Source organism: Paenibacillus sp. MMO-177, assembly GCF_037147795.1.
Taxonomy (GTDB): Bacteria; Bacillota; Bacilli; order Paenibacillales; family Paenibacillaceae; genus Pristimantibacillus.
On sequence record NZ_JBBCUR010000006.1, the window covers coordinates 57,672 to 115,342 of the forward strand.

At 39.8% G+C, this 57,671-nt stretch carries 57 protein-coding genes and 1 riboswitch (1 of these 58 only partly in view); of the genes, 31 read left to right on the forward strand and 26 right to left on the reverse strand.

Annotated elements, in window-relative coordinates:
- Both WFK81_RS20980 and WFK81_RS20985 read left to right on the forward strand, forming a co-directional pair.
- A protein-coding gene (locus tag WFK81_RS20980) for a prepilin peptidase (RefSeq protein WP_336788333.1) crosses the window boundary here: on the forward strand, positions 1-432 show its 3' portion. The gene continues 213 nt to the left of window position 1, outside the view; only the last 432 of its 645 coding nucleotides appear in the window; its start codon lies beyond the left edge, outside the window; the stop codon is at positions 430-432.
- A 173-nt stretch (positions 433-605) separates the two neighbouring features.
- Entirely contained in the window at positions 606-1,301 is a 696-nt protein-coding gene (locus WFK81_RS20985; RefSeq protein ID WP_336788334.1) for a hypothetical protein, read from the forward strand.
- 124 nt (positions 1,302-1,425) lie between these two features.
- Here the strand turns inward: WFK81_RS20985 and WFK81_RS20990 are convergent, their stop codons facing one another.
- From WFK81_RS20990 to WFK81_RS21085, 20 genes are all read right to left on the reverse strand, one after another.
- A complete protein-coding gene (locus WFK81_RS20990) occupies positions 1,426-7,938 on the reverse strand; it encodes a hypothetical protein (protein ID WP_336788335.1) in 6,513 nt (2,170 codons plus the stop codon).
- Between the two features lie 54 nt (positions 7,939-7,992).
- Positions 7,993-9,201: an S-layer homology domain-containing protein gene (locus WFK81_RS20995; protein WP_336788336.1), complete on the reverse strand. Its 1,209-nt coding sequence runs from the start codon at positions 9,199-9,201 to the stop codon at positions 7,993-7,995.
- Positions 9,202-9,230: 29 nt separating this feature from the next.
- On the reverse strand, positions 9,231-9,992 hold the full coding sequence (locus tag WFK81_RS21000; RefSeq protein ID WP_336788337.1) for an HD-GYP domain-containing protein: 762 nt from the start codon (positions 9,990-9,992) through the stop codon (positions 9,231-9,233).
- A 40-nt stretch (positions 9,993-10,032) separates the two neighbouring features.
- Complete coding sequence (locus WFK81_RS21005) at positions 10,033-10,674, reverse strand: hypothetical protein (protein ID WP_336788338.1); 642 nt, start codon at positions 10,672-10,674, stop codon at positions 10,033-10,035.
- A complete protein-coding gene (locus WFK81_RS21010; protein WP_336788339.1) occupies positions 10,658-11,128 on the reverse strand; it encodes a hypothetical protein in 471 nt (156 codons plus the stop codon). Before WFK81_RS21010 ends, WFK81_RS21005 begins: the two co-directional genes overlap by 17 nt.
- 244 nt (positions 11,129-11,372) lie before the next feature.
- Positions 11,373-11,558, reverse strand: coding sequence for a hypothetical protein (locus WFK81_RS21015; RefSeq protein WP_336775174.1), 186 nt, complete (start codon positions 11,556-11,558; stop codon positions 11,373-11,375).
- Positions 11,559-11,599: 41 nt separating this feature from the next.
- Positions 11,600-11,788 (reverse strand): hypothetical protein, encoded by a 189-nt coding sequence (locus WFK81_RS21020; protein WP_336775173.1) that lies wholly within the window; start codon positions 11,786-11,788, stop codon positions 11,600-11,602.
- A gap of 12 nt (positions 11,789-11,800) precedes the next feature.
- Positions 11,801-11,956, reverse strand: a complete 156-nt coding sequence (locus WFK81_RS21025; protein ID WP_336788340.1) for a hypothetical protein — start codon at positions 11,954-11,956, stop codon at positions 11,801-11,803.
- Positions 11,957-12,100: 144 nt separating this feature from the next.
- A complete protein-coding gene (locus tag WFK81_RS21030) occupies positions 12,101-12,985 on the reverse strand; it encodes a hypothetical protein (RefSeq protein ID WP_336788341.1) in 885 nt (294 codons plus the stop codon).
- Positions 12,986-13,001: 16 nt separating this feature from the next.
- On the reverse strand, positions 13,002-13,928 hold the full coding sequence (locus tag WFK81_RS21035; RefSeq protein WP_336775170.1) for a type II secretion system F family protein: 927 nt from the start codon (positions 13,926-13,928) through the stop codon (positions 13,002-13,004).
- Positions 13,929-15,320 (reverse strand): ATPase, T2SS/T4P/T4SS family, encoded by a 1,392-nt coding sequence (locus WFK81_RS21040; RefSeq protein WP_336788342.1) that lies wholly within the window; start codon positions 15,318-15,320, stop codon positions 13,929-13,931.
- Between the two features lie 14 nt (positions 15,321-15,334).
- Complete coding sequence (locus tag WFK81_RS21045; RefSeq protein ID WP_336788343.1) at positions 15,335-16,585, reverse strand: AAA family ATPase; 1,251 nt, start codon at positions 16,583-16,585, stop codon at positions 15,335-15,337.
- Positions 16,582-17,445, reverse strand: coding sequence for an SAF domain-containing protein (locus WFK81_RS21050; RefSeq protein WP_336788344.1), 864 nt, complete (start codon positions 17,443-17,445; stop codon positions 16,582-16,584). Before WFK81_RS21050 ends, WFK81_RS21045 begins: the two co-directional genes overlap by 4 nt.
- A gap of 7 nt (positions 17,446-17,452) precedes the next feature.
- Complete coding sequence (locus WFK81_RS21055) at positions 17,453-19,126, reverse strand: hypothetical protein (protein WP_336788345.1); 1,674 nt, start codon at positions 19,124-19,126, stop codon at positions 17,453-17,455.
- 61 nt (positions 19,127-19,187) lie between these two features.
- Positions 19,188-19,544 carry a hypothetical protein gene (locus WFK81_RS21060; RefSeq protein ID WP_336788346.1) on the reverse strand — a complete coding sequence of 119 codons (357 nt, stop codon included), beginning with the start codon at positions 19,542-19,544 and terminating at the stop codon, positions 19,188-19,190.
- A 208-nt stretch (positions 19,545-19,752) separates the two neighbouring features.
- Complete coding sequence (locus WFK81_RS21065) at positions 19,753-20,664, reverse strand: replication-relaxation family protein (RefSeq protein ID WP_336788347.1); 912 nt, start codon at positions 20,662-20,664, stop codon at positions 19,753-19,755.
- 21 nt (positions 20,665-20,685) lie between these two features.
- Positions 20,686-21,534, reverse strand: coding sequence for a S1 RNA-binding domain-containing protein (locus tag WFK81_RS21070; protein WP_336788348.1), 849 nt, complete (start codon positions 21,532-21,534; stop codon positions 20,686-20,688).
- The gene (locus WFK81_RS21075; RefSeq protein WP_336788349.1) at positions 21,531-22,013 is read right to left on the reverse strand and encodes a hypothetical protein; all 483 of its coding nucleotides are present in this window, start codon (positions 22,011-22,013) and stop codon (positions 21,531-21,533) included. Before WFK81_RS21075 ends, WFK81_RS21070 begins: the two co-directional genes overlap by 4 nt.
- Positions 22,014-22,098: 85 nt before the next feature.
- A complete protein-coding gene (locus tag WFK81_RS21080; protein ID WP_336788350.1) occupies positions 22,099-22,725 on the reverse strand; it encodes a hypothetical protein in 627 nt (208 codons plus the stop codon).
- A gap of 152 nt (positions 22,726-22,877) precedes the next feature.
- On the reverse strand, positions 22,878-23,111 hold the full coding sequence (locus WFK81_RS21085; RefSeq protein WP_336788351.1) for a hypothetical protein: 234 nt from the start codon (positions 23,109-23,111) through the stop codon (positions 22,878-22,880).
- Between the two features lie 304 nt (positions 23,112-23,415).
- Positions 23,416-23,505: riboswitch (cyclic di-GMP riboswitch) on the forward strand.
- Positions 23,506-23,537: 32 nt separating this feature from the next.
- Between WFK81_RS21085 and WFK81_RS21090 the strand changes: the two genes are divergently transcribed.
- Complete coding sequence (locus WFK81_RS21090) at positions 23,538-24,152, forward strand: helix-turn-helix domain-containing protein (protein WP_336788352.1); 615 nt, start codon at positions 23,538-23,540, stop codon at positions 24,150-24,152.
- 117 nt (positions 24,153-24,269) lie between these two features.
- Positions 24,270-24,587 carry a hypothetical protein gene (locus tag WFK81_RS21095; protein WP_336775159.1) on the forward strand — a complete coding sequence of 106 codons (318 nt, stop codon included), beginning with the start codon at positions 24,270-24,272 and terminating at the stop codon, positions 24,585-24,587.
- A 16-nt stretch (positions 24,588-24,603) separates the two neighbouring features.
- On the opposite strand, the gene WFK81_RS21100 is transcribed toward WFK81_RS21095, so the two are convergent.
- The 4 genes from WFK81_RS21100 to WFK81_RS21115 form a co-directional block, all read right to left on the reverse strand.
- Positions 24,604-27,000 carry a type IV secretory system conjugative DNA transfer family protein gene (locus WFK81_RS21100; protein ID WP_336788353.1) on the reverse strand — a complete coding sequence of 799 codons (2,397 nt, stop codon included), beginning with the start codon at positions 26,998-27,000 and terminating at the stop codon, positions 24,604-24,606.
- A gap of 152 nt (positions 27,001-27,152) precedes the next feature.
- The gene (locus tag WFK81_RS21105) at positions 27,153-27,887 is read right to left on the reverse strand and encodes a hypothetical protein (protein WP_336788354.1); all 735 of its coding nucleotides are present in this window, start codon (positions 27,885-27,887) and stop codon (positions 27,153-27,155) included.
- A gap of 1,556 nt (positions 27,888-29,443) precedes the next feature.
- Complete coding sequence (locus WFK81_RS21110) at positions 29,444-30,775, reverse strand: hypothetical protein (protein ID WP_336775156.1); 1,332 nt, start codon at positions 30,773-30,775, stop codon at positions 29,444-29,446.
- Positions 30,776-30,779: 4 nt separating this feature from the next.
- On the reverse strand, positions 30,780-31,097 hold the full coding sequence (locus tag WFK81_RS21115; protein ID WP_336788355.1) for a hypothetical protein: 318 nt from the start codon (positions 31,095-31,097) through the stop codon (positions 30,780-30,782).
- A gap of 978 nt (positions 31,098-32,075) precedes the next feature.
- On the opposite strand from WFK81_RS21115, the gene WFK81_RS21120 reads away from it, so the two are divergent.
- The 9 genes from WFK81_RS21120 to WFK81_RS21160 all read left to right on the forward strand — a co-directional run bounded on the left by WFK81_RS21120 (position 32,076) and on the right by WFK81_RS21160 (position 42,977).
- Positions 32,076-33,080: a replication-relaxation family protein gene (locus WFK81_RS21120; RefSeq protein WP_336788356.1), complete on the forward strand. Its 1,005-nt coding sequence runs from the start codon at positions 32,076-32,078 to the stop codon at positions 33,078-33,080.
- A 111-nt stretch (positions 33,081-33,191) separates the two neighbouring features.
- Positions 33,192-33,575, forward strand: a complete 384-nt coding sequence (locus tag WFK81_RS21125; RefSeq protein ID WP_336788357.1) for a hypothetical protein — start codon at positions 33,192-33,194, stop codon at positions 33,573-33,575.
- Positions 33,576-33,583: 8 nt separating this feature from the next.
- The gene (locus WFK81_RS21130; RefSeq protein WP_336788358.1) at positions 33,584-34,708 is read left to right on the forward strand and encodes a conjugal transfer protein; all 1,125 of its coding nucleotides are present in this window, start codon (positions 33,584-33,586) and stop codon (positions 34,706-34,708) included.
- Between the two features lie 27 nt (positions 34,709-34,735).
- Positions 34,736-35,038 (forward strand): hypothetical protein, encoded by a 303-nt coding sequence (locus tag WFK81_RS21135; protein WP_336788359.1) that lies wholly within the window; start codon positions 34,736-34,738, stop codon positions 35,036-35,038.
- A gap of 2 nt (positions 35,039-35,040) precedes the next feature.
- Positions 35,041-35,445, forward strand: a complete 405-nt coding sequence (locus WFK81_RS21140; protein WP_336775150.1) for a TcpE family conjugal transfer membrane protein — start codon at positions 35,041-35,043, stop codon at positions 35,443-35,445.
- A 33-nt stretch (positions 35,446-35,478) separates the two neighbouring features.
- Positions 35,479-38,118, forward strand: a complete 2,640-nt coding sequence (locus WFK81_RS21145; protein ID WP_336788360.1) for an ATP-binding protein — start codon at positions 35,479-35,481, stop codon at positions 38,116-38,118.
- Complete coding sequence (locus WFK81_RS21150) at positions 38,096-40,777, forward strand: CD3337/EF1877 family mobilome membrane protein (protein WP_336788361.1); 2,682 nt, start codon at positions 38,096-38,098, stop codon at positions 40,775-40,777. Before WFK81_RS21145 ends, WFK81_RS21150 begins: the two co-directional genes overlap by 23 nt.
- Positions 40,778-40,788: 11 nt before the next feature.
- A complete protein-coding gene (locus tag WFK81_RS21155; protein WP_336788362.1) occupies positions 40,789-42,579 on the forward strand; it encodes a glucosaminidase domain-containing protein in 1,791 nt (596 codons plus the stop codon).
- Positions 42,579-42,977, forward strand: coding sequence for a hypothetical protein (locus WFK81_RS21160; RefSeq protein WP_336788363.1), 399 nt, complete (start codon positions 42,579-42,581; stop codon positions 42,975-42,977). The genes WFK81_RS21155 and WFK81_RS21160 overlap by 1 nt, the downstream gene beginning before the upstream one ends.
- Positions 42,978-43,188: 211 nt before the next feature.
- On the opposite strand, the gene WFK81_RS21165 is transcribed toward WFK81_RS21160, so the two are convergent.
- On the reverse strand, positions 43,189-43,926 hold the full coding sequence (locus WFK81_RS21165; RefSeq protein WP_336788364.1) for an SHOCT domain-containing protein: 738 nt from the start codon (positions 43,924-43,926) through the stop codon (positions 43,189-43,191).
- Between the two features lie 527 nt (positions 43,927-44,453).
- Between WFK81_RS21165 and WFK81_RS21170 the strand changes: the two genes are divergently transcribed.
- The 9 genes from WFK81_RS21170 (at position 44,454) to WFK81_RS21210 (ending at position 50,011) form a co-directional block, all read left to right on the forward strand.
- Positions 44,454-44,840: a DUF4258 domain-containing protein gene (locus WFK81_RS21170; RefSeq protein WP_336788365.1), complete on the forward strand. Its 387-nt coding sequence runs from the start codon at positions 44,454-44,456 to the stop codon at positions 44,838-44,840.
- Positions 44,841-45,023: 183 nt separating this feature from the next.
- Positions 45,024-45,254 carry a hypothetical protein gene (locus WFK81_RS21175; protein WP_336775144.1) on the forward strand — a complete coding sequence of 77 codons (231 nt, stop codon included), beginning with the start codon at positions 45,024-45,026 and terminating at the stop codon, positions 45,252-45,254.
- Between the two features lie 87 nt (positions 45,255-45,341).
- The gene (locus WFK81_RS21180; RefSeq protein WP_336788366.1) at positions 45,342-45,680 is read left to right on the forward strand and encodes a hypothetical protein; all 339 of its coding nucleotides are present in this window, start codon (positions 45,342-45,344) and stop codon (positions 45,678-45,680) included.
- Complete coding sequence (locus tag WFK81_RS21185) at positions 45,680-45,955, forward strand: hypothetical protein (RefSeq protein WP_336788367.1); 276 nt, start codon at positions 45,680-45,682, stop codon at positions 45,953-45,955. The genes WFK81_RS21180 and WFK81_RS21185 overlap by 1 nt, the downstream gene beginning before the upstream one ends.
- A gap of 150 nt (positions 45,956-46,105) precedes the next feature.
- A complete protein-coding gene (locus WFK81_RS21190; protein ID WP_336788368.1) occupies positions 46,106-46,450 on the forward strand; it encodes a hypothetical protein in 345 nt (114 codons plus the stop codon).
- Positions 46,451-46,581: 131 nt separating this feature from the next.
- The gene (locus WFK81_RS21195; RefSeq protein ID WP_336788369.1) at positions 46,582-46,854 is read left to right on the forward strand and encodes a hypothetical protein; all 273 of its coding nucleotides are present in this window, start codon (positions 46,582-46,584) and stop codon (positions 46,852-46,854) included.
- Positions 46,855-47,045: 191 nt separating this feature from the next.
- Entirely contained in the window at positions 47,046-47,546 is a 501-nt protein-coding gene (locus WFK81_RS21200) for a hypothetical protein (protein WP_336788370.1), read from the forward strand.
- Between the two features lie 200 nt (positions 47,547-47,746).
- Entirely contained in the window at positions 47,747-48,727 is a 981-nt protein-coding gene (locus WFK81_RS21205; RefSeq protein ID WP_336788371.1) for a DNA cytosine methyltransferase, read from the forward strand.
- A 93-nt stretch (positions 48,728-48,820) separates the two neighbouring features.
- Positions 48,821-50,011 carry a GAF domain-containing protein gene (locus WFK81_RS21210; protein WP_336788372.1) on the forward strand — a complete coding sequence of 397 codons (1,191 nt, stop codon included), beginning with the start codon at positions 48,821-48,823 and terminating at the stop codon, positions 50,009-50,011.
- Between the two features lie 208 nt (positions 50,012-50,219).
- Here WFK81_RS21210 and WFK81_RS21215 read toward each other — a convergent pair whose 3' ends face one another.
- Positions 50,220-50,936: a hypothetical protein gene (locus WFK81_RS21215; RefSeq protein ID WP_336788373.1), complete on the reverse strand. Its 717-nt coding sequence runs from the start codon at positions 50,934-50,936 to the stop codon at positions 50,220-50,222.
- Positions 50,937-51,306: 370 nt separating this feature from the next.
- On the opposite strand from WFK81_RS21215, the gene WFK81_RS21220 reads away from it, so the two are divergent.
- The 9 genes from WFK81_RS21220 to WFK81_RS21260 all read left to right on the forward strand — a co-directional run bounded on the left by WFK81_RS21220 (position 51,307) and on the right by WFK81_RS21260 (position 57,659).
- Positions 51,307-51,528 carry a hypothetical protein gene (locus WFK81_RS21220; protein WP_336788374.1) on the forward strand — a complete coding sequence of 74 codons (222 nt, stop codon included), beginning with the start codon at positions 51,307-51,309 and terminating at the stop codon, positions 51,526-51,528.
- 92 nt (positions 51,529-51,620) lie between these two features.
- Positions 51,621-51,956, forward strand: a complete 336-nt coding sequence (locus WFK81_RS21225) for a hypothetical protein (RefSeq protein WP_336788375.1) — start codon at positions 51,621-51,623, stop codon at positions 51,954-51,956.
- A 4-nt stretch (positions 51,957-51,960) separates the two neighbouring features.
- Entirely contained in the window at positions 51,961-52,536 is a 576-nt protein-coding gene (locus WFK81_RS21230) for a hypothetical protein (protein WP_336788376.1), read from the forward strand.
- A 291-nt stretch (positions 52,537-52,827) separates the two neighbouring features.
- Positions 52,828-53,529 carry a RadC family protein gene (gene radC / locus WFK81_RS21235; protein WP_336788377.1) on the forward strand — a complete coding sequence of 234 codons (702 nt, stop codon included), beginning with the start codon at positions 52,828-52,830 and terminating at the stop codon, positions 53,527-53,529.
- Positions 53,530-53,532: 3 nt separating this feature from the next.
- Positions 53,533-54,456 carry an AAA family ATPase gene (locus tag WFK81_RS21240; RefSeq protein ID WP_336788378.1) on the forward strand — a complete coding sequence of 308 codons (924 nt, stop codon included), beginning with the start codon at positions 53,533-53,535 and terminating at the stop codon, positions 54,454-54,456.
- Positions 54,457-54,459: 3 nt separating this feature from the next.
- On the forward strand, positions 54,460-55,089 hold the full coding sequence (locus tag WFK81_RS21245; protein WP_336788379.1) for a hypothetical protein: 630 nt from the start codon (positions 54,460-54,462) through the stop codon (positions 55,087-55,089).
- Positions 55,090-55,500: 411 nt separating this feature from the next.
- Complete coding sequence (locus WFK81_RS21250; RefSeq protein WP_336788380.1) at positions 55,501-55,689, forward strand: hypothetical protein; 189 nt, start codon at positions 55,501-55,503, stop codon at positions 55,687-55,689.
- A complete protein-coding gene (locus tag WFK81_RS21255) occupies positions 55,670-56,194 on the forward strand; it encodes a hypothetical protein (protein ID WP_336788381.1) in 525 nt (174 codons plus the stop codon). The genes WFK81_RS21250 and WFK81_RS21255 overlap by 20 nt, the downstream gene beginning before the upstream one ends.
- Before the next feature lie 331 nt (positions 56,195-56,525).
- Positions 56,526-57,659: a hypothetical protein gene (locus WFK81_RS21260; protein ID WP_336788382.1), complete on the forward strand. Its 1,134-nt coding sequence runs from the start codon at positions 56,526-56,528 to the stop codon at positions 57,657-57,659.
- Positions 57,660-57,671: the final 12 nt, after the last annotated feature.

Genomic DNA, 57,671 nt, shown 5'->3' on the forward strand with positions numbered 1-57,671 from the left:
ACATTTTGCGATATACGGTTCAAATTAATACCTGATAAAGTCATACTACCCGGTATCGCTGTAGCCATTGTCGTTCAATTATTTATCAATGCTCTACCGGTTTGGAATTATATCCTTGCTGCCCTCTTTTCAGGAGGTATTTTCTACTTCATAGCTCTTATAACGACACGTGAAAACCAGGCACCCTCCGTCGGTGGAGGCGATATTAAATTCCTTTTTCTTATCGGACTTATATTAGGGATTAAACTATCTTTTATTGCTTTTATTCTTTTTAGCCTTTTAGGAACTATATTCGGTCTCTACCTCTTGCTTTTCAGACGTGCTAAATCAATGGTAATTCCTTTTGGACCGTTTATTGCTGCCGGTTCATTAATCAGTTATTTGTGGGGTGAAGATTGGACTAGACTCCTACTTCAGAATCTTTTGTTTTAATATTAGTGTTAAGGAATCTCCACAATAATCTGCTTAGACGCCGTTTACTCGTAATACTTCTACCATGTTTAAAACGATAATAATGATATATGATTCTTAAAGAAATGATGTAATTTGGTAAAGTCTACAGGGTCCTGGATCACGCCTCTATTATTTCTGAAAGGATGATTCACATGCTAACAGAAGCCAAAAAGCTAGAAATTTCGATCGCAGTTTTTCAGCAGTCTTACCCTAGATATCTTTCATTCTTCAGTCCCTTCTTTCCTACAGAAGATTTCGCTATATGGTTCATTCATGCATGCGAGTTTAATCATGATGTCTCGATAAAAAGAGCTATGCATCAATTAGTTCGCACAATTTCTATGGCGGATAATGCTTATAAATTAGACGAAAACACTAAATTAGGTGGCATTCAAGTACAATACTGGATCATGGCCATTGAAGCACTTTATAAAACTGTTAATCAAAAAAAAATTAAAACGAAGTCAGCTATTATTCGGGACTTCTTTACAAACTACATTTCGACTGAGCATCAAGAGAAATTAATACAAGCAATATGGACTTCTGAGGAAAAACCGCTAAGCATACTTGAAATCGCAAATCTCTTTAATGGAATTCGCAATATGGTTGCACATGAGGGTATCTACTGGATGTGCCGCTTTCCGGATGATGAAAACTTGGGTTATATTTTGAACCCAAAACAAGAAGAGGCCTTGAAAAACTCCACCTACCATATTGGAGATAATCCAGGTCTTGATAAAAATATGATGTTTTATGTACTGCAATTAACCGATAAACAGATCAGAGATATCATTGTATCTGGTGGTATTCGTTACATCTTAAGGCTGATCTCTCCTGCACCCAGCTAATTTCCATCCCCTTCCACATAAAAAACAAACCCACAGGATACGTATCCTGTGGGTTTGTTTTTTTAAATTTATCCAACAATATTCTATCTCTTCAGTTTCAAATGGTTCAGATGAGAAGATACTTTTAGTCCACACGATGCGTAACAGTAACATCCCATATACTATCTTTAATCTTCACCACGACATTGTCTTGCTTCGTTGTTCCATTGTTCCAGTATACCGTAAAGAGGAAGTTATACGTTCCGTCAGGCAGTTTATCAAATCCTTTCTGCCACATGGATCCTTTCCAGTCTTCCTCATTGGTAGAGCTCAGGTTAACGGTTATGTTTTTCTCTACCAGTTTCACCGACACTTTATCCGGCTTGGTTAAGGAGCTTCCCGTATCTGTAACCGTCGAAGAAAGAACGAATTCTTCCCCCGCCCAGAACGTATCAGCTGACCGGGGCTTTGTTGGGTTCTTTGCATTGTAGGCTTGACGGTTTTGCTCCCATATAGCCATATGCTGCACATACCCTTGGATAGACAGTGGTAATACAATAATTTTCTTCGTTACAACCACTGGATCAGCAATCTTATCCGTAACAGTCATCTTTACACTCCATGCCCCAGTATCAACCATTCGGTATGTCGGACCAATACTAGAATAAGGATAACTTGAGTTCGATGTGACGGTTTTGACTACAATACCACTTGGGTTTGTAATTTCGTAGGTAACCGTTAGATCGTTGTGATCCGGATCATCAACTGCCGTAATAAAGGATACCGTGTCTCCCTCGTACACCGGCTTCGGCGACCAGTTAAAATCGCCTGTTGGAGGCTGGTTTGTACTGAAGTAAATATATTGATATTGCCCCATGTTGCCGGCTATGTCCCAATCCACCACCATTAAGCGATATCTTTGACCGGTTAGCAATCCGCCTACTGTATACTTTGTTGTCGAGTTTGCAAGCGGGATGCTGTATTCTGCTGTACCATTTCCATTCAGATCGATATTGGTTGTCGTCCCATCATCGTTGACCTTTTGCATATAGAACGCTCGAGAGGCATGTCCGGATGATGGTGGCGAATCGCTAAATGGATTAAATGTCACGGTAACGGAAGTCGGTTTAATATCCAGCTGTTCATTTGTGTCATCCGGAGGAACCGTATCTACGAAGAAGTAACCATTTTCCGAATAGCCGCCCCAAGCCATACCATCGTTTGCCCTTGCACGCCAGTTATGAAGCCCTTCCTGCAGCGCAGGCGGCGTGTAGGCTGTTGCACTGATTGCATTATTGGTATCGACTACTTGCTCTCCTGTTTCGTTATAGAAAACTTCATAATCCACTTTCGAGACTGCTTGTCCATCGACATCTGTAACAGATACCTTCAGCTGCGGCCGATTATTATTTGTATAAATCGGCTCTGAAGCTTTAGCTCCATTAAAGGTAAGCAAATGTGTTACAGGCGGCGTATTCAGTATGAAGTAAACAATATTACTATCATCAGACCAATAACCTTTCGAGAATACCCTACCTTGCACTTTAATTTTACGTCCTATCTGAATGCCCTCATCGAGAATGAATGAGGTATCATTGCCCGGATATGTGCCCTCCATAATGGTTTTTCCGTTGTCTACATACGAGACTTTAAGATAGAACTGTTCTTGAGGATCGCTGTCCTCATCACTATAAGTCCATTTTACAGTTGGTTCACTGGAGAGTAAGGTCGGACTTGTTAGTGTTCCATTTGGATAAGTGATGACCATTTTGGGACGGTGCTGATTGGCCGGTGGAAGCGCATCTTTGTAAACTCGGGTCTCTACCCAGAACGACCACACCCCAAAACCATCTTGGACCTGCTCTTGAATAATGAGTTCTACACCCGGACGATCATATAATTCTCTCGTTCCGGTCGTCCAAGCCGTTTCATCCGCCCATCGAGTCCTGAAGCTTCGAGCTGCTAAGTAATCCGGAATATCTGGATCGTATGAGGTATCATACGTTGCATAATCCAATGTCTCCCCTTCCGGATAGACAATACCGGTAAATCTTACATCTGGCTGCGCGATCGGGCGACGGTGAACATAAAGCTTTTTCGTTACCGGTTCGGACCACTGCTCATACTCATCCATACCAGGATTATCTTTCGCTTTAAAAGTGATATTATAGAGCCCCGGTTTATCTAGTACCGGAAGCTTCGTATCAAAAGATTTTCCATCGAATGCACTTAGACCAAGCGAATTTGCAAAGTAGTCCGGATCATGTTGGTAACTCCAGTTTTCTAAAGTCTCCGGATCCTTTTCAATATCGTCAAAGATGGCATCATACTTGATTTCTTCTCCTACAAGTACAGATTCTTTTGTCTCTTCTACGTAATAATCACCGTAGTTTTTGACCTTTACATCACTAAACTTGGCTTGCTGCTGACCAAGTGACATGATACCTACCGAGCCTTTACTATAGGTGCCATCCGTGACCTCGATCACTTTAGCATGGTTAATGTATACGCGCAGCGTTCCGTTGGAAGCTTCAAGATCAAACGGATAGGTTACAAATGGAGATCTTGCGTAATCCACCGTCTGTAGGGCTGTTTTGGAACCAGCTACAATTTTGTACAATGTTAGCTTGTCTTTCGTCCACTCAGCCGCATACATATTCTTTCCATCTTGTACGTGAATGGCAGCTCCTATCGGCTTATCATTAGTGGCATCGTTAACAGCTACATTAAAAGATAATCGATCGTTCTTGAGCTTTGTTGCCGGATCGTACCATAACCCCGCCCAAGAGGAATCGGCAACTTCAACGGTATTATCATCAATTGCCTTTGGATAATCGCCGCTGCCGCTTGCAGGAACAAATGGAAAGACATATTGAACTCCCGAGGCCGAACCTGGCGCTGAGAATCCATAAAAAGATCCATCCGGTAATATGCTCGTATTTAATGTTGGATCTTTTAAGTAAGAACTCGTCCACGTATAGCTCGTATCCGTAACTTCATTGTAATAATTTATGCTGCCTTTGGTGTTATTATAGGGATCAATAGGGCCCCTTCCATTTACAACAATAGAAGCATAAGGCTTGTAGATCGCATTTGTATAATCCGCATAGGCCCCATTCGTCGGATATGCAATATTCCCACTAGGCATTAAAAAGGCCTTTGTATTTGCAATTAGATTGCCACTTGCCTTTGGTTTAATCTGTTGTAAATACTGATCAAAGTAAAATTCAGCCCCTTGGTAACGAGTTGTTGCATATACCGTACCGTCTGGATAAATAATGGGGGTACCAACACCATAAGTATCTTCCCAACTCATTGTGTCACACCACGTTTTACAGGTTTCCCAATATTCGAGGCCATACTGTGTAGGTTCGTTAATGTTGTCATAAAAGATTTTAGAAAGAGCACCAGTTGTTCTATTCCATTGATATCCATACATAGTCGTATTCATATTGCTTCCGCCACTATAGTATTGAATATAGCCCGATACATTGAAATAGAGCGTCTTCCATTTATCCGTACCGCCACGAGTATATTCTGTCGTCGCAGTCATATAGGAGATATCGGAATTACTAGCCCCTCTGGATCCATAACCCATGACTCCTGTATTCCCATTAACCGCCATCGCATAGACCTCATAACCATCATAAGTGGTTTGAGTGGCCCATGTTAAATATAAATCACCGTCAGAGTCGATAACTCCTTTATAATTCTGCAAGAAGGTAGGGCTATACCTTATATCTTGTGTTTTTACATCCCACTTCACAGACTTATCCTGAATGGAATATTTTACTGCATGTACGTTCCAGTATTCTTGAGAAGCCCCCGTCCTCGCTCGGTAGGCCATATAGAGATTTTGTCCGTCGTCCGAAACTTCGAAATACATGATGTAAGACATTTCTCCTGATATCGGTACGGTATAGCTGCCTATGAGCTCTCCATGATTATTAATCTTCTTAACCTCATAGTTTGTTGCCCCATATGATCCAGCCCCATAATAAAAATTCTCGTTTTTATCTGCGCCTAAATAAGTTAAACCACTAACTTCAGATAAAGAGAAGCGGCTAATCTCCGTACCATTCTTTGCACTGCGTTCAACCATTTCCCCGCCTTCGCGTGAATAGAGACGATGACCGGCATAAATGTATGGGACTGCGACCGCATTTTTGGGCAACCCCCACACAGGAAGCTTGGTTAAATCTGCAGCAACTTCGTATTTTGAGCGGCTATTGGCACCTAAACCCATGTTCGGATACTTAATAAAGAAGTCAGCCATCTTTGCATTTTTGGTTTGTAATGCACCGCTATTTGTTTTCCAACCGATCGTTTTGTTGGCGTCTGTTGTGTACGGTTGAATTAACTTCCATGAACGCATAATTGATTCGCCCGTATAGGCCAGGTCTTCAGGTGCGCTGTCTTCTCCCTGATTCGGTTGCTGTGTCAGGCCGTACACATCAAAGTCTACAAACGGGGCATAATTTAGAACATTTGTTGCTGCAATCTCGGATATTGCCGACAATCCGTAATCCTCTGTAACGCTTGCACGGTATTGTCTTTTCCCTACTGCTGTATAAGTGACTGGATAAGTATCCTTAAATGGCCCCGTATAAATGGTTGTCCAAGGCTCTTCTTCGAAATTACCATCATTATCATGATCGTAACGCTCTTCGATTTTCAACGAGTCGAGTTTATCACCATCTACACTCTCAGCATCAATAAAAATCATCGATTCATTGAATCGATAAGTCTGCTCTGGAGTCATGATGCTTACTATTGGCGGTTGGTCGGGTACGACCTCAAATAAGTGTGTCCCCCAATCACTCTCACGCCCTTGAGAATCGAAAACCTTACCTTCTACTGAGTAATCTCCAAGCGTTGTCGGCCCTTTGGTTGGCCAGCCATCGGTATACCCCGAATCACCGATTTTCTTATAACGCGTTTGATTCTTTGTAAAATCAATGGTTACACCACGGTCCGCAAGCGGTGTGTACGAATTATACAGGTGGAAAATGTTCGAAAAGTCTCGTCCCTGAATTACCTTTGTCGGCCCTGTCACCACAGCAACCGGCTTTGGATCCAGAACTTGCAGAGAAGCTGTATCCCATTTCGTTTCTGATCCATTTGTAACCATGATTTTAGCTTGATAAAAGCCTGGTTTATCAAATTTTAAATTGGGATACCGATATTGGCTATCATCGGTTATTACTTCTTGCAAGTTGTTAGAAAATGTCCAACTCATAGATGTATATCCATCGGAATTGTTATCCAGCGTTGATTGATCACCAGTAATAATGGTATTAGGTATAAACTCAATATCTGCCGTGACTGGAGGAGCTGGCGGCGGTGTTGGTGTCCCGCCAGGATCTGGCGTAGCGGCACCAGGCTTAGTCACGGTAGTTGTACACTCTATTGGTTGCTCGGCAGTTGTGCCATCCGTGAAATTCACCCTAGCACGCATGACCCATGTTTCTGTATAACTATCAACACCATCTAGCCTGGCCTTGGATATGGTGAAGCTAAATTCTTGCTCTATCTTATCCAAACCATACCCTACCGTTGAAGTCGTATATTGGCTGCCATCATTGGCTCGGCCATAAACCGTCCAGTTCTTTACTGTCTTCGTTCCTTTTCCTGCAAGAGAAGCCGTCATTGTTGCCGTTACAGATATGTCTTTATCGGCAAATGTGATTGTATCGGGATCGGCCGAACAATCACAAGAAACTGTTGGTGTATTTACTGGCGGGATCGGTTCATAGGTTACACGAACTTCACCTTCATAATAGTAGGTGTTAGCATTCCATGTTAATAACGACTGCATAATGTACTGTCTCGCTATAGCATACCCCGAACAATAACTGCAATCAGCATCAACCAACGTCGAACTGCTATCTGGCATAATTGCAACAGTCAAGCCTTTACCATTTATTGCTCCCGATTCTCCTAATGTCAAAACCCGATGTTCAGAATTTGCTACAGGTTTCGCATCGATTACTTTTACCGTTGATGGTATTACAGCACTTGGCGAAACTGATTCTGTCTTCCCGTTCATCTTAGTTGTAAAGCTTGAAGGGATATCAAAACCATTACTCTTAGCCTTAATAGAACCATCAGAATGTTTTAACTCACTACTTATTTTATTACCGAGATTGTCTCGATCAGGTAACTTACCAGTACATACCGTTAAGTTCCCCTTCCAACAGCCATCACCTGTTTGAGGCGTTACATAATATGGGCCAACTCCATTACCCTCAATAATCCATTCTTTACCGTTTGACCTACGGTTTACAACTGCATACATGTTTGACATTACATTTGGGGCGGAAACCGTTATTTTTGCTCCAGTTACCGTTTCCACAGTTAGTTTAGAATTAGACAAACTAAACTTACTCGATCGTTGCGTTAAACTAAGTGTTCCATCACTATTAACTACCTTCATCCAAAGTTGATATGATTTGGGTCTGTAACCCGATGGTATGTCCAAATTTACTGGTACATTTGACAACGTTCCGTTCTGATTAAATTTCTGGCTAAAACTAATTGATTGCGATTTTGTTATCGTTGTACCTGAATCGGCGGCACTAGCGGAATAAAAAGTGAAGGAATAGACTAACAATAGCAAAATCATTAGTTGAGGAATTATTCTTTTTAATAACCCCATTCGGCATATACACCCTCTTTTAAAGATCAAAATCGAAATTTATATTTAAGGTTTTTATGAACCCCATACATCTTTCACGTTCGTTAAGTAAAACTGGGAATCTTTGCCAAACGAGACGTTAAATCTCTCCAAATGAATAGGAAAACCACCATACTCCTTAATCTGAGCATCTATATATTTTTTGGGAACTAACGCAAAGATATAGTTGTACGCTTTTTCGTTAGGGTTTCTAAATACAAACTCTTTATCATTTACAAATAGCCCGTTACGATCAGAAAGGCTTCCATCTCTATAGAAATACTTCTCTGCTAGTTTAATAGTTGAACCAGTATAATCATCCATATACATATAAAAACTATTAGTTACATATTGTTTAGCACCATCCGTAACCAAGTTTTTTCCGATTACTTTAAAAGCGAAAACATAATTATCTGCAGGTTTAAGCTTTTTATCGGAAGGATAATATGTTGCCCCATCCAAATAATTCATATAGTACCCGTTAGTATCTGCAGGATCTAGAATGATAAGTTTATCAATTGTAACATTATATTTTTTATTAATATCAACCGAAAACGGCAATGTTTTAATATCCTTTTGATTCAACATAGTGATCATATTATTTCCACGCCAAGCGATTTCAGCTGCACTCGATGCCCCTTTGTCTACTGTCAGTGTTCCACCACTAGAAAGCTTTAGTAGGCGTGTAACAAGCACCGCTGCCTCAGCACGTGTTGTAGTCCCTTCCGTATTGATAGACTCAGCCTTTGTTCCAGAACGCGACAGAATGCCTTTATTCACGGCACGGAACATCAGTTCCGCAGCAGTAAGCTTCTTATTCCGATATTCCGCGTACTCTCCCCGCACGGCCAGCTTAGCCATTTCATTACGAGTCGCAGGATTATTCACATTACCTGGATAGTCACCATCCATATATACGCCGGCTTTAGCCAAAGCTGTTTGATATGGCGCATACCAGGTCGATCCGCCCGATCCAATTTCAAGCTTGAAGGTCAGAGCCATCACTTTAAGCAACTCAGCACGGGTTATAGTGTTGTTGGGCTTATATGTACCGTCCGAATACCCATTCAAAATGCCGGCTTGGACAGCTGTTTCAATAGACGATTCCGCCCAGTGACCAGAAATGTCTTTAAAGCTTGGCTTAGTTGTTGCAGCCTCAACTTTATGAGTAGATACCGCTGAAGTTGGTACCAGCAGTGAACAAGCCAGACCTACGCTTACTAATGTTAATAACATCTTTTTCATTTTGAATTACCTCTTTTCTTCATATCTTTTTATTTTTTCTTTTTCATTGCGAAAAAGTAAGAAAGGATTTTGGGATCATAAAGTTTCTTATCTCTTGCCATAATCTCAATTGCTTTGTCCCTGCTTAACGCTGGTGCATACGGCCTGGTTGATGTTAACGCGGAAAACGTATCTGCTATGGCTGCAATTCTACCAGCTAACGGAATCTCATTACCGACTAGCCCCTTTGAATATCCCGATCCGTCGTAACGTTCGTGATGATACTCGGCTATATCAACTATCAGTTGTGGTAATCCCATTGCTTGTAGAATATAAACACCTGCCGTTACGTGAACACTTATGGATTTTCGTTCATCATTGCTAAGCTTAGAATCGCCCTTAAGAATGCGATCAGATATACCTAATTTCCCGATATCATGAGTCAAAGATCCAGCAAAATACAGAAGTACATTTTCTCGATCGAAGTGGCTTGCTAGTTGAGTGGCATAACGAGCCATATTAGCCGAGTGCTCCGCGGTCAAGGGATCTCTCACCTGCAAACAATAAAACAATGCTTGAATAACCTTTAACGTCTCAGAGCTCTTTTCTGCTTGTCTCCATAATGACAAAAATTCATCGATATCTTGGCTGCTTTCCATCTGCTTCTGAATCAGTATCTTCCCCTTCCTTTCTGTTAGAATGTTTGTTCTTAGGTATCTAAATCCCCCTACTTTCACTACATCTAGCATTTCGAATTCCTGTTCTTCGCTGCATTCAGCATGAAGAATACTTGTATATATATTAATATACATATATTATAAATGATCTGGATAATTTCTCCTAGCATTTGAATTATCTTTTTAAAAAATACACTTCTTGAACAGCCGGAATTAGTAGTGGTTCGTCGTCTATTAGGCGTCCGATTCCTTTATGGCTTGTGCTAATAATTGCTACCACAGAAGGACCGACAATTGTCTGGTCAATGGTTCGCTGAATTTCTTTGTCTGTTCCAGCGTTTAATGTTACGGAGCAAGATACATGGTATGTCGTACTTATAGTGCAAGAGGTTGGATTAACGTTCAAATTTACAATCGTATTTGATTCCCAGTCAGCATAAACTAACTCATTTATGACTACAGCAGAGCCTTCCTGTAGTATACTTCCTTCTATTGCTTTATTTGTAGCATTTAGCCCCATATTGGCTTGTAGATAGTGATAAAACATATCTTGAGCGCTCAATCCGGGCGTAGAGGTGTCTAATTTAAAATAACCTTTGGATAATTGTATTTCATCTATTGAGAGTGATGCAGCATGGACGGCTCGATTCAAATCATTCTTTAACTTATTTTGAGTCTTTGAAAGATTAAGATAGTCCAACACGATGACTAAGAATAAAATGCAGCATATTAAGAGAATCAAACTCATCAACATAATAGCAATTCCGCCACGTTCATTTCCTAAAAATTTAATGAGTCTTTTATTCATACTTTTCACTTCTTCCTTCTCCTTCTAGGTAGAAGTATCCTTTCTCTTCTTCTGGAGCCACATGAAAAAAAGCCATAACTCTATTAAGGTCAGTTGCTGGATACTGAATCACAAGTTTTACGGTCGGATCAGCATCATCTTTAAGAACTTTAGTCATTGTGCTGCCTTCAAATGAAGGATACGTCTTTCCGTTCTTGGTCACAATAGGATATCCTAATTGATTAAGTTTTGTCTCGGTATCTGTAATGATTGCTTGTGAGAGGTAACCTTCTGTTTGCATCATTTGAAGTGCTCGATCTTTAATGTCATCAATCTTGCTTTGTCGGTTCAAATAAGAAGCGTAGAGGATTACCATAAAAGTACATGCTAAAAAAGTCGGTAATACGATTAAGAGAATGATTAAATCGGTAATCCCTTTTTCATTGTTAAGCGGTTGCTTAAAATCTCTCAACCTTTTCCACATCTTTTTCACTCCTTTCAGACAACATACAAAAGGGGGCCATGCCCCCCTTTAATCATAATCACGGTCCTGGTTTGTACCCATACGATCGCACATCCGATTTTAAGTTATCGTATCCTTCGATTATTGTGTTGTTTACACCGTCATCCGATAGAAAGACCCATGAAAAAATGCCAATGCAAATGATAGAAACTATAATTATTAGTGGTAACTTTTCCATTGATGACCTCTTAACGGAATGATGTTATTACGGCATTGTTTGCCCTGTTCCTGGCGCAGTACTTCCAGAATAATTGAAAGTACCTGCTTTTGTATTGATTTTTGTTGCTCCCGAATTTAGACCATTATTTATTCCACTCGGATTATTAAAAATCCAAAAACCAATGCCTGCGCCAATAATACAGATAATAATGATTAACGGTAACTTCTCCATTTCATAACTCCTTTAAATGTTTTTATTATTTTTCCGGATGGTTATGGCATTACTTGTGTTGCTGATCCTGGTGCTACGCTGCCGGAATAATCAAATGTACCCGCTTTAGCATTGATCTTTGTTGCCCCAGAGTTAAGACCTGCGTTGACTCCACTCGGATTATTAAAAATCCAGAACCCAATGCCTGCGCCGATAATGCAGATGATAATAATTAACGGTAACTTTTCCATTGTTTTCTCCTCTCAATCGTTACGTGATGTTGCATCTTCAATTGTGTGCTTAAGGTTAATTCCACCATTATCTATGCCTTTACCTATCCCATTAGGATTATTAAACACCCAAAATGCGATACCCGCCACGATGATGCAGACGATAATGATTAACGGTAGTTTCTCCATGGTACGCGTTCTACTCCTCTCAATAAAAACGAGAACAAATCAATCCCATTGGATTTTTATGTGAAGCTAAGCCTAATCCAAACAGGATTATATTATCACCACCTCCTAAGAATAGTTATACCTCTATCGTAGCCTTCCCCTTTCCTAGAATGAGCCTTTCATCATTTCTATGAAGCTTCTATACCATGGCAGCATAACTAAGACCGCTGATGCTAGAAATGGTATTAATATAATGAAAGTTACACGAAGCGGGCTACCTTCAATTTTCTTTTTTTCTTGAAAATCTCTCATGTTATCGATATTTCGTATTTGTTGATCAAATAGGACAATGATTTTATCATTGGAGGCATTCCAGCTAGCAAGTAATGTATTTGTTAAAGGCAATACCTCTGTAATCCCTATCTGCTCCCCAAAATGAATAATGGCGTTTCTTGGATCATTCATCCAATTAATTAAAAGTTCATCCACAAACGGCTTAATGACCTTAGATGTCCTTCCAGCTCTTCTAATTGCATAATATATTGGAATGCTTTCCGTAATACATACAACTAGTCGATGTGAAAATTTAACAATTTCTGCTGTTAGAATGTCCCTTCGTCTCTTAACGTAATAAATTAGGATGAAGCCAGGAGCTAAGTAAGCTGTAACAACTACTCCTAAAAATTGAAAGATCGGAAATGGTAATGGAAAGCCTGCCAACAGGTTTTTAATGGTATATAGGATGAAAAACAATAGGCCACATGTTAGTGGTGCCGATATCTGAATGAGCCGAAAATGAAAGATTTGGATACCATATGGATTCCCTGCTGCCTTCAATCTACGAATTAACTTATAATTGGCTCTCTTGGTGTTCTCTCTTTTAATTGAAGACTCTATGTAATCTTGCATACTCTGCCGGCGTTTATTACGTCCCGATGGCAATCTAATTCTATTTCGAAATTTGACCAATTTGGTTAAAGGCATGATTGTAGAAATCGCACCAATAGTGAAAACCATCACTATCAACCACATTGTCCAATCCATACTCATGATCGCGAACACCTCCTTACAATTTTTTTCTTCCCATTTGCATAGCGCCAACAAAAGATAGGAATAAAATTAAGACGCATAGTGAAACGATTCTTATGCCAGATGGGTCTATGAAATAGTAATATCGATTATTCGGATCCATTTTGATATTGAAATATACAACGAACACGGATAAACCAACCATGAGTATTGTTCCCCATTTATAAATGTGAAGCAGTTTTATGCGATTTTCCTCGTTATATACAGCATTCTGCATCTCGCTTATCAATTTGAATAAGGAAGAAGTTATATCCACGCCCGTCTCCAAATGAGTTATGAGAATATCTGCGAAATAATGTGCCCAATCGTTACCGACTCGATCAGCGAACTGAATCAGAGACTCATCAGGTGGCTCTCCTGTTTGTAGATCCATAATCAGTTTGTTCCATTCGCTCATAATCTCAAGAGGGACAGTACGAGAAGCTTCGTAGATGGAACTGTGTAAGTTTTCTGACTCTGAAAAATAACCTATGAAATTCTGAATAGTCGGAATCATGACTGATGACATCGCCAAATTTTTTTTTTGATACCTCGACCAAGCCCACAACAAAGGTGTTGTTCCAATAATGGCTCCGACTAGTGCATTGTAAAAAGGAGCCGGCATCACACGATAACACACGAGAAATATGATAACTGCAATCAACCCACAAAACAGAAGCAGCGTGCTAAGGGATATTTTGATTTCTGCAACGCTTAGTTTTTCCTCTATTTTTAAATAAATAGGATGCGACTGTAACCCTATTTTTGATTTAGTATTTACCCTGCCTTTAAGCTTTCTCTTCTCATAGAAACGATTTCTCCGAAATACAGAAACCCAAACAGATAATTTTTCTAAGAAAGGGCCAACTATAAGCAGAACACCTATCGCAAATACAATGAGAAACCCAACCTCTATTATGTTCATTTAATAAACTCCCATTTTCGAGAATTCTGCTGGATCAGCTCCGTGAGACATCAAGTGTTCCATAAACTCTTCACTAAGCTTATTTCCGGTTCTTCTCCACTCATTGCTCTTTGAATCCCATAAGAAAATTGGTCTCATTTCAATATGCCCATTAGGATGTGGTACAACTTCGGTTATTTCAGTCATGACACGCCTATTTTTATATTCATTGACTTTCACAAAACGCTGAAAGATGATGATATTGAATGCACGTCCTATTCGAAGCCGTAGATCATTATCATCGTGATTTCCTCCATCTTGCTTTACCATATCCATAAGATCGGAGATAATCATGCTTCGATATTTGGAATGTATACACATCATGGTATCATGACCACGTAGAGCAGCTTGCACTCCTTGTGCAGCTTCTGCACCACGTGCTTCTCCAATTACTATGCGAGTAGGACTTTCACGTAATAGCGTGATAAAACCCTTCGCCATTGTGATCCCTAATTCTGGTACTGATTGAAAAGGAACTATATTTCCATTTGAAATTCGCTCATCCAAACTCATTTCAAACTCAGTTTCCAGTGTTAGTATACGCTCAGGCTCTGGTATTTCTTTTGTTAAGGCATAGAGTGTTGTAGTTTTCCCCGTAACTGTTCCACCAGCAACAATAATTGAAGCATGATAACGAACTATTAGTTGAAGGAATAGCATCATTTCTTCACTCAATGTTTCTTTTTCCACTAAGGTAGACAAGCTAGGGTCTTTAAGAATAAAGTTCCTAATTACAATAGTAGGGAACGCTGAGAAAGGAGCTTGCGTCATTGTAAGGCGTGATTTATTGAACATATACGTGTGACAGATAGGACTCTGTTCATTGATACGCGCACGTCCATATAAGGCTAATCTTTCTTGGAGTCGGATGACATCTTCTCTTGAGTCAAACATACGTTGATGTTTTACCGCCACTCCATCTTTCATCACATATATTCTGGTGTCATTAACTTGTACTTCTTCTACATCCTTTGCTTTATACAAATCTTCAATGTAACCGGCGCCAACAGTTAAGGCAAAAACTGTATCTGATAAGCTCATTTTTTCTTGCAGCTGTCCATTTGTAGCAAATAACATTTTTTCGTTTATGATTTGCTTAATAATTGCTTTAACCTTTTCTTGAGCAACTGGATTCCCAAGACCCGCATGGTGGATCATTTCTTTATGTTCTTCTTGCTCTTCTGCTGTTCCATCTGGCGATTTTAACTTCTCTTGTACAATTCGAACGACTTCTCCAATCGTTTGATTGGAATAACCTTTTATAGTCTGAACTTTTTGTTCATTTTTTTCTGATTGTAAATGTTCAATAATGCTAAAGTTTCTTCTCTTCTTACGTATTTTTACTATTTGCATTTTTCTTCCTCCCCTTACATTCGAAGAAACCGACGAATATTAAATCTCCCGTTGCTGTGTAGAGAGGATTTTCTATCGCTTTCCAGAGCGGATAATTCAAAATTCGATTTTTTAGCTAGCCAGTTACATAAGGTTAAAATATCTGCCTGGAAATCCGCTGCATCTACACTTTCGTTAAGATATAACGGTTGGCCATAATTAATTGCCTTAATCCCAGCACCTTTATCAACATTATGAATACGGGTAATGATTTTCGTTCCTATCGATTTCTCTATTTGAAAGCCTTCCATCGTTGTCTTTGTATCTCGGTTCAGTACGAGGCTAAATTGAGTCTCAGTAAGACCATAGTGCTGCCATACACTGTTATACCAATCGTTCCACGAAGATTGATAACTAGTAATAACAGATTGAACAACGACGATGCGTTCGTTCGCTTCTTTTATACATTTAACCGTAGCTGCTTGATCCGGATATGTATGTACATCCGCAATCACATAGTCAAAATGTTTACGAGCAACGAAAAGCAAGTGTTCGATTTCTTCTACAGAAATCTTCTCGGCCCATTCTCGACGTTGAAGACCTGTTAAAATAAATAAGTTGTTTATTCCTTTTATTTGATCACAAGCTTTTTCTAGTATGCCTTGTTCAAGTGTTCCAGCATCGCAATCCGCTTGAATAAGGTTATAACCCTTATTGCTCGTAATGTTTAAGTGGTCTCTAATTTCGGGGCTCTTCAAGTTCAAATCCAAGAGTAAGATTCTTTTTTCCGGTAATCGTTGAGCCATACATATTGCAGATGATATAGCTATTGTCGTTGATCCATCCTTTGTTGCTGCCGACATGAACGTAACTAAACGTCCTGACTCTGTCTTCAGACTGGTCTCACTTTGACCAAAAACACGAATCATTATTTCATTAGTAATATCTCTTCTGCTTAATGCTCCCTGTACAAGAACAATGTTAAGGTCGAGACATACCCGGTTCATTATTTCACGATACAGTGAGTCCGTTTGTGAACCAGTAAAAACAATGATTTTAGTGGACATTGGCACGGATGATCGAATCATGCTAAGCCATTCCCATGGGTACCTTTCACTAAATATCTCTTCATGAATTATCAAATAATCAAGAGAATGACCGATTTTCCCAATAGTTTTGGAATATTCCAACTCATTGTACGCAAAAGCACAATCTATTGTAGTTGGAATGATTTCTCCAATTTCTTCAGCTAATTGCAGATTAGATAATGCTACAAGTATTTTCACTGCGCTTCTCCTCCTTCCTGTTGAACGGATTGATTTTGAAGTTGATTACTTTGATCTTGAGGAGAATTCGTAGGAACAATAGTTCCAACCGGTTGGATGAAATTAGGCAATGCTAATTTTATTGCACCCTCTTTTTGCCCCTCAGCAAATTTAGAATATTGATAATCATTCATAATGAATGTAATGTAAGCCGGTTGTGCCAGCGTCTCTTGTCGATATCGCTCTATATTCTTTACATCACGTTGATCAGCGCTTAATGGTAATGAGAAACTGTTATTCACTGTTGAAGTGTCTTCAATTTCTTTACCTTCTTGATCTTTTATGTACGCAACTGTTAATCCTGAAATCAATTTATCGTTATATACTTTCTTTGCTATTTCAACTGAGTCTCCCGATGCTACTTGTTCAGAATCTATTTCACGACCACTTGCATCGTATAGCTTAGGTTCCATATATTCGACCCAAACGTCTATCTTATCTCCGCGACGAACCATGTTATTTACAGCAGTTACGAAATCAACTTTAAAACCGATATATGTTTCATCTGCAGCGGGATAAAGAGTATTCTCACCAATTTTCCAAGAAAGAACCTCTTCCATTTCCCCAATTGGTACAATCGCACGCTTCCCAACAATTAGATTCTTATCTATGATTGCGTTTGGCATATGCTGCACCGTTGGTATAGATACTTCTTCCAACATATCTGAAGTTATCAGCTCACCTGCTTGAATCATATGAACAGGCCTTATTGTCTTCATCATCGTGACATCTAGCTGGTAACTTTTCATGAACTTAACAAAAAAGACACAGCTGCCAACTATTAAGATAAGCCCGATGATAATTGGACTCCATTTTTTCATCGTTTTCTCACCTTTCACTCCTACTTGTGGTCTCTAGTTGCTTTTCATCTTCTAGTGACTTTATCTGTTTAAAAATCGCTTTAAGTTTGGCGCCGATGCCATACTGTTTTCTAATGATCTGATACATTTCTTTCGCTATAATTAACCTGGCCATTGTTTTAAAAGAACTAGCTAGGTTGTTTTTCAGTTTGGCATCGTCCCATGCCATCTTCCCATTCCACAAATGCTTTATCACAACCGTTCCAAGTTCAGGAACAAATGATAGGACTGGTAGTAGAACTGCTTCCTTCCACTCAGAATTATTAATGTGCTTATTCCATCGATTTCCGATTACACGTATAGTCTTGCCCTCATATATTTGCTTTAGTTGATCGATTGTCCGGTAATGAAAACTTAATTGAAGGGGATCTCCGTCGGCTACAACCCAAATCTCATCTGACATATTAATTATTTTTTTACAATGCGGATCATCATACCTGGAAGAAATATCGCAGAGTGTAATTGGGAAGCGATTGGCCGCAAGTAAAAGCATCATGTTCTGTTCCTCGGTCCAGTTATCAATTGGTTCTATACTTGAAGTTATCCAAGTTACTCCTGAGCTGCTCCAGGACTTCTCCTGTTTAACCGTTCCATACCGTTTTATTTGGTCGGCCCATGACACCCAATCTTTTGGTGCATTCTTCTCACCATGCATAAGGTCATAATATGTTGACCCTCGATCCCCAAAAACTGGTTCTAAAACTGCTACGGGTATTTTATTTTCCCCAAGCATTCTAGCAAAGTTAGCTGTTACAAAAGTTGCTCCTGCACGAGGATAAAGGCTTACAACAGATACCAGTTTAGAATTAAAATGAATCGGTACATGTACTTTGACAATTTTCTTTTCAATAATGATTCGTTCTTTAATTCGTGCTAGTTTTTCCTGCTGTTCAGATGCAGTAGTTCTACTCTTCTTTAATATCTGTTGTTCTTTTATTTCCTTATTTTTTGGTACAGAATCCTCATAGTTTGGAGTATCAATTGGAATACTTTGTTTGTTAGACTCGCTGTCTATTGTTAATGCCTTTTGATGTTCCCCTTTACTAATGTCTTCTTCAGAATTACACCATTCGATTGGGATTAGTTTATCTGTTTCTGATACAGTGCCTGATGATGTAGACTCATCCTTTTTAGGACTATCGGTAACCTCCAAATTATCCTCTGCCGCTATTACTACTGATTGATCAACTCTCCCCTGTATTTCAGCAGCTTTAATTGGCTGCTCAACTTGTGAATTTTGTATATGAACTTCATCAAACGCCGGACGTATTGACAAGTTCTTTTTGGTACGTATAAGTTCGTCTAATACACCTGTATCTAGATCGTTATAACTGAGACAAATATTTCCCTCTTCCTCAAGTTTCTTGATGAGTTCATCCGACTCTCGATAATAGATAAGCAATAAAGTTGTCTCAGGATACTCCTCTTTCGCTGCCTTATACGCCTTCAATAAGTCTTGATCCGAATGAACAACTGTCTCAGGCATGATAATATAATCAGCTCCACCTGCAGCTCTCCATTGTGGTATGAAGAAATCCAATGAATCTAAGGTGCGAATAAAACGTCCTGTTTCAGTGGATATTTCTGCATCAATCCACTCAACGAAATCCTTATCGTCACATATTAAGAGCAGCCTTTTCATCATTTCACCCCGAATCTTATAAAATGGATATATATATACATATTAATTAATATACATATATCTATATTGCAATTTCCGTGAACTCGATAGAGTTGATATTTGCGCTTTCAGGCAGTTCTACAGGTAAGAGCAAATAAAACACCTCATTTTCTAATATGAGATCGGCTAGTCCTATAACACGCCGGTCATATGCTCCTTTTCGATACCCTGTAATCTGAATGGGGATATCTATTCTCCCTTCAAAGGTTGCAATGGAAACCATCTGCATCCATTTGAAAGTTAAAAGACGTGTATCGTAAACTACCGAAGTATGTTCTCCAAATGACAGAAAAGATTTTGAACCTGATTTATAGGCCTCCACAACTTTCCCCACTGCTCGCACGATCATTTGAGCAGGTGGATTATAACTTTCTCTCACTTTTGCATAACATTCCTTCGATAGTTTCATTTTATTCCGCTGAGTTTTCGTCTCAATTCCTATCTGGCTTATGAAATTACAGATCTCATTAAACCGTAGCATGACGTCGACTAATTGTTGGAACTGTGAACTATCAGTTAATAACTGAATTCTCATTGTGTACATTATCACAAACGCATATTCCTCCGCTCTTTATGTACGAGGCGTCTTATTGTAGATCATAGTAAAATTTTTTACCGTCCTTATAAGTAAAGAATGATTGTCGCAATGGCTTGGAATCGTTGTATAAATCAGTATCCATCACGTACCATGTAAACTGAGAGGCTCCTTCTTGCTCCATTATTTTACTTGCCAGTAGCGCCTTCTCATCGGACGAAACCAAACATACTAATACGGCTCCTGTTTCCTGTGTAGTTATTAAACTTTTAAAGAAACTAGCTTGGTATCGGATCGTTTTTATCCATTTTTCATCCTCACGATGACAAATTAGATAGAATAACTGATTTCTTCCATTTGGAGTTTTAAGCGAGTATTTAGCCATTGGTACTTGTTGTTCTTGTTTATCCTTAGAAGTCAGAGTGGGATGAAATTCAAAATGAACCATGTCAAAATTGGTTTTCAATTGACAATACAATTCATTAGTTGCAATGTATTTCATACGGTAAAGCATACTAGCCGGTTTGGGATTTCTCGGGTCTCGATGACCAAGTTGCATTCCAAATTGGTATTTGAGAATATCTGCACCACTAGCTCCTAATTCATAGAAGCTCGGTTTGTTTTGCTCGGGCCTTGAATAACTTGACCATTGTATCTTACGAAGCAAACCGTATTTGAGTAATCGTTGAACTCTTTTCCTGGTAGTTTCTTTGCGATTACTATCTTGGAAAAACAACTTTTCAATTTGAGATAAAGTCATCCAGCGGTGTACAAAAACAAATTTTACAATTTCGATGTCTCTTTGTGTTATCCAACCATGCTCTATTTTTTGTGCGATATAACCAAATTCATGACGTGTCAATTTATCGAGCTGAGTCACATAAGCGTATGGATCATCCATAAGTGACTTTTCCTCAACGACTGTATGTTGAGCTTTAATCAGTGGAGATATGAGATTGTCCATACTTGATCATCTACTCCTATCTTATAGTTCATGCGGGAAGTCCACAATTTTACAACTAATACGTCTTTTTTGAACGCTTACGTTTTTAATACGGACGGAACATGTTTTTCCTACTAATATATTATCCTTTGGGATCTTATTCTCCGCAGGGAACCAAGCTAGTGCATCAACGCCAGGAGCGAGTTTCACAAATACACCTATGTTATCTACAACTCTCGTAATGGTACCAGGATAAAAATTCGCTACTCCATAATGATCCGGGACACGATTCCAAGGATCCTCTAACAATTCCTTCCGAGAAACTCGAACATGCTTTCTAGCACGATCGATATGTGTAATTTTCACGGTTAATTCTGTACCAAGTGGAATGAGACCACGTCCCGACACTGTCCAATCGTATTCGTAATCTTGAATTGGAAGAACACAGATAACGCCTTTAATGCGCACGTAAATACGCTGATCCTCAAAACCAGATACGCTTCCAGTAACAATGTGATCAACATCAGCAGTCTCCCAAAACTCTTCTTGCAGCTCTTCAAGTGCTTGAACTCTTGATAAAAGTACAATGCCTTTTTCTTCGTCAAATACTTTAACATCTTCCGCGTATGTACCTAGTTTGCTTACATCAAGAACCATGAAATCGATTTTGTGATCGATAAAACCAACGAGTGATCTGTATTTTTGCTTATCAAATTGGGATTCAAAAATAAGTCCCCTTAATCCATTATTTAAAGCAATAACGGCAACTTGCATTTTTTGGCCAAAGGGAGCATGGTTTTCTACACCAATAACTGTACCTTGATGTATTGATTTACGACGTAAAGATAACTTATATTCTTGTATTGGATTAGATACTAAAGCTTCATTCATTTGGTTTTCCTCCCTTTTTTTACATACAGGTTATAGCAGGTTTCTGTTCCATCAATCAAACGCAAGCCGATCAATTCTACCGCACCTTCTGTAACGTCCATAACTTCAATCCATTTTCTTTTGAAGTGATAATTTATAACTGTCTCCGATTTATCAGTTTCCCAAGACAGTCTATATATTCCACTCTCAGCTGCCGTGACTTTTTTTAAATCAATTTCTATAGTTATACGATTTGAAGAAATACTATCTCCGTTCAAATCAAGAATATCTAGTAAAGAACGTACTGTATTATTCCTTTTTGACCACTCTAATAACAACACCGGTTGTGTCTTTTGCATATGTAAGATTATCTCGAGTATTGGAACGGAATTGTAGACGTATAAGCTCTGATTATAAAATGTCTCAATTTTTTCAACACTACACTTTGGATGGGTAAGGATGAAATCTAATTCTTTGATAATGTCTGAATCATTTCCCATTGCTAACTCCTTCCTTGGATTCTTATATATATATTAACTAATATATATGTATATATATATCATAGTGTTGAGCAAAAAAGAAGGGCTATTTTACACGTTTTAAATAGCTTTTCTTTCTATGCGTCTTTTCGACAGGTACACTTAACGACATGTCTTTTTGGTTACATTGAATTTCAATGAGTGGTGAACCAAGACGATCCATACTATTTCGAATATAGTACTCATGTCCTTCATAGGTGATCATAGTGTCTTGATCGTATATCAAGCCTTCTCGAACTTGATCAATGACATAGGCCAAAATCTCACGTCCATTTACAACATCCCCTAAGACTTCTGCTTCTGGATGTCCAAAAAGATCAGACAATCCCTTTGAAAAGTGTTTAGCAGGTTCTCCTGTTATCGGATTTAAGATAGTAATCAGTTTAGCTTCTTTTGTATGTATAAATTCAATATGAGCGAGACCGTCTTCATCTAATAGCAGCTTAAATAGTCTTCCGTTGTAATTCCACTGACTGTTGATATTAAAGTCCAGTTTGAAAATGCGTTCTAAAATATCAAGGAGTAGCTGTTCCCCAGATTCACCACACTCCCCACTTACAATAAGATCAGGATAACCGTAGTGAACCAAACCATTTGTACGTATATAAAGAACATTACCATCAATATCCGTTGTGGTTACTGGCAGTACAGCTGGATCAAAGAACAGGTACATAATTACTCCTCCTTTCTATCTTATTATTATTATAAAGCCGATAGTAACTTTTTCAAAATTTCGAGTGGTCTTTAAAATAATCCCAAAAATAACAAGAGTTTATTTATGGGAAATAAAAAAGGGAGAAAAAGTTTCCTTTTTCTCCCTTTGATCTATAGTTCGATTTCAATTTCCTCGATTTTAAGGTAATTATTTGCCTCCAAATTTTTACGGAGGCGTTCAGTTTCCATTTGAGCTAACGCTAGTGCATTTTCTTTAACTTCCTCCAAAGTATCTCCAATCGCGCCAAGGCGTAACTCGGGAATGTAGGCGGAATAGTTGTTCTCGACACTATCCCCCTCGATTAATAAGTGAAGGATTGCTTTTGAACGTTGTGCTGCTTTCAATTTTCTTCTTCCCCTTTCGTAGTTGACGCCCAATCTATGTCGGAAGTATGATAATAATCCTACCTCAGTAGTATGGTAACGCATATCAGAGTTCTAATGTACTATTAATAGTACAGTAAAATATTACTATGAAATATCTGGTAAGGTCAACGATTTTCTTTAAAATTCTCCAATCAAAGCATCCAACTACAAATCATGGGTTTAACTTTTCAATAAATCTTTAATAATAAGGAAATATTACCTATTGAAATACCAAACATGATATTATATGTATACATAACTAAGTATGTACTCAAGCGGATGTTTGCAGAAAAGGCAAACTGTTACGAAAGTTCAGGACGCAAAACCACGGGTCTAAAGCAATTAAGTGTGTTAAGATAGCCGGGTTATCCAAACGCTGCATTTCCCCATGAGGAGCTTTTATTTATGAATTCTGAATTTGGTCAGTATTTAAAGGAACTTCGACTGGCACGTAATTATAGTTTAAGAAAAGCAGGCAATATCAGTGGATTAAGTCATGGATATATTCGTGATGTTGAACTTGGTTCTAATCGAAACAAAGGATCCATTATTATCCCAGGACCAAAAACATTACAAAAGTTCTCAGCAGCTTATGGAGTGCCATTCAATGAATTAATGGTAAGAGCCGGACATTTACCCTTGACTAGAATTGAAAACATACAGCATGTTGCTGTAAATGTTGATCTTATGAATTGTCTTTATGTCCAAGTTGATTGTCAAAGCATCATAAATTATCACTTTACTGATTCTGTAGTTCAAGAAACAAGAAGCTTATTTGATTACTTACAACTTGAAGAACTGTTGTTAACTTATGAATTTTCACGTATGAAAAGCGGTCTCTTTATTAATAAAAATTCTATAAAAGATTTTGACGATACAACCATGAAAATACAATTTGGTAATAATAAATCATTAAAAATACCTGAGAGTCATTACTACTTACTCAAGGATTCTTCAAATGAGAAATTAACATCTAATAATTTGGTATTCATTCATTCGAACGACTACGCTGAAGTTTAGTTTTATCTAAAGAGAAAAACTGACATTTCTCTTTAATTGTAAATATCCGTATATGTAAATATACAAACTAATATGATAGTATATATATAAGAATAAAGGAAAGGCGAGATTGCTAAAATGAAGTCTCCGAATGATTTTGATCTCAATAGTGCACAATTAAAACCTTACTTAAAATCAATGATTGAAAAGTTGCCAAATGCACCTAAACTTATAATGCAAACACTTTCTACAAGAGATTGGAATAAAGAAGATCTATCTATCAATAGTAGAGTACGACGTGGTGAACTAAATTATGCAATTCTTTGGCTTGAAGCTCTTGGATTAGTGAAATACACACAGTCAGGAAGACAAAAGTTATATGGCATTACTCCTTTAGGAGAACAAGCCTATGAGGATTTCCGAGAGATATTTATGAGCTTAAAAGAAGAAGAATAAAGGACTGGGGGCGGTCTTATTCCGCCTCACCAGTCCTTTTCTTTTCTCGTGTTTCCTGTGCTTCATTTCTAATTCTATTTGCCAATTGAAGTACAGTTGAATCAACTGAAGCCGGCCTTAAAAAAACTTGATTCTCATCTTCTATTGGATCCTTATGTTCTAAATCTGCCGGCTGATCCCATATAGAACTACGAAGTATAGGTTCAAGTTGATCATTTCCAGAATCATTTTTTTCTATACTTTCTTCTTTTTTTACTATTAGTTTTTCGTTTTGGTTATTATTATTTAGTCTTTCCTCAATTGCTTTTTGTTTAATTTTTGAGAGTAGTTCGTTTTTATTTTCTGTTTTATTTTCTTTTTCTTTAATAATCGGTGTTTCTAATTCTTCATCGTAAGTAGTTTCTGTTTCCAAAACTTTTTCATCTTTTAAAGGAGCAAAAAGTCTACGTGGTAACGGCAATATCATACCAATTACTGGGTCTTGACGTACGTTATTATGTACTCCCCTGAATAAGCATTCCCCATAATCTCCTGTCTCAGGATTATATCCTTTTAGACTAAGTATCTCTTTTGGAAGGACTCTATAACGTTTCTCTTCTTTAATTTGAGTTTTAAATCCTGTTGTAGACATTTCATCGGTGCCCGTGCTCTGTCCTATCTGATAATCTTCTCCGATCATATCGGCATAATATTGAGCATCATCAACATCTAAGCCGGCTAAAATGAATTTCTGTACAGCATTTTGTTTTACCATGGTTCCAAGTCTTTCACTCACTTCATCTAGCTGCACATTGCCTTGATGAATAACGTTTACGAATACTTCAAATTCTCGAGCCATCTCAAGGAAAGTAGAGAATTCCTCATCCGCGAACATTTCAATTTCATCAACAGTTAATTGATGTGGTCGTACTTTTTCTTTCAAATTACGGCGGAAAGTACTTGCTCTCATTAAGTTTATATACAATCGTCCTACTGTATAAGTAAGTGTCTGTAGTGTACCATAGGCACCATTAACAAGAACGACTTCACCATTACGCAATACATCATCAATATTAAAGGTCGAAGGACCGCAAAAGATTTTTTGGATATGTTTGTTGGATGTAAGTTCTGTCAAATAATCATAAATATTTGAATATGTCTGCATTGTATGTTCCTGTTGTTTTTGTGTTCCTGCAATGTTTCTTGTGTATTCCATTAACAAAGACACCTGACTTTCATGACCTTGTTCTCTTAAAACAGATAGAACTTCAACACGATACTCATCGTTAATCGGTTGTATTAATCGATTCAAATCATTATAAGTGCAGTTATTTTGAAATGCGAGTTTCAAAGCCTTAATTCCTTCACGAAGTAGATTTGTTGCTCTACTCTTGAAAAAATGTACAGCATCTGGTCCTAAGTATCCATGAAATGCAGAAACATTTGCTTCAATCATTGGCTCTATATCTTCATTATCAGGAACATAAAGTGGATTTAAGCAATCAGTAAATTCATACTCTGGATCTAATCTCCGATATGGTCTTCCAGTTCTGTCCATAAAGTTGGATAAACGATTAATTAATGAACCTTTTGGTTCAATAATTGTAGACCCTATATAATCATTTAATAAATCCTGAGTTATTACGTTCGTAGCAAAAAGGGTTTTGCCGGCACCAGTACCTCCGATGAATTGACCGTGCTGCGCACGATCTGTTCGATTAAGAACTTTTAATTCGCTTTGTTTTTCTTTAGTTGGTACTGTATAAAAAAGTTCAATCTCGCATTTTTCCGAGTAATATCGCAAGTGGGATAAGGATCCTTTAGTATCAATATCAAGCTTTTTGGATGCATTAGATAATTCTTCAGAGTCAAATTCCCCAGCTCTTTGACCTCCCCCCTTTTCTTGCAATTCTGCCTCTTCAACAACCCTGGAGAGCTGATGAAAAATAGTCTTACCCATTCTTAAATGTAAAGTTGTATATAACGTTAATGCGACAACAGCGATAAGCATGAGGAATGCTAAGTTAAGTCCAATAAGGATTGGAATATAGCGCATGAGGATTTGGCCTAACGCCAAGGTGCTTAAAGCATTTAGAAATGTTTGAATTATTGGTTTTGAATATGTATTCTTGAACATTGCCGGGCTAGAATAAATCATATGACCTAAAAAACACGGAAGAAGTAATGGAATCGCTCTAAAGAAAATTGGATCCTCTACTCCATAGATGACATCTTGGTACCTCCCCACCAACCACAAGAATAAAAGGATACATGTACAGAGTAAAGAAAAGGCTTGTAAGTTCCAAAGAACATTTTTATTTGCCGGATCCATTGTAAATCTTCTGACAGCAATATAAATATTTTTAAATACAAAGGCGATCATATGCCCTAATCCAGATAGTATTCCGCCTAAGATCATACCTACATACTTCAATTAATTATCATCTCCTCAACTGACATTTGTATATATATTAATTAGTATATATACATATATGCTTTAAAGTCTACCTCTCCAGGTTGTTTGACCATTGTCCCTAAATAAAAATAACAGCTTCCAAATTAAGAAGCTGTTACTTATTTAGCAAATTATGATTCGTATTCTTTCTTCATTTCGTCCTCCAAGCGTTTATCTATATATGCCTGGACAAACATTATTTTAGCAGCCATATCCTCGCTTTTAAAAATTATTCCTTTTTTCTGAGGATTCTGTTTCCAAAGATCTTCTGCTTGCTGCTGCAACCTCTGTCTAACCCTTCGTTCTGCACTTCGTTCATTTAATATAGCCGTACGTGTTTCTACTGCCCTAGCTTTTTTCTCTTCTTCCGGGTTTGGCATTAGAAGTTGAACTTGTTTTTCATAATTCCCTTCCATGTTTCTTTTAAAATTGGTCAGATCAGCAAGTTCTTTTTTTACCTCTTCTCTAAGTGCATATAGTTGTTCTACTTCTGTTCTTATTGATTCCTTTAATCTTTGTTCCATTAAGGCAAAAGATACTCCCTCTTCCCCACTTTCTTCAGAGGGATCGTAATTAAGACTCCCTGCAAATTTCTCTTGAATCATTGCAGCAATTCCGTCCATGTTGGGATTGCCAAATCGTTTTTTCGCCTGATATATAAACTTAATGATCTCTATATCATTTTTGGAAAACACACGTTCCTGACGTGCATTACGTGGAATCGTATGCACCTTCAACTCTTGAAGTTCATTCACCCAATTTCTTATTGTCGGTGTTGGGATTGTGATTCCCTCATCCATCAATTTTTCCCTCACGGAACCTATCGTTAAAAAACCATCCCATTTTTGGAAATCCATTTCTGACATGCCATCACTTCCTCTTTTATTAGAATTATATTTACTTCACTTATTTTCAATAGGATCCCAGCTATTAGTATGCTATTAAGATACTCCTATTATATCACAATAGACGACTTCTATGTCACCTCTCGGTAAATCGTAGGCTCTCAGTAACCATCTAATAATAACCTATCGTTAACCAACAAGCTATCTATCAATAGGTTATCAAGTTCTTATCGATAAATTATCACATTTCAATAGCCTATCTATTAATAGCCTCCTACATATCAGCATTCTATCTATTGCTAATTGCTTTTCATTTACTAACTAGCTATCACATTTTAGAAGTCTATCTATTGCTAATTGCTTTAACATTCTTAATAATCTCCTATTTGTTAATAATCTATCTCTCGAGAGCCTCCTAGAAGATTGATTTACCTTTACAGTTGTTTAGTGAGTCCTATTAGTAGGTTATTACTTATCAAGAGTCTCCTTCAATCCGTTTGTCATAGGCTCCCAATAGGACTTGAGCTATCAATACTTTACTAATTCGTAACGTAAAGTCGATCCTATGTTGTAATTATGAGGATTGACCAGGTTCATCAGGAGCTAACTAATAATTAACCCGAACTTGTAAGGAGGGAAGGGGATCGAAATAGGTTGCTAATAGCTTATCAAATAGCTCTAAAGAATCTCTCAACTGCTAGTAACCTATCAACATTTTGAGAATGGCCAGAGGTAGAGTGGAGGCAGGCTTCACGGACATATCTACCAACAAGAATACCGCCGCGGCGTGCCACAATATGACGTCAAGATTGTAGGAGAGTCCAATAAACCGGTACGACGGTTAGGTTCAAACCTGATTTGGAGATTTTTACTGACAACAAATCGATGCGAGTTCGTCAAGACATTTGAACCGCAACAAGGAAGTTATGCACGATGAGTCGATCTATGTATAGGGGCCTCGAAGGACAATATCCAGGTTGAAGAGTGCTGCATATAAAAGAGGAACCTTTGCAAAAGTGTTACTTTGACTACCTTCATTTAGTGTATCTTTAAGATGCGTAACGTTGCACTATTTTATTTGAAACACCCATAAACCCTTGATATATAAGCTTTTCTAAATGTGGCTGGATTGTAATAATAATGTGACGTAACGATACACTATTTAAGAATTAAACATTCGATCCTTATCAGGACACATGGGACAAACTAGTTTTAACCTGCAAAATTGTGGGGGAAGCAGGGAGCCGAAAATAGAAAATAGATACCAATAGCTTATCTAATTGACTCTTAAGAATCTCTCAACTGCTAGTAACCTATCAACATCTTGAGATTGGAATGGTAGAGTGGGGGGAGTGCATAAAATTGAAATGAATTATGAAGTATATTTAAGTGGCTGCCCAATTGATTTAGTGAAACTTAAAGATACGTAACGATGCATTATTTTATCGAAAGTATCTATAAACCCTTGGTTAATAAGCCTTTTTTCATGAAGCGCGATAGTATAAATAAGGTGACGTAACGATACACTATAAAAATAAGAACCCCATTCGGAATAAACCGAAAGGGGTTCTTATTAATTACAGTTTAAAATCGCTTCTGTCATTTTTCTTTTGAGTAGGAGTGGTGGAGAACAAGTCAAAATCTGTATTTCTAGTGCGTTCTTTTGTTGCTGCTGTTTCTCTACGTTCAATAGAAGTGAAGGAGGAGAGGTCTAGATTATCTCTTTTACCACGTTCACTACGTTTTTGCTCTAGTTCTTCCTCTTCAAGATCAATCTCTCTTAGCATTTCAACGATTCTTCCTGGAAGAGATGAGCATACTGCACCGGTATATAAAATAGCCTTTGGTGCATCACTCTCTTTAACCTTACTACGACTTGTTATTGTTCCCCACGACGTATTCTCGATTAATCCAGTATGGGGCTTCTCCGCATTAGCAATAAATTTACCAAATCGTTCTTCTAATGTTCTGAATTGAGAGTCGGAAATGGAGTGATTACCATTCTTAGGGTGGATCACGGCAACAAATCCATTTATAGCATCCAATTCGTAATCATAGTCATTAGCAGTTGGTGATTCTCTGAAGCTTTTCTGAATTAAAGCAGTATATGTGTTAACAGCTAAGAGATCATCTGGTTGTATGTAGCACTTACCGACAGAGAGATATCCAGGAGTACATAAAACATCTAAGTACTCATCTTCATCAAATGTTTTACCCGATGGAAGGGAAGTTAAGAAGATTGTTTCTGTTAAAAGTGATGCCAGAGTACTGTTACCATGATCTGACCATTCCAGTTTAGTATCTGTCTCACTAAAAATGCCTTCAGTCATTTTAAATAACTTTTCATTGTCGATAATCATTACAGAGCCGCATTCTTCGTCCTTAATTAAGCTATCAATATTAGCTAGACCCCATCTTGCATTCTTCTTTATACCGCGCTTTTCCCACGTTCCTGGTACAGAAAGTATTGCTCCGAACGAAGGTTTTCCATTAAACGGTTCTCTTACACGCGAAAGGTTACTTAGAATAATTGGAGCTGCTGCATTTCCAGTTCCTCCACCCATGCCGGCAATAACAAAGACAAAATCAGCATTCACGACTTCTTGACGTTGAAGGAGAGAAAGGATTTTATCGCGATTATCCTTTATGGCAGCTTGGCCACGTTCAATATCTTTGACCGCTCCATTATAACCGTCGAGTTTGATTTTATCTTGAATAACTTTTAGATCTGATAAGTCAGAATCAGATGTATTGATGGCAAAAACATTGTGTTGAAGACGGGATAATTCATCCCCTTGTCGTCCACCATATTGCCCGCATGCAATAAAACAAAACTTCAATTTCTTTGCATTCCCATCTGTTCTTCTTGTAAATCCTTCAAGTGTAATAAAGCCCAAATTCATTTCCATTAAATCATCTCCTAATTTTAGAATCTCTTATTAGTTCAGCTAACTGTAATCCACGAATTAAGTCTGCTTTGTATATTTTCTTTCTTCGATCCATTGAAGAACTTTTACAATTTACAAACCCAGAAATTTCATAGAAGAGAACGGCTTTATCAACTGTGATTCGATCTCCAATGGCTTCAACTAATTCCTTCCACGAAATACCTTCATCCTTGTTATTCCAGATATGAGTAAACACATTGAAAAACTCCTTAGGTATCCTCTGTGAAATTATACCAAGAATCTCACTCGGGTACTCTCCATACTCGCGATCTTCATCATTCAAAAGTGAGTCGCTCCTTTCTAGAAAATATGCATCGACAACTTGTTGTAACCTTACGTTGCACGATTTATTAACTTAACAAAAACTATTATGCAACTTAACGTTACACTATTTCTTGAAAACTACCAAAACTCCTTTATTCATTGAGTTCTCAGCACATATTTGCCTCAGTATATAGTGTGTCGTTATGCAGAGTTACGAATCATTATATTAATTATCTAGTAGATTATGGGTGTATGTCAAGCTGTCACAATACTTTGCCTCCGATTCGGATCCAGTTCCTTTATAACACAGCTTTACTTACCTGGAAATAGAGGAGGATTGGGGTTCCGATATAGATTCAACCGACCATTATAGAATAATATCAGCTTCTTCTATCAGTTATATATCGATAGATTTGTTTAAAAACCTCTAGTAGTAATCTATCTCCTGTTAACTCATAGCTACAAATAGGCTATTTAGAGCAATATGACACCTTTTTAATAGGACATTTACATTTACTAAAATGCTGTTAGTAGATTATTTGAGGGAGCTATTAATAGATTGTCCACCTTCCTCTTAACCACGGACATGAATAAATGATCTATTGCCGAAATGGATAATGTTGTATTACTATGGAGCTTGTTTCAACATCAGCATAATTACAATATGCTGTCGATGTTGAGGTTACAAATTATACAGTCGAGGAGGGTATATTTTTTTAACTTCATAGTCTGAACATCGTGCTTTTTATGTGTTGTTTATTGTGCAATTCAAAACTCTTTTTGTTATTTAAACATCTGTGCATTTAATCGTGTGTTTATCGTAATCTTTATCTAATCAAACATTGTGTGATTCATTGAACGAAAATTTTCCTCAAAAAAGCGAAGAGAGCAGTACAGGCTTAATATTGTCCGGTCCGCCTAATCGCGACTAACACCGAAAAATCGATTTATTATTTTCAACCCCACCCACTCATGGGCTAAGAAAGGAGAGATACCCGTGACAAACTCAAAAAAACCTAAGCGAAGTTCGAATGCTAAGGTTGGGGGAAAAGAAATCAAACAAAAAAAACAAGTTACAAATGAGTTATCGTTAGGTGATGCCATTTCACGACTGAGTAGCAGAGATTGGAGATTGTTAATCGATCTCTATCTATGTCGTGTAATGCCTCAGAATGTCATTATTGACACCTTCTTCTTAGACAGTCCAGAGTTGTATTACAGGGAATATGAATCTGCTGATGAAGAGGGAAGAGAACAGTTAGTTATAAAAAATAGAAACCGGGCCGTCATTAAGGGAAGGCGCACATTGCGTGAATTGCAAATAGCAGGACTTACTGAAAGTACAAAAATGATACCCGATGAAATGGATAAGCCTGTTCATCTTCGAAAGAGTGTTCGTGGTGAGTCATGGTATTATCTTACCGCTCGAGGATTGCGAGTTGTTGAAACGAAGATAGGAGCAATCGAGGAGTCAAAATTATCCAAAGTGGAACTAGATATGGAGCGAGCAAAAAAGGATCACATATGGGAACTTGGTAAGGTATATCTGGATTTAAGGTATAACTGGATGGTCAAATTCCCTGAGTTCGTACAATTTCAAGATTGGGACTGGCATCCATCGTTAACTGTCTATTCGGATAATCAAACTATGGAGATTCGACCTGATTCTGTTCTACGGATAGGGGAGCAGCTGCTATACGTGGAACTTGATCGATCCACAGAGCCGGTGCAACGTTCGCCATTTTATTCCAACCAGGTTTCGATCAAGATGAAACTCGAACGTTATCGTAGTGTTATGAAATTGACTACTAATCCGATTCAGCGTAGTGGAATCATTGCATTCATTCTTCCGGAGGCTGTAAAAAACACACGGTTAGAGAATATTCAAAAAGCTGCTGATGACGTATTTAAAGGTGAACAAAAGGTGTTTGTTGGAAGGACTATCGGTGACATCATTATGAAGTTAGTCACAGTTGAAGACAGCTCCTATGAAACGCCGTAGCTATCCCTAGATATTTTTAACAATCCTGTATTGAAGAATATATGTATATTAATTAATATGTATATATATTAGTATGTATACATACATGAATGATTTGGAGGAGGTGAATGTTTGAACAAAAACAAAAAGATCATCTTTGCGACATTAGGGGTGTTAATTTTTCTCATAGGTGGGCTCTTACTTATTCGTAATCCCGGAGTGCAGAAACCAATACCCGAACCGATCCAGCAAGAGGAGACTGTACCTACCATTGTCCAAGATGATAAAGAGTTGGACGATTCCCATCAAAAGGTTATTGCTATTGTGAATGATGTAGCAGATGCGGCTGCCGACGAAGCTCCCGGAATTTGGAACTCTGTAGTTGACGCTTGGAAATGGTTTGAAGCTTTTCCTTCCAGATATGCAATTATCCTTCTAGGTGTGGCAGTCTTTCTTATTGGCATTATGGTCAACAATAAAAGCCACCAAAGTCAAGGAAGCTCAAAAAGGAGGTGAGTGCAAGATTGGGTTTACTTAACAAAAAGAAAAAGCAAACACAAGTGATTGAAGATCAACAGCATTTAAACGAACCAAAGAAAGAACTAGGAAAAAAGAAAAAGTCGGATAAGTCGATTAAGCCTAGAGCTCCACGTTCAAGTGCAGGCAAAAAGATTATCCGTGGTGTCTTTTGGACGATTGTTTGCTTAATCCTTCTTAAAGGTGCGATCTCTTTTGCACAAGGGACACGAGTAATCAATCAAACAAATGTGTATGGGAATACCGAGATAGTAGTTTCCGATGCTGTGAAAGGGTTCGCATTGGACTTTGCTACGGAGTACTTTACATGGGATGCCAACTATACTCAAAACCGTGAAACGCGATTAAAGAGTTTCATTAACGGTATCAATTCCGATATGGGTATGAAGACCTTTGATGCCACCACATCTAGCAAAGTCACATCAGCAGAAGTTTACAATTCTAAATCCATTGATAAAACAAATTTTGAAGTAACTGTGGCTATATTACGGACAGTTACACCTCTGCCGGATAAATTATTATCTGCTCAGGGGAAAGCTGAACAGCCAGAAGCAACATCGAGTAAAACCTATATGGTTGTTCCTGTCACGTTAGCTGCTGAAGGGCCGGTAATTAAATCCTATCCTCGTTTTGTATCCGAACAGGTTAAAGGAGAAACTATTGATCCCGCTTCCGAGCCAACATCTATTGTCAATGAAGACCTAGTTAAAAAAGCAACCGAACTTGCAGATAGTTATCTCCGCTCTTGGTACGAGGGGAATAGTAGTCAGATCAAATACTTCTATGCTAGCACCAGTAACGTACCTACATCACTTAACAAATCAGAGTTTACTTACACGAGTCTAGACAAAGTTTCGGTCTACGCTGTGCCAGAGAATAATGGTACAGATAAAACTTATCGCATAGTAGCTGATGTTTTAGTGAAGAGTGCTTTTGGGGAGCCATTTAATAACTCATGGTCACTAACCGTTGTAGAGCAGGATGAGAAGTTGTTTGTTGTATCTAATGGGATTGATCAAACAGCGACTCCAGTTAAAGCAACAGATGACGAACCAACTCCTACGCCAGATGAATCAAACGCTAGTACAGATCCGATGGAGTCACTAGAATAATTTAAAAATAGAAAGGGGTACATCCCAATGAAGATGAATCACAAACAAGTATTAAAGATTTTCTTGCTTTCTATCACTTTATTGTCATTTGCAGTACCAGTATTTGCTGCTGGAGGAGGAGTAGGCGAAAGATTTGGCAGTTCATTGACTGCTAATATCACTGCACTAATTCCGGGCGTTCTTCTCATTATAGCTATTTACTTCATGATTGTTCGAGATTGGATGAAAATGATTAGTTTCGTAGGTATTACTATCGTTGTTGCTATTTTCACAAATTGGTCGAAAGTTACGACTATTGGTGGAAAAGTATACGACGCATTTATTAGCTAACCATGAGCGACAAACAGGAGACACCCCGGGTAACAGTCTCGAACTACACAAAAATTTGGAATTTAGATTGGGTTATTTATGCTTTAGAAGGCAAGAAGCTGCCGATTCCGGCGAATCTCAGGGTTATAGGCATTTTTATCGTTTGTGAACTTATATTCTATATCCTTGGAAAGACGATTCTGTTCTTCCTACCTGGAGCATATACGATGCTGTTCCTTCCTTTCGGGGCAACATGGTTAATTGCAAAGCAAAAGTTGGATGGTAAAGCACCTCATAAGTGGCTTCTCGGCATGATTTACTTCTGGATGAGGAATAAACATCTATACCGTTATCGAAAGTTCCAATATACAAAACGTTATGCCTACGATAGTAAAGTGGTCTACAGAACAAGAAGAGAGCGTGAATAGTCACGCTCTCTTTTCTAAAAGGAGTTGTTGTGCTTGGCAATTGCAGCCAAAAAACGAATTAACAAAATTAACATAGAATTCCCTATTGCCTATTATGAAGATAATTTGATTTTTAATCGAGATAAGAGTGTCTCTGCGATCTATGAACTTGAGCCTTTTATTTATGACCATCTGAGCGACCAACAACAAATTGATCGTTTGATTTCCCAAACCTCTTTGTTAACGTTAATGACAGATGACTTTCACATATTATGGTTACCACGTACCCATGATATCGAAGCGCACCACGATCGCCTTAAGGATCGCCTTCACGGCCCTTTAAAAAAATGGGGTAAGAAAGTCATTGATATTATGAATGGTTATCTTGTTGAAACTTATAATACCGTTAATGGTTCAAATAACTCTGATTACAGAGCCTACCTTATCGTTAAGCTCCCTAAAAACGAAGCTAAGGATTTGGTAGATCATGTAGAAACCATAGCTACTGAACTGAAAAAACTCATTCAGCACCCTAAACGTTTCATTGAAAACATCGCTGGGCTAAACGAACCAGAAATCTTTGAACATGAATTCCAATCTTATCAAGTTAAGGAACATCAAATATTTGATCGCATTTCTCGCAAAGTGAAAGTTAAACGTGCTAATCATCGTACCATCGAATGGTTGATCAAACGTAATTTTTGGTGGGGCATCAGTGATCCTATCCTCCGGTCCGAATCAGATGAAATGGGATGGAAGCCGAAAAAGACGAAAGGTGAGCGGGGGGGTCTGAGTACAATGCTTTATGACTCGCGTCAAATTCTAACGCTAACTGAATGCGAGATAGATGCTTCAAGTCCCCGTAGAATAAAGCTCACACAGCCACATGATGGAGAAGAAAAGCAGGTCTATCAAGCATATTTAGCTCTTTCAGAACTACCAGAAAACGGGCTTGAAATGCCTGGGAGTGAATGGCTTTATAGCGCAGCAACATTGCCATTCCCGGTGCAAATGAGTGTAAAAGTCGAAGTCATGGAAGCACGTGATGCTCTTAAAAAACTTAGTAAGAAGAAGATGGACATTGATAATCAGGTTAAAAACATTCATGAAGCAGGAGCTACCGTGCCCCTAGATCTTCAGGAAAAACAAGAACGCGCACTTAGCTTGGAAGACGAGTACAAGAAGCGAAAGAATCCGACCTTTATCACTCATGTCACTTTTGGTCTCTATCATACCGATCTTAACCTGCTTAAGAGCAATATAAAAATTATTCAGGACCATTATCGGGATTTTGGTAATATTCATGTTGAATTGCCGGCTGGTGACCAATGGCTTTTATTTAATGACTTTATTCCAGGTTCACCACGATATGTCTCCGATTACATACAACGTATTCCCCCGGAAACATTAGCAGCTAGTATGGTTGGAGCAACGCAAGAGCTTGGAGATGGAGTAGGGTATTATATCGGGACCACCGGTTCGTTACAGCGTCCTGTTTATGTCGATCTTCGCCATGCCAGCCAAATTAACCGTTCACCATCCATAAGTTTGCACGGTACTCTAGGCGGTGGTAAATCTGTACTTTTAAACTTATTAGGTTATCAAAATGCTATTACCGGCGGTAAGACACTTATCTTTGATCCAAAAGCGGAGAGATCACATTGGCCGGATGCACTGCCTGAACTTGATGGGCAGATACAAGTCGCTACTTTATCGGCTTCAGAGGAAGATGTAGGAAAACTGGATCCATTCCTTATGCTCGAGAATATTGAGGATGCCAAAGAAGCAAGTATGGATATCTTGTCATACCTAGCTTCGGTTAAAACCAATTCAATTGAATATTCCTATATTTCTCAGTCGGTCGTACAAGTAGCCGCTGAACCACGTCCTTACCTGACGAAATGTATTGATGTGCTGACTGAAATGGGGAAAACACGGCCTCCTGCAGCTGTCGTTGCTGAAGTACTATCCAGCTTCCAAAAATTATCCTTTGCAAAATTACTCTTTGGTAACGGTGAGCAGAAGACAATTAATATGGATTATGCCGTTAACATCTTACAAGTTCAGAATCTAAAAATGCCTGCTATGGAGAAATCGCCTGAGAACTATTCCCTCGCAGAGAAAATGTCTATTGCAACAATGTATTCAATCGGACGTTTTATGGACAAATTCGTCTATTATGATCGTGCAATCTTCACTCTTGCTGAAATGGACGAAGCCTGGGCTTTTCTTCGCCAGCAAATTGGCAAAGAAATGGCAGACCGAGTTATTCGTACCGGACGATCTTTAAATGGCGGTCTGGCTGTCGCCTCCCAGAATGCATCCGATTATTCAGGTGACTTAGCCGGCAACATTGGTATGAAGTTTGCCTTCCGGGACTCTGATACAAACAAAATCAAGGACACCTTATCGTATTTCGGTCTTGAGCATACTCAGGATAATATGGATATGGTGAAAAATTTGGAAAACGGCCAATGTTTAATGCAAGATATTTACGGACGAGTGGGCGTTCTAACCGTCGATGTCGTATTCCAGCACCTCTTCGATTGCTTTGATACTCGACCGCCAGAAGCTGCTACAGACCAAGCGGAAGAGGGGGAAGAAAACGACTACGATACACTTACCCGCTTCGGCCGGTTCCATACAGAGGCAGCTGCTGCAGGGGAGGACGATGATTCTGATTGGGATGAGTAGCCGTTTGCTGAGATCACTACTTGTTGTCTTATTCCTTTTAACCGTACTCTTATCGACCATTGCTCCTCATGTCTCTTATGCAGCTGGTTCAATGGATGAAATGATTCCGCAATGCCCAAAAGGTGATGCTTCCTGTACGAACAAGTCAGAGTTCAGTAATATAGGCGCTTCACATTATGCGTTTCAGACAGCCCAGGAGAAGAAATCGTTTTGGAATTTAAGTGGAAAAGCCAATGACTACATAAACTCTTTCTACGACACCACCTTAAGCTCTTTCTTCTTGATCGGCGTACAGATAACCCGCTTCTTCAGCTTTATTGTTCGAGAGGCATTTACTTTTAGTTACTTTAACTACTTTATTGATGCTGTAGCAGTAATGATTACAAATCTTACTGGTGTAAGCAATGGGCGAATTGGTGTTGGGCTATGGGGTAGTCTTTTTGGTATATTTGCTTCCTTTACACTGCTCTACATGCTCTGGCAATTGGTTCGCATAAGGTTTTTAGATACTTTGCAGACTGCAATTACATTCTTGCTTGTCCTAGTGATTTCACTAAGTTTCTTCTCTCAAGCTGCCATCTTCATGAAGTTTATTAATGATGGTGCAGCAGAGATTGGAGGAGATATTTACACGGCACTAGCAAAACCTGGTGGCTTGAGTCCTTCAACTAGCCAAGGAATAACAACCATGACCGATCAAGTCTGGTTGGAGCTTATTGTGAAGCCTTATGAAATGCTTCAATTCGATGACTCGGGTATGTATGAGAATGATAAAGCAACGCTTATGAAAGTCTTAAAAACAAACCCCAACTCTGATGATCGAAATAAGGCACTCTTAGACCTTAAAACAAAGTATCCAGCGGTAGGTATGATACGCTCAGCTGAACAGATTGTCATATTACTGTGCGCCTCTATACTAGGGTCTATCATTCTTGGTTTAATGAGTTATTGGGCGGTAATGACCATATATACCCGTATGAAATTCATTATTCATGCAAGCATTATGTCCATAACGTTACTCGCTTCATTACTTCCGGGAAGAGCAGCAGGATTAAACGTCATACGCGGACAATTCATTAAACTAATAGGTTTAGGAATATCCACCGCTACAACCTTCTTCTTCTTAGACTTATCACTAGTGATGGGGCATATGTCCTTTGATATTTTGTATAACAAGGCGAATGCAGGTTGGTTTGTATCAATGGTAGTTGAAGCTATTATGGTTGTTGTCGTCTTCAAATTCCGCAATGAAATCGGATCCGTATTTTCCAAAGCAGTTGGCGCTATTCCTATGCCCCAGAGAGCGAAAAATTCAGTCCTGGATGCTGTTCAACGAAATGTTACCCGCTCCATCTACAACAAAGCTGGAGAATCAATTGGTGGAATGTTTAACCGGAAAGAAGCAGAAGGGGTGCCGGCCAGCTTTAATCCAAGTGCTATTAGCAGAGCAAACGATAGCGTCAATGATGCGACTACGGCTAGTATGCAGCTTCGATATCAAAGGGAGAAAGATGCTTCCGAGCAGCTAGCCACTTCATCCGGTGAACCAGTACAATACACGCCATATGTGCAACGCGTTAATGAAAACCTTCAGAATAATGCTAAAAATCCATTTAGAGGCATGGATAAAGAATGGAAAGAAGAGAAGAACCGACTGAAAGCTGTGAAAGAAGATGGAGGGGATTTAAAACAGGCGATATTGTCCCGTGGCGTCCAAGAAGGTATGAATGATCAACAAGTTGCTGCAACAATGTACTCCAACGAAAATGCCATTCGCCAGGCATCAACCTTCATGGTTAATCGTCCAAAACAAGCTGTTAATCAAATGCAGCGCGCGGGCACGCTTAATAAAAACCGTAGACTAGAAACATCTGTCGATGATTTTATTATGAATGATTTATTTACCCGGTATAGGGCGGAACATAATCAAGCTGTACAACAATCGACTACAACAGGTGATCCAATAAAGCACACGCCTTTTGTTAATGCGATGGATCAAAGGTTCAAGGCTGCTGGTCTTATCACAACGCCAAAGATCAACGCGACAATGCTTTCACGTAAAGGCCGTATTGGATATGCTTCGTTCTTTCAATCCATGCCTGAATACACACAGAAGCGGGATACACTATTGCGGGCAAATGAAGCATTCATGAAAGCATCGACACCTGCATTAGGAGCTCAACTAATTACACCAACTAACGTACCATTTAAAGCGATCGGACCAATCAGTACAAGCGAAGTGCAAAGTAAAATGCCAAGTCTTCCTAATGCAATGGATAGACGGACAATTGCTCCACATGTTCATGTATCTGCACCGCTTAATACCACCGTTGATTTGACCAAAGTAACGCTACCTACTACTTTAAAAGATGCCATTAACATTTCAGTAGCTGGTTTGAATAAATCAGTTCCAGGAGTTCAGGCCTCTGATTATGCGGGTCTCAGCGATGTAGAAATTAAAGAGATTAAAGAAGCGGTTTCCGATGATCTAACAACACACCTGCACACCATGAACAAACAGTTAAAGGTCATGAGTAACGCACATGGTTCTAGAGTCTCTGAAGTAGATGCAACAATGAATGCCCTTGCCAACAAAGTTAAGAAAAATGCAAATGAGGCTCGATCAAAAAAAATTAAACGTGTCAATGTTGACGATTAGGAGGGAGTAACATGCCCTCCTTCGAGCAAGCTGGTGAGTATTTAAAGAAATATCTAAAACATGCGATTAAAACCAAAATACGTTCGGCCCTAATCAGTCACTTCGCTGCCTTTTGGTACGTATACGCCATAATAATCGCTGCTTTTCTATTATTCTATCTCATTGCCGCGGCGATAAGCAGTTCTCAATCGGTCGCCGCGCAATCTCTCGTCTCTGATAAGTATCTGCCGCCACAGATATATATCAGTAACCTAGGAGACACGATTACAAGTAACTTTGGTGAACGCATTGACCCCGTTACCGGTGCTCAAAGCTTCCATGATGGGATAGACCTTGGTCTACCACTTGGTACGCCTGTTGCAAGCTCCACAGACGGTGTAGTTACCAAAGTCAGTTATCCGAAGTCGACTGATCCCGCTTCCACAAAAGATGCCGGTATTTACGTTTCAATTCAGAGTACGGATCCTGATCTAGAGAAAGCCGTCAACCGCTACCTGCATCTTCGTGATGCTTATGTCATCACAGGACAAACCGTAAAAAAGGGGCAGATAATTGGGTTGTCAGGTAACTCAGGTAAATCAACCGGTCCTCATTTGCACTATGAACTTATCCCGGACCAGGAAGATGCTGTTGATCCAACACCGTTCATCGCGACGATGTCGCAAATCTTGGATGTTGCCAGTGACGCTGCCTTTACAGCCATGGAGGACATAGACTGGTCAAATATGACTGGTAACGACTATCAATCCGATCAGATGCTCTATGTCAGCAATACCTATATGTCTACCGAAGCCCCTGCTTTTACAAGCCAAGGTACAGTCTATATCCGAGACCTTAATGGCGGGACAATCATTAGCAGCGGGGGAACAAGCGTAGGTGGTGGTAGTGTTGGTCCTATTATTCAGGTTCCAGACACACTAGGGACATTGACTAACCCCTTTTTCATCAAATATGCTCCTTATGCGATGGCCGAGGAAGATCGGAGTGGGGTAAAAGCGAGTATCACGCTTGCGCAAATGGCCCTAGAGTCCGCCTATGGGAGGTCTGATATCTGTAATAACCTATTCGGGATTAAAGCCAACAGCAAATGGACAGGTCCTACATGCTCTGTAAACACTAACGAACAGGACTCAGACGGTGTTTATACGATCAGAGCAAAGTTTCGTGCTTATAGCAGCTTTGCCGCATCTATTGCCGATCATTCGAGCTTTTTATTAGAAAATCCGAGGTATAGAACAGCGCTCAGCAAAAGCAACCCTTATGCATTTGCCAATGAGCTACAGCGCGCGACCTATGCCACCGATCTTCAGTATGCCAATAAACTCAAATCTATTATGAGAAGTCAGAATTTAGTCAGTTTAGATCGAGATAGAGGGATAAATCCTAGTACCGGTAAGCCTTGGCAGGACGTTCCATATAATGTCGCTCCACCAGTAGCAACGACACCTCCTATTACTAGTACGCCTTCTCCCGAAGCTTCGGCAGCTCCTAATATGTCTGATCAGTTCGTTATTACATTTGGAATTCAGCAGGTCTATGGGGACTACGCCAAAATCTATCATAATAAAACCGTTAATGGGCACGTGGTGCGCACACCTAGCACACTAATAGACCCTTATTCTGGCCAACCGGTATTTAATTTGGTAGATTACAACAATGTGGTAAACTTAACTACAGGAGAAGTTCAGCCACCTAGTATGTATGTAAAGGACGTTCCGGATGCTATAGCAGTGACGCTGTCTTCATCTGGCAGTGATGATCTAAATGTAATAAAAGTAGACTATATAAAGGGGCAATATTAATGAATGCACAAATGATGGATAGCTTGTTTATCGAATCGTATCTAATGCTTAACATGGATATTTCATTCACTGGTGTCCGCACTTGGTTTGAGATGGCTGGACTTTCCATGGATGATGTAACCCTCTTTAAAACGCTTTGGCAACCAGAGAAGATGGCATCTGAGTATCAAGCAGAAGTGAGCCGTTTGATCATCTATCGGATAGAAGATGTCTTCTTCCAAATAAACCGAACGGAAGAGGAGTTTAGCGAACCGATCCATCAACTGTTGCTTCGTACTATGAACACCCGCACTCTTTATGGCGAGCAGGATGCTATGATTGACCTTGGCGTCTTGCTCATGCAGGATAAGGAGCGGGAAGTCCCCCTCTATCCATCGCTGCATACATACTTCAATTAAAGGGTTTAAGCTGTCTTCACACCAGAAGGCGGCTTTTCTTTTTGTGGTTCTTTCTACTTCTTTGAATCAAGCTTAAGAAGAAATCGATTGAAGTACCAGCTCTATGCAGCATTTCATCTGATGCACAACCAAATGAAAGCCTTTGAGAATATAAAAAGGCAGCCGATATATGATCGACTACCCTTATAAATTGATCCTGGTTTTGTTTGTTTTAAGCTAACAGCTTTGCCTTTTGTACCAAAAACTCGTCCTGCGTAATAAGTCCATCTTTTTGTAACTGCGCAAGCTTAGCTAATTCATCTGCTATGGATCTAACTGCAGATGGTTGATCAATAATACTTACTTGCTGAATACTTTCCTCGTCTGCCCGTTTAATTAATACGCTTATCAAGCTATGCCAATGATTTGCCTCTTTAATTAACTCTCTATAACGATTATCATCCTTCGACAAACCTGAACCAACATAGAATAAAAAGTATTGTACTGGCTCTGATTTATTGCTTATTACAACCTTCAATTCAATTCTCTCTACTTTATTGCTAGTTTTGCTAGAACCAGATAATCCCCCCACAATTGCACCAACCCCGCCTGCTAAAACGCCTCCAATTAATGCCCCACCAACTTGACTGCTTCGTGATGTTCTATTGATTTGAATTCCATCTTCCATAATCTCACTTTCAACAATATCCTTATACCCGAACATTACGGTTTTATTTCCATTTACAATGCAGATTAGATCGGTTTGATCATCATAGGCGATTCCATAGTCACGCGATATTCCAGTATATATTCTTGAAACTTTCGCCCCGTTTTCTTGCATTATTTGATTAACTCGATTTTCAAAGATACTTTTTTTCTCTTCGTCTTTGCGAAAATAAGATTTTGCCCAAATATGGAGACCACCATAAAAAACAGCACCTATTAATATCAATATACCTAAAACCGCCACGCTTAACCCCTCCGTTAATTTATTCTAGCTGGTTTATGTAAAAAACAGGATATAGTAGTTATTATGGCCTATTCTATCATAATCCAAAGGGCCTGTGATAGATATTTGCAGACATAACTGACACGAATTGTTAAGGCTCCCCCTTCAGCAGCCTTATTGACTGCAGTTGTTATCATCGATAGCAAACAAAAACGACTACCAACACATTCAAATCATCATCTAGCCCAAGATCCCTATGACGTGGGTGGATTGCAACAAACATTATTAATCGTCCCGCTTCCGCTTTGAGGAATACATATCCTTTTATTGCCCATTTACCAATATTTCGCTATACTGAATATATTCTAATTAACTTATTAATGATCTCTGCCGTCACCTATTCAGCAGAGAAGGAGCGTTGCCGTTTCGGTAACAATTAAAAGTGTAGCCTCGAAGCAGAAAAGCATTCCAAAGTTTATTTGGACATGTCTTTTTTAGCATTCGGGGCTATTTTTTTGTCTATTTTAGACAGAAGGGAGCAATAGGAAGTGGACCATTTGAAAGCGTACTGGCCACAGGAAATTGAATGCATACGTAAAGGCGTTAATCGGCAGGATGGCTACCTTACCCTCATATCCCCTCATTACATAAATGATCGTCTTCAAAATAAAGATTATCCGGATCGTGTATTTGACGAACTTGATATCTTTTGGGCGATTTCACATGGACACATTGTAGAGGGATATGATTCAGGTGATCGGGGTCGTAATCCAGAAGCTGAACGCACTATTATTGGACCAGCCGTCTCAGGTAATTACTGTGTGGTGATCGTCTTAATCAAAACCGCAACCCGGTTCATTATTAAGACTGTATTCCCTGCAGACCGCGAGCGCTATATTAAGCACATTCCAGGGGGAATTTCGAATGCCGACTAAAGGTAAAAAAGACAAGGCTTTTATCATCTTATTTTGGCTGGTTGGATTATGGTTTGTTGCGACTAAGCTGATATATAGTATGTAAGCCAAATGTTTGGAGCATTTCAAAGAGCATGATAAAATAAGGTCATAGGAGGGATGAAGATGTCTCGCTGTGACCGGTGTGAAGGAGAAATTCGAACGATGCATATTCAAAGCGAACGCAAGTACGATGGTGGTGTATTGGTTGTAACCGATGTACCTGCTCAAACGTGCAATTGTAAGGATAATGATCAGATTTTGCTAGGTGATGGTGCTTTTATTGCGGGATATGCAAAATATCTGGCAAAGCTTCGTGTCATAGGGGATGTTCAAGTCTCACTTCATGACTTAAAACAGACCTTTACCTTGCAAGACTTCATTCCGCAGCAATAATCGCTAGGATGATCAAAATCATATAACACGGAAATTAGAAGACGCTCTTAGGACGTCTTCTTTTTTGCGTTTAAGGAGGAAATTTGAATGATTAAAAAGGTATCGATCCAGCTAAATCAAAGTCTGCTTTGTGGTGGCTGCGCGGTAGTGGAGCGGAATGGGCATCATGAGACCATCTTTTTCGATGTTGTCAAAAGCAATCCGATTATTGTCATCGTTGGTGGACGTGGGAAAGAAATTAAACCTAGAAGTCTAGCCGATGAGTATGAAAAAGAACTTTTAGAACTCTTTCTCAAGCACAATGTTCCATTTAAGCTTGGGATCCACGATATTAAGCCCGCGAAAAGAATAGGAGTGAAAGCTGATTGTCCTTCTAACACTGGTGCTATGAAGAACATACGTACAAGTAAGCGGGGGGTCAGCTAATGATTGCGAAGGTGGCTTTCACGTTCTTCTACAATGAACATGGTGCAGTAGAGAACCCTGATGAAGAAGAGCTCTTCGCTAAAGTGATGGCGGAAATTGGAGTAGCTTCAACCGAGGTGCTTATTTCCCATATTGGTTATGAATTATCGGCCGGTCATCTAATCAACGCCGACCAATTCTATCTTTTGGAGACGCAAGAAACCGAGGTCACTCTATATCTTTTTTCTAATCATATTGATTTTAACGGCTATAAGCAGCGATTGATTCCATTATGAACGGAAAGCGGGAAACCTTTGATTTGTATGCTGTAGTTTATCCAGGTGACCACAGTGTTCCTGGAATCACAGTCATGGAAATAGGTGTTCACCCTTATTGATACCCGCTTCCAAATTGGTAATTCAAACTCGTAATAGGAGAGTGTCACGATGAACAACATTCAAGAACACGGATACAACCGTAATGAGTCCCTGTTAAAAGGTGATTTGATTGATATCACGCCTTTTTCCTCTACAATTGGCATCCCCTTACCAGTGCATTTGACTAAATCCGTTTGGAAATTTATCAAGCGGAGTAAGAAAGAAGAATCCTCATTAATGTATCGCATTGCTGATTTCCTCCTCAAGCTTAGGCATGAGCTCAAATTCAGCAATGAGGATCGTATCGAATTTACATATGACGGAGAGATCCATGAGTTCTCAGTATTAGCTTTGCAGCAGAAGGATGCTCATGGAAATCCGGTATTGTCCGTGAAATTAATCGATGAGGATTAATAATTCACGTATGGAATATTGAAGGCAACCAATGCTTCATGAAATTAAGAGTTATTGGGGCAGGGAGCTGATTTATGGCTCCCTTTTCAATATTTAGATCACATTGATGGTTACTAGGAGGAAACATGACGATGAAGATCATTGGTAATGTATTAATTAACACCGGTGGACATTGCATGGTGGCAGAACTTCTTATAGAGGGCGGGGGAGAGCTTAGGTCTATAACCGTAACCAATGAGTGTATTGTCGGCCGACTTGTGCCATTTTCGGAAGATGACGGTTGTATCGACCATAAAGAACTCGTTTTATGGGAAGTCCACGGCGATTTCGATTACAGTGTTATTCCGATGGATATTCGAATGGAAGTACTACAGACGTACTTCAGACAAAGATGTAGAGATTGATTTGCCCGTCTTTGTCATGAAATTGCAAGTACATCCGAGCTATTGAAATCGAAATGGATTCAGTGTGATCGGTAGACTTACAGACTACTATCCTGCTTCCACTCCGAATAAGTACTTACCTATTTACCCCTGCATGGGTGGTTATGATAAATGACCCTCCGGTGCAGCGGGGGGATAGGGAGATAGGCTTTATGCCAAAACCAAGACCATTGGAAGTCCACGTAAATAGTAAAGGAAAGAAATATCTGAAGCTGCAGGAATTAATCCATGCCGAGGATACACACTTTTTCCTGCCCGTTGATGCTCCTCGAAAAACCGATTTATTTAACAAAGGCTTTTTAGACGGCAGAAAGGCACCAATACCGTTGAAGACTTCTTACGCGGAGAGCCATGAGGAGCGCTTTGTGCTTGCTATTGAAAAGGGAAGCGTCATAAGCAATCTGGATAGACAAAACCGTTTCTATGGGCTTGTGAGCCTTGAAAAGACGTTTCTGATCGAAGTCCGTGAAGCAGATCGGTTTATTGAGAACATCTGTATGGAATGTGAGTATTACGGGGAAGCGGGATGCTTCCAGAACGATTTTAAGTGCGCGGTGGAAGATCGTGATCGTTTTCGTGATTCTCCCCACTTTGAAGCATTAAAGGAAAAGCGAGAAGAAAGGAAACGACAAACATTTCCCGTAACGGGTTGAGGGATACGGCGCAGCTCCTTGCCACAGTAAGTTCACTTACTTGAGCGGTTCCGATTCTTAAGTACCTCTTAAAACTGAAGCGTGAGAGAAGGGCGGGTATTCATCCCCTTTTCGGATAGTGCAGGTGATGCGGCCCGGGCGCTTCACCCTTTCGGTTGTCCTCTTGTGAGCTGTGAGCTCACTTGAATAGAGGACTATAAATGTTTGATCAATCCTATAAGTTAAAAATTTGCTCGCTGTTCGCCGGCGGTGGTCTGTTTGATTATGCCTTTAAGCAATACTTTGACATCATCTGGGCAAATGAACTTAGCCCTGCAGCAGCTGCTTGCTATCGAGCAAACATAGGTGACCATATAAAGGTTGGCGATATCCAGAATATCGATCCCAGTGAGATTCCCGAGTCCGACGGCTACATTGGCGGACCGCCATGCATCGATTTTTCGTCTAATGGGCGGAATAACGGAGAGAGCGGGGAAACTGGTCATCTCATCTGGGTGTACTATAAGCTCATTCAAACAAAGCGCCCGAAATTCTTTCTTTTTGAAAATGTATCTAATCTATCGGTACGTCATAAAGAAACACTCGAGCGCCTGGTCGAAGCCTTTGATAGTGCAGGCTATAATGTGTCGTTTAAAACCCTGGATGCAGCAGACTACGGTGTTGCCCAGTTTAGGAAGCGAGTGTTTGTTGCTGGGATTCGGAAGGATCTAGGATTCACGTTTGATTTTCCCGCTCCAGCAGCTGCACAAATAAACGTTAGGGAAGCGATCGGCGATCTACCGGCGCCTACGACTGCACATTCGCGTCAGCGAGTGCTAGGCGATTTTCCTAATCACGTCGCGACCTGGGAAAGTCCCACGCCTCAGAGGATTATTGATGTGATTCAGCACCCACGCTCTCAGTGGAGGGGAATGCGCCGGCTGCAGTGGGATTCTCCTAGTCCTACCATAACTGCGCATATTTCGAAAGATGGGCGTGAACACTTATTTCCGAGCGAGCCGCGGCGGATTACGGTGAGAGAAGGGCTTAGGCTGATGTCTATCCCTGATGATTTTATTATTCCTGCTGAAGTACCGCTAAGCCACCAATATCGCATTGTGGGAAATGGAATTGCTTATCAAGTAGCGAAGGCTTTGGCCAGTCAGATGGACAAACAAATCAAATCTCACTCTCTTATTTGAATATAAGAAGATATCTTGCTATCACCGAGTATTCTACTTAATAGGAAATTACGTTAATATGTTAGAAGACAAAGTCAGAAAGAAGGTATAGCAATGAGTGGAACACCTTTGGCAACGGATCCGGTACCAGCTTCACAACGGGATAAGGGATGGTATAGTTTAAAACTATTCACGGCCGGATTACTCGTTTCTGTGATCCTCATTTTCACCATGGCAGGTGCGAATGCAACCTTAGACACAGTTTTTCCTGGGCTGTTTACATGGTGTTTTAAACGAGTTTATGGCATATGGAATTATTTCTTTATTGCGAAAACTACGGTTACTCCTACGTCTACTGTTCCCATTACATATAATAACAAAACGTTCTTTTTAGCCGTACTAGTTACCGTTTTCACGATCATTGGGATAAAGCATTCTATCGGTAAATGGGCGCTATGGATTTGTAGTCGTGAAAAGGAAAAAGGTCCATTGTACTCCTGGCTTCCTAACTTCCTTCATTCTTCTTATGCGGAAGTAAAATATAAACTGGTGAATAAAGATGAAGCTATTTCTGATTTACAAAAGAAATTGCAAGATTCGGAGAAGATCAACAAGGACTTTGTAGGTTACATACGGGAGTTAAAAGAAGCAATCAGTATTACGATGCGTGATAGACGGTTAGTCCACAATCTTGACAACCTTATTGGTAAAGCCTTTATTATGGCGGCCCAAGCTTTTACAACAGGTAAAGATGATGCTGACCGTTTAATTCGTTTCATGAGTCAAGTCTGTGCTGAAATCTGTAGTACGACAATTAATAACGAGAATAATAAGCATGCGTATATTTTCATTCGAAACTATAAGGCAGATAACATGACTTTAGTTGGTGAGTGTAGAAGCGGGAGTAATCTCTCTGGTATACTCCAATTCTCCAAGGGGGAAGGGTTTGTCGGACGTGTATGGGAAGAGGGAACAACCAAATTGTTTACGGATATTCATAAGCAAGCAGCTGACATCATTGTTAAAAAAGGAGAAAGGCGTTATAATAGCATTGTAGGGGTACCAATTATTAATGGCAGTGAAGTCATTGGAATTGTAGTGGTCTCCTCTCAAATGGAAAACGAAGTAAGTGAAGCTGATGTTGACAATATTTCTAGGTACCTGAATATTATTCAATTAGGCTTGCTGCTCGAGTTCTCAAATTTAATCCAACCCGGTGGTGATGAGTATGAAGTTCTTGGTCGAGTTATTCAACAAAAAGAGCAATCTGGCAGGTCTCACAAACGAGCTGAAGAAAATCAATGAAAATAGTATGATGGGTTCCGATGATCGTCTTCGCAAGATTCTTGCTAACGTTGAAGCTGCTCAAGGAATCATATCCATCAAAACGAAGGCATAAATAAAACGTAAGTTGTACAATTGGCAGTCAGGATTGATCCTGGCTGCCAATTTTTTATTTTTTTTGCATTTAAGTAAACGCGTCTGTAATAAGGCAGGTGCGGTTACTTAATATTTAGAATACGTTAAGTAGTTGCCTTATTAAGTTATTTCTCCTTAAATGGTCTTCTTTATCAAGATACATTTGATTGAATCTAATTTTAGCGATGCCTAATTCCCTTTTATAGTCACTAATGGAGTACTTCAAAGTAGTTTTTGTGGGTATATGCTGCAGCTCTTTAATAATATAGCTATCGTCGTCAATGGAGTGAATTTTTTTAATTAACTCAAGTAATTGATACAGTTTTTCCAACTCATCTAAGTCAGTATGATAAAAATAAATATGTTCGTTCGTATACCTAAATCCCTCAAAAATTATACCCAATAAATTTAGATGCAACTGAAATTGAGTTGTTTTAGTATCATTAGGTAATCGAAATTTATCCTCATGCCCCACACGAATAAATTCAAGAGGAGCGCCCTGGCAAATAGATCGAGTCAGAAAAGAGTATTGTTTTTTTCTTAAGGTATAAGACAATACTGTAAATTTCTTCACTTTGCCATAAGCATTTGTTGTTTCCCCGAAACTATTTTCATATTCTGTATCGTCAAAAAGTCTTTCATTATTTTTAAACCCCTCTTTAATTAACCGATCATAGATCCGGAAAGCATTACATTCATAGACCTTGTGTAATACTTCACGAATGTAAAGATTTTCTTCAAACCTGCTCTCTAACATAAATTGATCCGCGTCGTCCTCTTGGATATAGCCCAGTATCTTATCACTAATCAAATTTCTTCCCCCTTGTCTTTTGTTCTATATCTAATATATCGACAAAAGACTGATCAAGGTAAATACTGGATCGTTGAAATACATATAAAGTGAGGAAATGAATCATGAAGTCCTCAGTTTGATTATCCCTCCATTAGACAACATAACTCTTTATTATTCCAACTCTTTCCTGTATACTAAAGCTATTCTAAGTATCTATTTATTTATCCTTGCCGTTATTGTTCCAGCAGGGAAGGGGAAGCTGTTTAACAGCCATTACGTATAGGTTCAGCCATTAAGCACATTTAAGTCATACGGGACTCGTATGTCTTTTTTAGTGCTTTTTTTTGCGTTGTTCCGAGAAAAGGAGTCGATTGATCTGTTCCAGAGGATGAAAGCAATATTACAATTGATTCTTCATCAAGAGGAAGAAGGTACATTGCTGCATGAGAGTAACGCTTGGCGCCTCCAATGCGGCAAGACAAAAGTAAAGCTATCCAATGGTTTATCTGGTACGATCCTACGCAAGTCTGCCTGCTATTTTAAGCTGGATAATGGCTATGCTGGACATGTACGAGAAGTCACCTATTGGAGTAATGCAACCGCAGGATAAGGATATTCCTTCATCTGATCATGACAAACCGCTATACCGGGGAAATTTATTCACTTCCCCAGGAGCGGGGAAGTCATAGGAGGAAATTAGGAATGAAAAAGAAGAAAGCTATTTTACTACTCAACTTAGGCGGTTTTGAAACTAGGATGAGTGAAAATCTTGAATTCGCTCGAAGCTACGGCGATACCATTTATTCCCTCACAGGAGACGGTTTAATCAAAGTAGAAGACGCTCGTTATTTCGTTCCCACCAATATTATGGACCTTACGCCAGCAGAATTTTTCATTTGGAGTGCTCAGATTAACGAGCAACTGCAAGAAGAAGGATTTGAGGCAAGTGATGCGGCGATTTTAGCTGCTGGGAGAAAACATCGGGGACTTTATCCGCTTGGTGCAACGATTGGCCAAGGGATTAAGTTAGGAGCGTGATTCAATGGAACTGCAATATATTGCGTTCAAATGGTGCATTGAGTTGTCATTAGATCGCTTAAGCAACGCTCTAGAACAGCTTTGTCTCCGTCCCGCTCCAACTAAGCGTCATGAATGGTCCCGCTCCGTCGGCGAACATATCATGCGTGTGGAGTATAGGCCTCAGCTCAGTACAAAGGAATGTTCATTTCTTTGGATCCGCTGGGAGCATCCATCCGGTCATACGGATAAAAATGCTTTCGACCGGCTGCTGGCAGATTGGTTTTTTACCATGAGCCAGTACGCACCGGTCAGCGTTTACTGGATGCAAGCGGTCATCGGTGCAACTGATTTCCGCTCCTTATATGGATATAAGGAGACTTCGCCAAAAATATGGACCAAAGAAGATAACCCGCATCGGTTCTCTTTCTATCCCATCCGATCAGGCTTGTACCATTTTGAAGTCCGATGCAAGGAAAAGATGAAAGCGATCCAACATAAACGGTATTCGATTTGGCTCGAGGAGTTAAGCAATAATTTGTTAGGACGGGAACGACCGGACGATCAAATCCTGTTCGATCTAACCGCAGCTGCCGGATAAGCTAACCGGAACAAGGTAATTGGAAGGTTTAAACAAACCATAATATGTGAGGAGGAAGCCCCTCTACGATTGACCAGGGGCTTCCTCTGGCAATCCGTATGGGCGTATTCGTATGACAATACAACAAAAGCTTTTATTGATGAAGTGTGACCGACTTTCTAAATCCAGTGGTACGCTGAAGAATTGCACAGTAATCGGGCAACTCAGCTCACGGAAATAGATTGAACGGTTTAGGAAGGGCGCTGATGCGCCCTTTTTTTATATCATCATAAAACTTAGGGGGAAATTCATATGAACTATGTCAATATGATAAATAAATCTGCAGTACAAGAGGTACGGAGCAACTATTACTCGTGCTGCAACTCAGGGGCTCTTTCCAATAAAGAATTGATCATAAGTATCCTAGAGCCACTCATTCGAAATCGGTCTCTTTCTGAGGTAGCTGACGATCTCCTTCAAAATGGATTGCATCAGCTTGCATCTCTTTCGGAATTTGAGATTTCCACCACGTATGGATTAAATGAGAAGCAAAGCTTTCATCTCATGAGTGTGATGGAATTAGGCCGGCGATTAATGAGGAAGAGCTTATCAGAAGATGTAATCATACGTTATCCACAAGACGTCTTTAATGTTGTAAGTGATCTACGGGAGCTGGATAAAGAACATTTCGTGGTGCTCTTTCTCAATTCAAAGAATTCCGTCATCGGGCGAGAAACGATTTCTATTGGCACCTTAAATGCCTCACTCGTTCATCCGCGCGAGGTATTTAAAGCCGCTATTCGTAGAGGTGCAGCATCCATCATCGTTTCTCATAACCATCCAAGTGGTAACCCTACACCTTCTCCTGAGGATATTCATCTTACACAACGACTAGCTGAAGCAGGAGAAGTAGTTGGGATCGAGCTGCTCGATCATATCATTGTTGGACAAACATGCCTTAGCATGAAGGAACATGGACATTTTTGTCCAGCACCAACCGCGGGGACGGCATAAGCAATGAGGATCCTATCTGCTGAAATCACAGGGTTTAAGTTGCATCGCACAAAGCGAACCTTTACCTTTGGTCAAGTGAATCGGATCAGCGGTGGTAATGGAAAAGGGAAAACAACAATCTCGGAATCGATCGCATGGTGCTTTTATGGCTGCGATCTTTCGGGGAGGACAAAAGGGATATACGAGAAACTGAAGAACCCTCATGCTAAGGAAACAAAAGTCGTGGTCGAGGTGGAACTGCCAGGTAAAGGTGGCGAAATCTCCGTCAATAGCTTTTGCCGAATACGCAAAGGGGATACAACTTCCGTGTTCCTCAACGGCAATAAGACAAAGCAAGCCGAATTCGACTCCTTACTTGGATCTATGGAGCTTTTTCTTAGCATTTTCATCCCTGGCTATTTTGGAAGGTTTGCTGTTAATGAGCCTTCCAAGGCGCGTAACTTGCTCATTTCGATGCTGCCAAAGCTAAACAATGAAGATGTGGTAGCTCAGTTAGACGAAGAGGATCAAATTCGTATTGAATCGCTTGAGATGGTGAATCCGGATCATGCGATGAAGCGATTGCGCAGCGAGATTTCGGAGCTTGAAGCCGTTTTATTAAACGTAGAAGGCGCCATTCAATATTTGCGTATCCATTCTTTAATCTCGGTACCAATGCGTGTAGTGAGAGAGGATGAAAGGCGGCTGCAGGAAATGAAAGGGGCTTTTTCTTCTTTCTTAGCCGGCAGCAAGCCGTCCTTTCAACATGATCTCCACCCGCTCCTAGAAAGAAAGGCCGAGCTGCGATACCAATTTGATGAGCGCAATAGTGAATTTAAAAAGCTGAAAGCAAGCCCGCTTCCAAGAGCCGGTGATACGTGCCCAACGTGCCATCGCAAGCATACGATTACTGAAGCGCAGCAAGAGTTCGAAAACCGAAATGCATGATTGTTGGAACTTAAACAGCAGTGTGAGCAGCTCAGAGCTCAAGGGTATGTTTTGGCGGAGGAATTGGAATGGAAGACAAAGGAGAATGAGGAGCTTTTACGCTTGCATATCGTGGAGCGGGAAGCCATTATCGCGGAGAAGCAAGCAGAGGTTGATGAACTTGCTGCTCTCGTAAAAGATCGGGCCCATAAGCTCGAAATGGCTAAAGACTTGGACAAGCAACATGAGATTTATGGCGAGACGACATCAGAAATCGACGAGAAGAAAGCCTGCGTACAAGCATTGAAAAATTTCATGTTGCAGTACGTAGAGATGCAAGTTTCCCTTGTGAATAGCTTCTTAAATCTGGCGAAAATCCAGTTGTTTAAGTATGCAGAAGGAACAGGGGAAATCATGCTCGACTTTACCTTAACGTACGGGGAAGCGGGTACAGAATACTCATCGTTGTCTACGTCAGAAAAAATTCGTTGCTCGATCGAAATAGCGGGTCTTTTAAACAAGGTGCAGAAGAAAACCTACCCCGTCTATATCGATAATGCAGAGTCCATTGAAGCATTTGATGCACCTCAGACACAGTACTTCGTGGCAGAAGTGCTTAAAAAATCTGAGCTTCAAGTCGATGTCGTGGCCTAAAAGGTGAAGGAAAATGTTATTCCTTCTTTATTCGTAAAAAATAGGAGGTTAATCGATGAATGATTGGGTATTTTACCTATGGATTGGCATTATTTCGCTTATCGCCATCCTTCTTATATTGTTTGGCATATTTCCGTTAGCAGCATTGTTGCCTAGTTTACGGGCGATGTGTTTTGGGCGTTATTTGAATCGCTATTTTATCGTCCAACGGCGAAAGAATGGCAGTTATACCCTTCATCATAATCCCATGCTTTTCTACTACTCTTGTAGCGAGCGTAAGTTTTATCGATTACTAATGGATGCAATACGGAAATTTAAAAAGGCTATCCGGATCAAGTCCTTTTGGCACAGACTTTTACATTCCAATCCTCTAAGCGTAAGGGTAAAATCATCCCCTACAGAGGAATCCACTTGTGGGGATACCGTGTACTTGGCAGCATTCTGATTTTGCGGAATATATACAACTTCCGGAAGAACAAAAATGGCATGCGCCGGTATAAGCCTCTCCTTCACGATCTGTTCATCAGCCAAGTTATCGAATATGTCGTTGTAGATGACCAAGTGAGGGGAGATATGCTTGATGAACGTAGAACAAATTGATTTGTTCGCCGCTATTGAGGAAATAGAAAAAGCCCAGCACCAGAAAGAGCAGTCAAGAGCAGTTATACGTAAAGTCGAAGCGTCAGGAAAAGAGATTGAAAAGCTGGGTACGGAAGATATGATCCCACCCAGCGCTCCAATCGATTGGTTGTACGTTCTGACTTGGCCATGGAACTTCTTCACGAGCCTTTTCGGTCTTGGTGTATGGGTTAATGTCTACATGGTATCGCGTAAGTATGGAGGATGCGAAGACGGCGGTTGGTATTATTTGCATTATGACTGCGTATTCACGAAAGCTGTTGGCTTTTGGGAGGCTGAAGCGCAGCAGCGGGAATTAGAATTACAGTATCGCATTAGCCATAAATGGGGTGATCTATACTCCCGGCGTGGTTTTCAAGATGTCGTTGTTTGTATAGAGAAACGCCGGGCAGCCGGCCGCACTCAAAGTAAACCTAATAGAAATAGCGAAGACTTGCAGACGATTCCTTATGCACTTGTGCGGTAAATGATAGGACGAAGAAGAAGATAACATGCTGTAGCGAGAGCTTCAGCCGTTAGGAGGTAATACAAAATGGCAACACCCAATGACGAGTGCATCACTTACGATTGTTCTGATTGTCATGGCTTGGGCATCGTTAAGCTGTACTCGGGGCAATCGCCTTCATTGAAAGAGATTGAGATTAGTTGTCCAGGGACAGTAGTAAGCGGGCAGCTGCTCAGAAGCAATAGAAAGAGTCAACAAAAGCTAATTGTTCATTAAATTTAATCCAGGAGGGGAGCTCCGCTGGAATGTACAGCGGGGCTTTCCCGCTTTCATTCTAAGAGCGATAAATACCATGAACCTATTTTTCACAGCAAAAGCCGAGAAGAAGGAACGATCGTTTTTCCGATTGTATGGGAAAGCAGGATACATCTTTTATACGATTAAAGAGAATCGCCCAAATACGATTCAAAAAGTAACACCCGCTTCCATCTATATCACCACAGAGAAGGGAGTCCGTCCGATTCGGATTTCACGCAAGAGTATGCGTAAGGCACTAACTATGCTGTTTTACCGACGTGTGACAACGCTCAAGGCACTGATGAAAATACATGCCTTTTCAAGCGCCCTAGCTGGGCTCCTTAAGGCGATTGTAAGTGATATCTGTAAAGTGACAGAAACGAAAACAGGGGCGGTACGGCTTAGTCTACGCGGCCTACGCTATTTCTTCAGTGGAGTAAGTAAAGGTCCGGATGATATTCGTATTGTTAAGGAGAATGGGGGCACCTTTGTCTTACTTAATTACGTAAATATCCGTTGCGACCAATCAGCTCAGTGGAAGAAGCATCTACGTGACCTCGGGTTTGGATATAGGTGTGTGATGCTCGATCCAGGAGCCAAGACGATTGCTGAAGCAGAGAAGCGAGGTAGGAAGCTTGAGCCGATTGATCTCGATGATTATGCTGACTTTGTTAAACGGCACTCCGATGTGATTTATCAGTATTTAACCTGTGATGTCATAGGTGATTCGGAGAAGACACGGCTTAATACGCTACATTTGGAGCGGGTTGTCGGCCGGCGGCCGGTACCCATCTACCATGTGCAAAGCCCACTGGAAGTACTTGAGCAGCTGGTTGAGGAAGATCATGAAGTTATTGCGATCGGGGGTTCGGTTTTTGTCGGCCGCAAGCAACGGGAGCTCATGTTTGCTGAGATATTTGAGAGATTCGGAGATCAGAATTTTCATGCGCTTGGACTGGGTACAATGAGGCTGCTTTTGCAACATAGGTGGTTCTCTTCTGATTCCAGCTCTTGGCTCAACGGGAGGATCTTCCGTAAACTTCTTGCTTGGTCAGGTGATGAACCGGCATCAAGAGGTATGTCTAGTGAAGAAGCATTAGCATTTAACATTCGTTCTCTAACTGCTTTAGAGGAGCGATACAATGATGTACAAATTCATTTCGATCTAATAGGACCAACTATAATTTAGAATTCTGGTAGA

Bases quoted from the DNA above. Each gene is read 5' to 3' on its own strand.
- WFK81_RS20985 (WP_336788334.1), top strand. From the start codon at position 606: ATGCTAACAGAAGCCAAAAAGCTAGAAATTTCGATCGCAGTTTTTCAG.
- WFK81_RS20990 (WP_336788335.1), bottom strand. From the start codon at position 7,938: ATGGGGTTATTAAAAAGAATAATTCCTCAACTAATGATTTTGCTATTG.
- WFK81_RS20995 (WP_336788336.1), bottom strand. From the start codon at position 9,201: ATGAAAAAGATGTTATTAACATTAGTAAGCGTAGGTCTGGCTTGTTCA.
- WFK81_RS21000 (WP_336788337.1), bottom strand. From the start codon at position 9,992: ATGTATATTAATATATATACAAGTATTCTTCATGCTGAATGCAGCGAA.
- WFK81_RS21010 (WP_336788339.1), bottom strand. From the start codon at position 11,128: ATGTGGAAAAGGTTGAGAGATTTTAAGCAACCGCTTAACAATGAAAAA.
- WFK81_RS21015 (WP_336775174.1), bottom strand. From the start codon at position 11,558: ATGGAGAAGTTACCGTTAATCATTATTATCTGTATTATTGGCGCAGGC.
- WFK81_RS21020 (WP_336775173.1), bottom strand. From the start codon at position 11,788: ATGGAAAAGTTACCGTTAATTATTATCATCTGCATTATCGGCGCAGGC.
- WFK81_RS21025 (WP_336788340.1), bottom strand. From the start codon at position 11,956: ATGGAGAAACTACCGTTAATCATTATCGTCTGCATCATCGTGGCGGGT.
- WFK81_RS21030 (WP_336788341.1), bottom strand. From the start codon at position 12,985: ATGAGTATGGATTGGACAATGTGGTTGATAGTGATGGTTTTCACTATT.
- WFK81_RS21035 (WP_336775170.1), bottom strand. From the start codon at position 13,928: ATGAACATAATAGAGGTTGGGTTTCTCATTGTATTTGCGATAGGTGTT.
- WFK81_RS21040 (WP_336788342.1), bottom strand. From the start codon at position 15,320: ATGCAAATAGTAAAAATACGTAAGAAGAGAAGAAACTTTAGCATTATT.
- WFK81_RS21050 (WP_336788344.1), bottom strand. From the start codon at position 17,445: ATGAAAAAATGGAGTCCAATTATCATCGGGCTTATCTTAATAGTTGGC.
- WFK81_RS21055 (WP_336788345.1), bottom strand. From the start codon at position 19,126: ATGAAAAGGCTGCTCTTAATATGTGACGATAAGGATTTCGTTGAGTGG.
- WFK81_RS21065 (WP_336788347.1), bottom strand. From the start codon at position 20,664: ATGGACAATCTCATATCTCCACTGATTAAAGCTCAACATACAGTCGTT.
- WFK81_RS21070 (WP_336788348.1), bottom strand. From the start codon at position 21,534: ATGAATGAAGCTTTAGTATCTAATCCAATACAAGAATATAAGTTATCT.
- WFK81_RS21075 (WP_336788349.1), bottom strand. From the start codon at position 22,013: ATGGGAAATGATTCAGACATTATCAAAGAATTAGATTTCATCCTTACC.
- WFK81_RS21080 (WP_336788350.1), bottom strand. From the start codon at position 22,725: ATGTACCTGTTCTTTGATCCAGCTGTACTGCCAGTAACCACAACGGAT.
- WFK81_RS21090 (WP_336788352.1), top strand. From the start codon at position 23,538: ATGAATTCTGAATTTGGTCAGTATTTAAAGGAACTTCGACTGGCACGT.
- WFK81_RS21095 (WP_336775159.1), top strand. From the start codon at position 24,270: ATGAAGTCTCCGAATGATTTTGATCTCAATAGTGCACAATTAAAACCT.
- WFK81_RS21105 (WP_336788354.1), bottom strand. From the start codon at position 27,887: ATGTCAGAAATGGATTTCCAAAAATGGGATGGTTTTTTAACGATAGGT.
- WFK81_RS21110 (WP_336775156.1), bottom strand. From the start codon at position 30,775: ATGGAAATGAATTTGGGCTTTATTACACTTGAAGGATTTACAAGAAGA.
- WFK81_RS21135 (WP_336788359.1), top strand. From the start codon at position 34,736: ATGAAGATGAATCACAAACAAGTATTAAAGATTTTCTTGCTTTCTATC.
- WFK81_RS21140 (WP_336775150.1), top strand. From the start codon at position 35,041: ATGAGCGACAAACAGGAGACACCCCGGGTAACAGTCTCGAACTACACA.
- WFK81_RS21150 (WP_336788361.1), top strand. From the start codon at position 38,096: ATGATTCTGATTGGGATGAGTAGCCGTTTGCTGAGATCACTACTTGTT.
- WFK81_RS21155 (WP_336788362.1), top strand. From the start codon at position 40,789: ATGCCCTCCTTCGAGCAAGCTGGTGAGTATTTAAAGAAATATCTAAAA.
- WFK81_RS21160 (WP_336788363.1), top strand. From the start codon at position 42,579: ATGAATGCACAAATGATGGATAGCTTGTTTATCGAATCGTATCTAATG.
- WFK81_RS21175 (WP_336775144.1), top strand. From the start codon at position 45,024: ATGCATATTCAAAGCGAACGCAAGTACGATGGTGGTGTATTGGTTGTA.
- WFK81_RS21180 (WP_336788366.1), top strand. From the start codon at position 45,342: ATGATTAAAAAGGTATCGATCCAGCTAAATCAAAGTCTGCTTTGTGGT.
- WFK81_RS21185 (WP_336788367.1), top strand. From the start codon at position 45,680: ATGATTGCGAAGGTGGCTTTCACGTTCTTCTACAATGAACATGGTGCA.
- WFK81_RS21190 (WP_336788368.1), top strand. From the start codon at position 46,106: ATGAACAACATTCAAGAACACGGATACAACCGTAATGAGTCCCTGTTA.
- WFK81_RS21195 (WP_336788369.1), top strand. From the start codon at position 46,582: ATGAAGATCATTGGTAATGTATTAATTAACACCGGTGGACATTGCATG.
- WFK81_RS21200 (WP_336788370.1), top strand. From the start codon at position 47,046: ATGCCAAAACCAAGACCATTGGAAGTCCACGTAAATAGTAAAGGAAAG.
- WFK81_RS21205 (WP_336788371.1), top strand. From the start codon at position 47,747: ATGTTTGATCAATCCTATAAGTTAAAAATTTGCTCGCTGTTCGCCGGC.
- WFK81_RS21210 (WP_336788372.1), top strand. From the start codon at position 48,821: ATGAGTGGAACACCTTTGGCAACGGATCCGGTACCAGCTTCACAACGG.
- WFK81_RS21220 (WP_336788374.1), top strand. From the start codon at position 51,307: ATGAAAGCAATATTACAATTGATTCTTCATCAAGAGGAAGAAGGTACA.
- WFK81_RS21225 (WP_336788375.1), top strand. From the start codon at position 51,621: ATGAAAAAGAAGAAAGCTATTTTACTACTCAACTTAGGCGGTTTTGAA.
- WFK81_RS21230 (WP_336788376.1), top strand. From the start codon at position 51,961: ATGGAACTGCAATATATTGCGTTCAAATGGTGCATTGAGTTGTCATTA.
- radC (WP_336788377.1), top strand. From the start codon at position 52,828: ATGAACTATGTCAATATGATAAATAAATCTGCAGTACAAGAGGTACGG.
- WFK81_RS21240 (WP_336788378.1), top strand. From the start codon at position 53,533: ATGAGGATCCTATCTGCTGAAATCACAGGGTTTAAGTTGCATCGCACA.
- WFK81_RS21255 (WP_336788381.1), top strand. From the start codon at position 55,670: ATGAACGTAGAACAAATTGATTTGTTCGCCGCTATTGAGGAAATAGAA.
- WFK81_RS21260 (WP_336788382.1), top strand. From the start codon at position 56,526: ATGAACCTATTTTTCACAGCAAAAGCCGAGAAGAAGGAACGATCGTTT.